The 57671-nt window shown below is 69.6% G+C and carries 48 protein-coding genes, 1 tRNA gene and 1 pseudogene (1 of these 50 running past the window's edge); 31 read left to right on the top strand and 19 right to left on the bottom strand.

Annotated features, from left to right (window positions below):
* A protein-coding gene (locus AUL34_RS09335) for a L,D-transpeptidase (RefSeq protein ID WP_061933441.1) crosses the window boundary here: on the top strand, positions 1 to 224 show its end. Its footprint begins 541 nt before the window's first position; only the last 224 of its 765 coding nucleotides appear in the window; its start codon lies beyond the left edge, outside the window; its stop codon occupies positions 222 to 224.
* Positions 225 to 288: 64 nt separating this feature from the next.
* Here AUL34_RS09335 and AUL34_RS09330 read toward each other — a convergent pair whose 3' ends face one another.
* From AUL34_RS09330 to gltB, 4 genes are all read right to left on the bottom strand, one after another.
* On the bottom strand, positions 289 to 936 hold the full coding sequence (locus tag AUL34_RS09330) for a ceramidase domain-containing protein (RefSeq protein ID WP_061933440.1): 648 nt from the start codon (positions 934 to 936) through the stop codon (positions 289 to 291).
* A 117-nt stretch (positions 937 to 1053) separates the two neighbouring features.
* Positions 1054 to 2508: a glutamate synthase subunit beta gene (locus AUL34_RS09325; RefSeq protein WP_061933439.1), complete on the bottom strand. Its 1455-nt coding sequence runs from the start codon at positions 2506 to 2508 to the stop codon at positions 1054 to 1056.
* A 198-nt stretch (positions 2509 to 2706) separates the two neighbouring features.
* The gene (locus AUL34_RS22215; RefSeq protein ID WP_156420858.1) at positions 2707 to 2868 is read right to left on the bottom strand and encodes a hypothetical protein; all 162 of its coding nucleotides are present in this window, start codon (positions 2866 to 2868) and stop codon (positions 2707 to 2709) included.
* 9 nt (positions 2869 to 2877) lie between these two features.
* Positions 2878 to 7536 (bottom strand): glutamate synthase large subunit, encoded by a 4659-nt coding sequence (gltB, locus tag AUL34_RS09320; protein WP_244492506.1) that lies wholly within the window; start codon positions 7534 to 7536, stop codon positions 2878 to 2880.
* A 386-nt stretch (positions 7537 to 7922) separates the two neighbouring features.
* Between gltB and AUL34_RS09315 the strand changes: the two genes are divergently transcribed.
* A complete protein-coding gene (locus AUL34_RS09315; protein ID WP_061933438.1) occupies positions 7923 to 8972 on the top strand; it encodes a low specificity L-threonine aldolase in 1050 nt (349 codons plus the stop codon).
* A 56-nt stretch (positions 8973 to 9028) separates the two neighbouring features.
* On the opposite strand, the gene AUL34_RS09310 is transcribed toward AUL34_RS09315, so the two are convergent.
* The gene (locus tag AUL34_RS09310) at positions 9029 to 9493 is read right to left on the bottom strand and encodes an Hsp20 family protein (RefSeq protein ID WP_061933437.1); all 465 of its coding nucleotides are present in this window, start codon (positions 9491 to 9493) and stop codon (positions 9029 to 9031) included.
* 563 nt (positions 9494 to 10056) lie between these two features.
* Here AUL34_RS09310 and AUL34_RS09305 point away from each other — a divergent pair.
* Complete coding sequence (locus AUL34_RS09305; protein WP_061933436.1) at positions 10057 to 11145, top strand: alpha/beta fold hydrolase; 1089 nt, start codon at positions 10057 to 10059, stop codon at positions 11143 to 11145.
* On the opposite strand, the gene hisN is transcribed toward AUL34_RS09305, so the two are convergent.
* Positions 11135 to 11917: a histidinol-phosphatase gene (gene hisN, locus AUL34_RS09300; protein ID WP_061933435.1), complete on the bottom strand. Its 783-nt coding sequence runs from the start codon at positions 11915 to 11917 to the stop codon at positions 11135 to 11137. The genes AUL34_RS09305 and hisN overlap by 11 nt on opposite strands.
* A gap of 62 nt (positions 11918 to 11979) precedes the next feature.
* Entirely contained in the window at positions 11980 to 12882 is a 903-nt protein-coding gene (locus tag AUL34_RS09295) for an N-formylglutamate amidohydrolase (RefSeq protein ID WP_061933434.1), read from the bottom strand.
* 163 nt (positions 12883 to 13045) lie between these two features.
* Here AUL34_RS09295 and cpdR point away from each other — a divergent pair, with 163 nt between their 5' ends.
* From cpdR to AUL34_RS09230, 14 genes are all read left to right on the top strand, one after another.
* Complete coding sequence (gene cpdR / locus AUL34_RS09290; protein ID WP_019996719.1) at positions 13046 to 13411, top strand: cell cycle two-component system response regulator CpdR; 366 nt, start codon at positions 13046 to 13048, stop codon at positions 13409 to 13411.
* An 83-nt stretch (positions 13412 to 13494) separates the two neighbouring features.
* Positions 13495 to 13569 (top strand) — tRNA-Val (locus AUL34_RS09285).
* Positions 13570 to 13850: 281 nt separating this feature from the next.
* On the top strand, positions 13851 to 14084 hold the full coding sequence (locus AUL34_RS22750) for a hypothetical protein (protein WP_210168810.1): 234 nt from the start codon (positions 13851 to 13853) through the stop codon (positions 14082 to 14084).
* 190 nt (positions 14085 to 14274) lie between these two features.
* Positions 14275 to 15039: a CDP-diacylglycerol diphosphatase gene (locus AUL34_RS09280; protein ID WP_061933433.1), complete on the top strand. Its 765-nt coding sequence runs from the start codon at positions 14275 to 14277 to the stop codon at positions 15037 to 15039.
* A 311-nt stretch (positions 15040 to 15350) separates the two neighbouring features.
* Positions 15351 to 16742, top strand: a complete 1392-nt coding sequence (locus tag AUL34_RS09275) for an ethanolamine ammonia-lyase subunit EutB (RefSeq protein WP_061933432.1) — start codon at positions 15351 to 15353, stop codon at positions 16740 to 16742.
* A gap of 5 nt (positions 16743 to 16747) precedes the next feature.
* The gene (gene eutC / locus AUL34_RS09270; RefSeq protein WP_061933431.1) at positions 16748 to 17566 is read left to right on the top strand and encodes an ethanolamine ammonia-lyase subunit EutC; all 819 of its coding nucleotides are present in this window, start codon (positions 16748 to 16750) and stop codon (positions 17564 to 17566) included.
* A gap of 110 nt (positions 17567 to 17676) precedes the next feature.
* Entirely contained in the window at positions 17677 to 18606 is a 930-nt protein-coding gene (locus tag AUL34_RS09265) for a LysR family transcriptional regulator (RefSeq protein WP_061933430.1), read from the top strand.
* A 122-nt stretch (positions 18607 to 18728) separates the two neighbouring features.
* Positions 18729 to 20381 (top strand): OFA family MFS transporter, encoded by a 1653-nt coding sequence (locus AUL34_RS09260; RefSeq protein ID WP_061933514.1) that lies wholly within the window; start codon positions 18729 to 18731, stop codon positions 20379 to 20381.
* A 65-nt stretch (positions 20382 to 20446) separates the two neighbouring features.
* Positions 20447 to 20932, top strand: a complete 486-nt coding sequence (locus tag AUL34_RS09255) for a formate dehydrogenase subunit gamma (protein ID WP_061933429.1) — start codon at positions 20447 to 20449, stop codon at positions 20930 to 20932.
* A complete protein-coding gene (locus AUL34_RS09250) occupies positions 20929 to 22506 on the top strand; it encodes an NADH-quinone oxidoreductase subunit NuoF (protein WP_061933428.1) in 1578 nt (525 codons plus the stop codon). Before AUL34_RS09255 ends, AUL34_RS09250 begins: the two co-directional genes overlap by 4 nt.
* Before the next feature lie 13 nt (positions 22507 to 22519).
* Positions 22520 to 25393, top strand: coding sequence for a formate dehydrogenase subunit alpha (gene fdhF, locus AUL34_RS09245; protein ID WP_061933427.1), 2874 nt, complete (start codon positions 22520 to 22522; stop codon positions 25391 to 25393).
* Positions 25390 to 25707 (top strand): formate dehydrogenase subunit delta, encoded by a 318-nt coding sequence (locus tag AUL34_RS09240; protein ID WP_370539037.1) that lies wholly within the window; start codon positions 25390 to 25392, stop codon positions 25705 to 25707. The genes fdhF and AUL34_RS09240 overlap by 4 nt, the downstream gene beginning before the upstream one ends.
* Positions 25708 to 25823: 116 nt before the next feature.
* Positions 25824 to 27614 (top strand): chloride channel protein, encoded by a 1791-nt coding sequence (locus AUL34_RS09235; RefSeq protein ID WP_061933426.1) that lies wholly within the window; start codon positions 25824 to 25826, stop codon positions 27612 to 27614.
* A 145-nt stretch (positions 27615 to 27759) separates the two neighbouring features.
* On the top strand, positions 27760 to 29241 hold the full coding sequence (locus tag AUL34_RS09230; protein ID WP_244492505.1) for a phospholipase D-like domain-containing protein: 1482 nt from the start codon (positions 27760 to 27762) through the stop codon (positions 29239 to 29241).
* Between the two features lie 20 nt (positions 29242 to 29261).
* Here the strand turns inward: AUL34_RS09230 and AUL34_RS09225 are convergent, their stop codons facing one another.
* Positions 29262 to 30155, bottom strand: a complete 894-nt coding sequence (locus AUL34_RS09225) for a LysR family transcriptional regulator ArgP (RefSeq protein ID WP_061933425.1) — start codon at positions 30153 to 30155, stop codon at positions 29262 to 29264.
* Between the two features lie 74 nt (positions 30156 to 30229).
* On the opposite strand from AUL34_RS09225, the gene AUL34_RS09220 reads away from it, so the two are divergent.
* The gene (locus tag AUL34_RS09220; protein ID WP_061933424.1) at positions 30230 to 30850 is read left to right on the top strand and encodes a LysE/ArgO family amino acid transporter; all 621 of its coding nucleotides are present in this window, start codon (positions 30230 to 30232) and stop codon (positions 30848 to 30850) included.
* A gap of 81 nt (positions 30851 to 30931) precedes the next feature.
* Here AUL34_RS09220 and AUL34_RS09215 read toward each other — a convergent pair whose 3' ends face one another.
* On the bottom strand, positions 30932 to 32647 hold the full coding sequence (locus AUL34_RS09215; RefSeq protein WP_061933423.1) for a sensor histidine kinase: 1716 nt from the start codon (positions 32645 to 32647) through the stop codon (positions 30932 to 30934).
* A gap of 230 nt (positions 32648 to 32877) precedes the next feature.
* Here AUL34_RS09215 and AUL34_RS09210 point away from each other — a divergent pair, with 230 nt between their 5' ends.
* Positions 32878 to 33252: a response regulator gene (locus AUL34_RS09210; protein ID WP_061933422.1), complete on the top strand. Its 375-nt coding sequence runs from the start codon at positions 32878 to 32880 to the stop codon at positions 33250 to 33252.
* Positions 33253 to 33255: 3 nt separating this feature from the next.
* Here AUL34_RS09210 and ampC read toward each other — a convergent pair whose 3' ends face one another.
* Complete coding sequence (gene ampC, locus AUL34_RS09205; protein WP_061933421.1) at positions 33256 to 34422, bottom strand: class C beta-lactamase; 1167 nt, start codon at positions 34420 to 34422, stop codon at positions 33256 to 33258.
* Positions 34423 to 34536: 114 nt separating this feature from the next.
* Here ampC and AUL34_RS09200 point away from each other — a divergent pair, with 114 nt between their 5' ends.
* Both AUL34_RS09200 and rfbD read left to right on the top strand, forming a co-directional pair.
* Positions 34537 to 35466 (top strand): LysR family transcriptional regulator, encoded by a 930-nt coding sequence (locus AUL34_RS09200; RefSeq protein WP_082653263.1) that lies wholly within the window; start codon positions 34537 to 34539, stop codon positions 35464 to 35466.
* A gap of 39 nt (positions 35467 to 35505) precedes the next feature.
* A complete protein-coding gene (rfbD, locus tag AUL34_RS09195) occupies positions 35506 to 36381 on the top strand; it encodes a dTDP-4-dehydrorhamnose reductase (protein ID WP_061933420.1) in 876 nt (291 codons plus the stop codon).
* 4 nt (positions 36382 to 36385) lie between these two features.
* Here rfbD and AUL34_RS09190 read toward each other — a convergent pair whose 3' ends face one another.
* Positions 36386 to 37807, bottom strand: coding sequence for a phosphomannomutase (locus tag AUL34_RS09190; protein ID WP_061933419.1), 1422 nt, complete (start codon positions 37805 to 37807; stop codon positions 36386 to 36388).
* Positions 37808 to 37849: 42 nt separating this feature from the next.
* Complete coding sequence (locus AUL34_RS09185) at positions 37850 to 39280, bottom strand: mannose-1-phosphate guanylyltransferase/mannose-6-phosphate isomerase (RefSeq protein WP_061933512.1); 1431 nt, start codon at positions 39278 to 39280, stop codon at positions 37850 to 37852.
* Between the two features lie 198 nt (positions 39281 to 39478).
* Between AUL34_RS09185 and AUL34_RS09180 the strand changes: the two genes are divergently transcribed.
* Positions 39479 to 39877, top strand: a complete 399-nt coding sequence (locus tag AUL34_RS09180; RefSeq protein WP_192845724.1) for a hypothetical protein — start codon at positions 39479 to 39481, stop codon at positions 39875 to 39877.
* 285 nt (positions 39878 to 40162) lie between these two features.
* Positions 40163 to 41212, top strand: coding sequence for a calcium-binding protein (locus AUL34_RS09175; protein WP_061933417.1), 1050 nt, complete (start codon positions 40163 to 40165; stop codon positions 41210 to 41212).
* Between the two features lie 130 nt (positions 41213 to 41342).
* On the opposite strand, the gene AUL34_RS09170 is transcribed toward AUL34_RS09175, so the two are convergent.
* Entirely contained in the window at positions 41343 to 42314 is a 972-nt protein-coding gene (locus AUL34_RS09170; protein ID WP_082653262.1) for an NAD(P)-dependent oxidoreductase, read from the bottom strand.
* 173 nt (positions 42315 to 42487) lie between these two features.
* Here AUL34_RS09170 and AUL34_RS09165 point away from each other — a divergent pair, with 173 nt between their 5' ends.
* The 6 genes from AUL34_RS09165 (at position 42488) to AUL34_RS09140 (ending at position 48116) form a co-directional block, all read left to right on the top strand.
* Positions 42488 to 42847, top strand: coding sequence for a hypothetical protein (locus AUL34_RS09165; protein ID WP_061933416.1), 360 nt, complete (start codon positions 42488 to 42490; stop codon positions 42845 to 42847).
* 228 nt (positions 42848 to 43075) lie between these two features.
* On the top strand, positions 43076 to 44458 hold the full coding sequence (locus tag AUL34_RS09160; protein WP_082653261.1) for a UDP-glucose/GDP-mannose dehydrogenase family protein: 1383 nt from the start codon (positions 43076 to 43078) through the stop codon (positions 44456 to 44458).
* 77 nt (positions 44459 to 44535) lie between these two features.
* Positions 44536 to 45222, top strand: a complete 687-nt coding sequence (locus AUL34_RS09155) for an SGNH/GDSL hydrolase family protein (protein WP_061933415.1) — start codon at positions 44536 to 44538, stop codon at positions 45220 to 45222.
* Positions 45223 to 45313: 91 nt separating this feature from the next.
* Entirely contained in the window at positions 45314 to 46162 is an 849-nt protein-coding gene (locus tag AUL34_RS09150) for a glycosyltransferase family 2 protein (protein WP_061933414.1), read from the top strand.
* 131 nt (positions 46163 to 46293) lie between these two features.
* Positions 46294 to 46566 carry a hypothetical protein gene (locus AUL34_RS09145; protein WP_061933413.1) on the top strand — a complete coding sequence of 91 codons (273 nt, stop codon included), beginning with the start codon at positions 46294 to 46296 and terminating at the stop codon, positions 46564 to 46566.
* Positions 46566 to 48116, top strand: coding sequence for an SGNH/GDSL hydrolase family protein (locus AUL34_RS09140; protein ID WP_061933412.1), 1551 nt, complete (start codon positions 46566 to 46568; stop codon positions 48114 to 48116). Before AUL34_RS09145 ends, AUL34_RS09140 begins: the two co-directional genes overlap by 1 nt.
* A gap of 309 nt (positions 48117 to 48425) precedes the next feature.
* Here AUL34_RS09140 and AUL34_RS09135 read toward each other — a convergent pair whose 3' ends face one another.
* The 5 genes and pseudogenes from AUL34_RS09135 to AUL34_RS09110 all read right to left on the bottom strand — a co-directional run bounded on the left by AUL34_RS09135 (position 48426) and on the right by AUL34_RS09110 (position 54694).
* On the bottom strand, positions 48426 to 49940 hold the full coding sequence (locus AUL34_RS09135; RefSeq protein WP_061933411.1) for an ABC transporter substrate-binding protein: 1515 nt from the start codon (positions 49938 to 49940) through the stop codon (positions 48426 to 48428).
* Positions 49937 to 51975, bottom strand: a pseudogene (locus AUL34_RS23085) (dipeptide ABC transporter ATP-binding protein). Before AUL34_RS23085 ends, AUL34_RS09135 begins: the two are co-directional and overlap by 4 nt.
* Positions 51972 to 52790: an ABC transporter permease gene (locus AUL34_RS09120; protein ID WP_274532651.1), complete on the bottom strand. Its 819-nt coding sequence runs from the start codon at positions 52788 to 52790 to the stop codon at positions 51972 to 51974. Before AUL34_RS09120 ends, AUL34_RS23085 begins: the two are co-directional and overlap by 4 nt.
* Before the next feature lie 38 nt (positions 52791 to 52828).
* Entirely contained in the window at positions 52829 to 53767 is a 939-nt protein-coding gene (locus AUL34_RS09115; RefSeq protein WP_061933407.1) for an ABC transporter permease, read from the bottom strand.
* A gap of 9 nt (positions 53768 to 53776) precedes the next feature.
* Positions 53777 to 54694 (bottom strand): proline iminopeptidase-family hydrolase, encoded by a 918-nt coding sequence (locus tag AUL34_RS09110; protein WP_061933406.1) that lies wholly within the window; start codon positions 54692 to 54694, stop codon positions 53777 to 53779.
* Positions 54695 to 54855: 161 nt separating this feature from the next.
* On the opposite strand from AUL34_RS09110, the gene AUL34_RS09105 reads away from it, so the two are divergent.
* Positions 54856 to 55614 (top strand): LuxR family transcriptional regulator, encoded by a 759-nt coding sequence (locus tag AUL34_RS09105; RefSeq protein ID WP_061933405.1) that lies wholly within the window; start codon positions 54856 to 54858, stop codon positions 55612 to 55614.
* A gap of 226 nt (positions 55615 to 55840) precedes the next feature.
* Here AUL34_RS09105 and AUL34_RS09100 read toward each other — a convergent pair whose 3' ends face one another.
* Positions 55841 to 56545, bottom strand: a complete 705-nt coding sequence (locus AUL34_RS09100) for a GntR family transcriptional regulator (RefSeq protein WP_061933404.1) — start codon at positions 56543 to 56545, stop codon at positions 55841 to 55843.
* Positions 56546 to 56818: 273 nt separating this feature from the next.
* On the opposite strand from AUL34_RS09100, the gene AUL34_RS09095 reads away from it, so the two are divergent.
* Positions 56819 to 57671 (top strand): ABC transporter ATP-binding protein (locus AUL34_RS09095; RefSeq protein WP_061933403.1); only part of this gene is annotated, 853 nt, incomplete at its 3' end.

The raw sequence follows: 57671 nt of genomic DNA, 5'->3' as shown, positions 1-57671 counted from the left end.
CGCGCGCCCTCTACCTCTACCAGGGCAACAAGGACACGCTGTATCGCCTCCACGGCACGCCGGAGTGGTGGTCGATCGGCAAGTCGGTCTCGTCGGGCTGCATCCGCCTGATGAACCAGGACATCGTCGATCTGTACGAGCGCGTGCCGATGAACGCGCGCGTGGTGGTTCTGCAGGGCAAAGAGCGCCTGGCCGACCGGCGCCGCACCGCGCCGCAGAGCTGATCAAACCTTTCACGGCGGGGGACGCCGCGGGCCGGGTGCTTCGGGGGAAGCGCCCGGCCCTTTTTCATGCGCCGCGAGGGTATCGGATCGCGGCCAGGAGGCAGAGCGTCAGCGTCAGGGCGTTGAGCATGTGCCAGAGGAAATGGGTGCCGAGGCCCCATATGGGACAGAGCGGTCCGTCGAGCGTGCGGAAGGTCAGGGACAGCGTGAACGTGCCGGCGGCAAGGAGAAGCCATCGCCCTGCCCCGTGGCCGCCAAGCCGAAGCAGCGCGCCGATCCCTGCGAGCGCGAGGAGAGCCGGCAGGTAGGAGGCGGAGGAGCCGAGGAACGGGGCGGCGAGCCGCTCCACGACCTGCGCCGCCACCGCAAAGCCGATCGTTCCCGCGATGGCGGCGGCCGGACGAAGTCCCACGAACCGGAACAGGGCAAGCGCGAAGTAGCCGTAGATGAAGACCGCGATCGGCAGGACGTCGGCCAGAACCGACCAGCCGTTGGCAAAGGTATGAAACAGGAAGGAGCCGGCGCCGATCACCGCCACGAGCAGGATGAAGGCGAGCGTGATGCCGTCGCGCGCCGGGCTCCGTCGCCACTGCGCCAAGGCGAAGGCGGCGCCGATCGGGAAGGCGACATTCGTGATCGCGTTCACAGGCTCGGCCCAGAAGGCCGCGTCCAAACGCTCGCAATAGGCGTCGATCGGTGCGAACCAGTCCATGCCGCCTCCGGAAAGGGATCCGGGAGGCGAACTAGAGGATCTGCCGCGAAAGCCGAGTGGCCCCCGCGCCGGGTCAGCCAGCCGAACGTCCGGCTGGAGCCCCGGCGGACGCCGTCGTCAGAGCGGCAGCGTCGTCTGGCCGGTGAGCGCGAGGTCGATCGCACGGGCGGCCTGGCGGCCCTCGCGGATCGCCCAGACCACCAGCGACTGGCCGCGACGCACGTCGCCGGCGGTGTAGAGACCCTCGATCGAGGTCGCATAGGATCGGTCATCCGCCTGGACGGAGACGTTGCCGCGCGCGTCGCGCTTGAGCGCGAGCGCCTCGCCGGCTTCCGCCAGAACGCCATCGGTGAAGGGACCGGCGAAGCCGATGGCGATGAAGGCGAGGTCGGCACGGATCACGAACTCGGTGCCCGGAATGGGCTTGCGGCGCTCGTCCACCTCGGCGCACTTGACGCCGGTCAGCTGGCCGTCCTCGCCGATGAACTCCAGCGTCGCGACCTGGAACTCGCGCATCGCCCCTTCGGCCTGGGAGGAGGAGACGCGCATCTTGGTCGCCCAGTAGGGCCAGACCTCGAGCTTGTTCTCCATCTTCGGCGGCTGCGGGCGGATGTCGAGCTGGGTGACCTTGACGGCGCCCTGTCGGAAGGCGGTGCCGACGCAGTCGGACGCCGTGTCGCCGCCGCCGACGACGACGACATGCTTGCCGCCGGCCCAGATCTCGCCCGCGTTCCAGCCGGCGCTCGCCACCGGCTCACCGCCGACGCGGCGGTTCTGCTGCACGAGGTAGGGCATGGCGTCGTGGATGCCGTCGAGGCCGTTGGTCGGGATGCCGGCCTCGCGCGGGCGCTCCGCGCCGCCGCAGTAGAGCACCGCGTCGAACTCGGCGCGCAGTTCCTCCAGCGGCTTCGTCTTGCCGACGTTGACGCCGTAGTGGAACGTGACGCCCTCGCCTTCCATCTGCTCGACGCGCTTGTCGATGAAGTGCTTCTCCATCTTGAAGTCGGGAATGCCGTAGCGCAGGAGCCCGCCGGCGCGGCTCTCGCGCTCGAAGACGTGGACCTCGTGGCCGGCGCGGCCGAGCTGCTGGGCGCTCGCGAGACCCGCCGGCCCCGAGCCGATGACGGCGACGCGCTTGCCGGTCTTCGTCTTGGCCGGCTGCGGCTTGATGAGGCCGAGCTTGTAGGCCTTGTCGGCGATCGCCTGTTCCACCGTCTTGATGGCGACGGGCGTGTCCTCGAGGTTCAGCGTGCAGGCCTCCTCGCAGGGCGCGGGGCAGATGCGGCCGGTGAACTCGGGAAAGTTGTTGGTGGAATGGAGGTTGCGGATCGCACCCTCCCAGTCGTTGGCGTAGACGAGGTCGTTCCAGTCCGGGATCTGGTTGTGGACCGGGCAGCCCGTCGGCCCGTGGCAGAAGGGAATGCCGCAATCCATGCAGCGCGCCGCCTGCTTGCCGACCTCCTCGTCGGACATCGGCAGCGTGAACTCGCGAAAATGCCGGATGCGATCGGAGGCCGGCTGATACTTCGCCGTCTGCCTGTCGATCTCGAGAAAGCCCGTGACCTTGCCCATATGCCCCTCCGTCCGGGCGGCGGCGCTGCGTTCAGCGCGCGTGCCCCCATGCGCGAGCGATCGGATCCCTTGCCGACCGGGCTCGCCTTACACCAATTTCCGCGAGAATAGAACGCGTCCAGACTTCGCGAGCGACGGACCGCCGCACCGTCCCGAAGAGAGCTGCGCTTCGACCCCGCAAGGGTCGCCGGCGCGGCGTCAGATGCCCGGGAACGGACGCCAGTACCAGTATGACATTCCCAGAACCGCCCCAAGGACGAGGACCGGCACCGGCAGGACGCCGTTCACCAGCCAGACCCCTGCCGGGACGGCGACGGCGATCAGCACCGCCGCCACCCCGTGGAACCCGTTCCAGGACAAGCCGCGGCCCTACTCGGCCGCAACGCCCATGCGCATGCGCTCCATTTCGAGAAGCGCGCGGCGGTACTCCACCGGCATGACCTTCACGAACTTCGGGCGGTAGGTCTCCCAGTGCTCCAGCATCTCCTTCGCCCGGGTCGAGCCCGTGTAGTGGACATGGTTAGAGATCAGCTGGAACAAGCGCTCGTCGTCGTGGCCGGTCATGTTGGAGGACACGTCGACGCGTCCCTTGTGCTGGAGGTCACCGCCGTGGTGGTGCAGCTTTTCCAGGAGATCGTCCTCCTCCGGCACCGGCTCGAGCTCGACCATCGCCATGTTGCAGCGGTTGGCGAAGTTGCCTTCCGGGTCATAGACATAAGCGATGCCGCCCGACATGCCGGCCGCGAAGTTGCGGCCGGTATGCCCGAGGATCACCACCACGCCGCCGGTCATGTACTCGCAGCCGTGATCGCCCACGCCCTCGACGACGGCGATGGCGCCCGAGTTACGCACCGCGAAGCGCTCGCCGGCCACGCCCCGGAAGTAGCACTCGCCGGCAATCGCGCCATAGAGCACGGTGTTGCCGACGATGATTGACTCTTCCGGCACGATGCGCGTGTTGGCGCGCGGCCGGACGATGATCTTGCCGCCCGACAGGCCCTTGCCGACATAGTCGTTGCCGTCGCCGACGAGATCGAAGGTGACGCCCTTGGCGAGGAACGCCGCGAAGCTCTGGCCGGCGGTGCCCGTCAGCTTCACCTTGATTGTGTCGTCGGCGAGGCCCTTGTGGCCGAAGCGCTTGGCGACCTCGCCCGACAGCATTGCGCCGGCCGAGCGGTCGACGTTGCCGATCGCGGCCTCGATCTCGACCTGCTGGCGCGCGGTGAGCGCGGCCTGCGCCCCAGCGATCAGCTTGCGGTCGAGAACGTCGGCGATCGGATGCTCCTGGCGCTTCGTCCAGTAGGTCTCCTCCAGCGCGGCGTCCGGCTTGAAGAACATCTTGGAGAAGTCGAGCCCCTTGGCCTTCCAGTGGTCGATCATCTCCCGCTTGTCGAGCCGCTCGGAGCGGCCGACGAGCTCGGCGAGCGTGCGGACGCCCATACCCGCCATGATCTCGCGCACTTCCTCCGCGACGAAGAAGAAGAAGTTGATGACGTGCTCGGGCGTGCCCTTGAAGCGCGAGCGCAGGACCGGGTCCTGGGTCGCCACGCCCACCGGACACGTGTTCAGGTGGCACTTGCGCATCATGATGCAGCCGGCCGCGATCAGCGGACCCGTCGAGAAGCCGAACTCGTCGGCCCCGAGGAGCGCGCCGATCACGACGTCTCGGCCCGACCGGAGGCCGCCGTCGACCTGCAGCGCTATGCGAGAGCGCAGGCCGTTGAGCACCAGCGTCTGCTGGGTCTCGGCAAGGCCCATCTCCCAGGGGGAGCCGGCGTGCTTGATGGAGGTGAGCGGCGAGGCGCCCGTTCCCCCGTCGTAGCCCGACACGATGATGTGGTCGGCACGCGCCTTGGCGACGCCGGCGGCCACCGTGCCGACGCCGACCTCGGAGACGAGCTTCACCGAGATGTCGGCTTCCGGGTTGACGTTCTTCAGGTCGTAGATGAGCTGGGCCAGATCCTCGATCGAGTAGATGTCGTGGTGCGGCGGGGGCGAGATCAGGCCGACGCCCGGGGTCGAGTGCCGGGTCTTGGCGATGGTCGCGTCCACCTTGTGGCCGGGCAGCTGGCCGCCCTCGCCGGGCTTGGCCCCTTGCGCCACCTTGATCTGGAGCATGTCGGCGTTGACGAGATACTCGGTGGTCACGCCGAAGCGCCCCGACGCCACCTGCTTGATCGCCGAGCGCTCGGGGTTCTTCGAGCCGTCGGGCAGCTTGAGGTAGCGGTCCGGCTCCTCGCCGCCCTCGCCCGTGTTCGACTTGCCACCGATCCGGTTCATCGCCACGGCAAGCGTGGCATGCGCCTCACGGCTGATGGAGCCGAAGCTCATCGCGCCGGTCGAAAAGCGCTTGACGATCTCGGCGGCCGGCTCGACCTCGTCGAGCGGCACGGGCGAGAGGCCCATCTCTTCGGCGAGGCGCAGCTTGAACAGGCCGCGGATGGTGGAGTTGGCCACGGCCGACTCGTTCACGAGCGCGGCGTATTCCTTGTAGGTGTCGTAGCTGTCGAGGCGCACGGCGTGTTGCAGCGTCGCGACCGCGTCCGGCGACCAGATATGCGCCTCGCCGCGCATGCGGTAGGCGTATTCGCCGCCGACCTCGAGCGAGCGCGCCAGAACCGGATCGTCGGAGAAGGCGAGCGCATGGCGCTCCACCGTCTCGCGGGCGATCTCGTCGAGCCCGACACCCTCGATCGTGGTCGAGGTGCCGGCGAAGTAGCGCTTCACGAACTCGGACTTCAGGCCGATCGCGTCGAAGATCTGCGCGCCGCAATAGGACTGGTAGGTCGAGATGCCCATCTTGGACATGACCTTGAGGAGCCCCTTGCCGACCGACTTGATGAAGCGGCCGACCACTTCCTTGGCGTCGACCTCCGGCGGGAAGTCGCCGCGCGCATGCATGCCGAGCAGCGTGTCGAAGGCGAGATAGGGGTTGATCGCCTCGGCGCCGTAGCCCGCAAGGCACGCGAAGTGGTGGACCTCGCGCGGCTCGCCCGATTCCACCACGAGGCCGGCGGCGGTGCGCAGGCCCTTGCGGATCAGGTGATGGTGCACGGCGGCCGTGGCGAGAAGCGCGGGCAGCGGAATGCGGTCCGGGCCCATCTGGCGGTCGGACAGGATGATGATGTTGTAGCCGCCGACGACGGCGGCTTCCGCCCGCTCGCAGAGCCGGTCCAGCGCGCCCGCCATGCCCGCCGCGCCCTGCTCCGTCGGATAGGTCGTGTCGAGCGTCTTGGTGTCGAACCGGTCCTCGGTGTGGCCGATCGTGCGGATCTTCTCGAGATCCGCATTGGTCAGGATCGGCTGGCGCACCTCCAGCCGCTTGCGGCGCGAGGTGCCCTCGAGGTCGAGGATGTTCGGGCGCGGGCCGATGAAGGAGACGAGGCTCATCACCAGCTCCTCGCGGATCGGATCGATCGGCGGGTTGGTGACCTGCGCGAAGTTCTGCTTGAAGTAGGTGTAGAGGAGCTTCGACTTCTCGCTCATGGCGGAAATCGGCGTGTCCGTGCCCATCGAGCCGATGGCTTCCTGGCCGGTCGTGGCCATCGGCGCCATCAGGATGCGCGTGTCCTCCTGGCTGTAGCCGAAGGCCTGCTGGCGATCGAGAAGCGACACGTCGGCGCGGCTGGCGCGCGGCTGCACCGGCTTCAGGTCTTCGAGGATCAGCTGGGTGGAGCGCAGCCAGTCGCGATAGGGGTTGGCGCCCGCGATCTCGCTCTTGACCTCCTCGTCGGAGACGATGCGGCCCTTCTCGAGGTCGATCAGGAGCATGCGGCCGGGCTGCAGCCGCCACTTCTTCACGATGCGCTCCTCGGCGACCTCGAGCGTGCCGGCCTCGGAGGCGAGGATCACGAGGTCGTCGTCGGTCACGACGTAGCGTGCCGGACGCAGGCCGTTGCGGTCGAGCGTCGCGCCGATCTGGCGACCGTCGGTGAAGCACACGGCGGCCGGCCCGTCCCAGGGCTCCATCAGGGCCGCGTGGTACTCGTAGAAGGCCTGGCGCTCCGGGCTCATCTCCCGGTTGCCGGACCAGGCCTCGGGGATGAGCATCATCATCGCATGAGCGAGCGGGTAGCCGCCCTGCGTCAGGAATTCGAGCGCGTTGTCGAAGCAGGCGGTGTCGGACTGACCCTCGTAGGAGATCGGCCAGAGCTTGGAGATGTCGTTGCCGAAGAGCTCGGAATCCACCGACGCCTGCCGGGCCGCCATCCAGTTGACGTTGCCGCGCAGCGTGTTGATCTCGCCGTTGTGCGCGACCATCCGATAGGGATGCGCGAGGCGCCAGGACGGGAAGGTGTTGGTGGAGAAGCGCTGGTGCACCAGCGCCAACGCCGAGGTGAAGCGCGGGTCCTTCAGGTCCTTGTAGTAGGCGCCGACCTGGTAGGACAGGAACATGCCCTTGTAGACGATCGTGCGCGCCGACAGCGACACGACGTAGAAGTCGGTGTCGACCGACTGCGCCTCGGCATGGACGCGGTTCGAGACGACCTTGCGGATGATGTAGAGCCTGCGCTCGAAATCGTCGTCCGAAGCGACGTTTGCCGGACGGCCGATGAAGACCTGCCGGTGGCAGGGCTCGGTCGCCGCGATCTCGGGGGCCTTCGACAGCGACGAATTGTCCACCGGCACGTCGCGCCAGCCGAGCACGGGGCAGCCTTCCTCGGCGGCCGCGGCCTCGAAGATCGCCTTGAAGTGGAGGCGGCGCGCCTCGTCCTGCGGCATGAACACGAAGCCGACGCCATAGTGCCCGGACGCGGGCAGCTCGATGCCTTGCGCGGCCATCTCGGCTGTGAAGAAGTCGTGCGGGATCTGCACCAGCATGCCGGCACCGTCGCCCATCAACGGATCGGCGCCGACCGCCCCGCGATGCTCGAGGTTGTGCAGGATCTTCAGCCCCTTCTCGACGATCGAGTGGGACTTCTGGTTCTTCATATGAGCGATGAAGCCGACGCCGCAGGCATCGCTCTCGTTCGCCGGATCGTAGAGGCCTTGGGGCTCCGGCAGGCGACGCGGTTTGACGGCGCCCATCGCGGTGTTGATGGCCGCAGTGGCCCCACCCTCGATGATGGATGGCGTTTCGATCGTCATCGCGTGTCTCCCTGTCTCGTCGTCGCCCAGAGGCTGGAGCAACCTTGGTTCTTCGGGCAGGACTTCGGCGCCCGGACGGCCCTTTTGCCACCGCGCGCCGCGCATGCCCATGGATCAATCGAAGCGCCCGCTCTCCCGGCGCCCGCCAGCGGCGTCGTCCCGGAGACGGCCGCCCCATATAGGGCAGCATTGCTGACCTATTTCCCGCTTATGCCAGAGTTAAGCCCGAGCGGCAAGAGCGGTTCTAACGTCCTCGAGCTTTCCATGCAAAGCGGCCGGGCCGGAGGGGCTTTGACGACGCGCCACGCGCGCGTTAGTCAGCCCGCATGATCTTTGCATCCGACAACTGGTCCGGCGCCCATCCCGCCGTCACGCAATCGCTGGCCACGCACGGCGCGGGCATGGCCGCGGCCTACGGGGCGAGCGACATCGACAAGGCGGTGGAGCGGCGCTTCAACGAGATCTTCGAGCGCGAGGTCGCCGTCTATTTCGTCGGCACGGGCACGGCGGCGAACTCCTTGTCCTTTGCCGCCGTCAACCGGCCGGGCGGCGTCGTCATGTGTCACCGCGAGGCGCATGTGGCGCAGGACGAGTGCGGCGCGCCGGAATTCTTCACCCACGGCGCGCGCATGGTGCCGGTGGAGGGCGCCCTCGGGCGCATGGACCCCGGCCACCTCGTCTCCGAGCTCGCGCGCTTCCGGCCGGGCTTCGTGCATGCGGGCCAGCCGATGGCGATCTCGCTCTCCCAGGCCACCGAAGCCGGCACGCTCTATTCCACGGGCGAGATCGCGGCGATCGGCGAGATCGCCCATGAACGCGGCCTCGCGCTCCACATGGACGGGGCGCGCTTCGCCAACGCGCTCGCCGCCTCCAACGCCTCGCCGGCCGAGATGACCTGGCGCGCCGGCGTCGACATCCTCTCCTTCGGGGCCACCAAGAACGGCTGCTGGTGCGCGGAAGCCGTCGTGTTCTTCGATCCGAAACAGGCGGAGCAGTTCCCCTATATCCGCAAGCGCGGGGCGCAGCTCTTCTCCAAGACGCGCTTCATGGCGGCCCAGTTCGCGGCCTATCTCGACGGCAGCCTGTGGCTGGAGCTCGCCGCCCACGCCAATGCGATGGCCGATGCCCTGCGGGCCGGCATCGCGCGCTCCACCCATGCGCGCCAAGCCTGGGACACGCGCTCCAACGAGATCTTCGCCGTCATCGAGCTTGCCACGGCCGAGCGGCTGCGGGCGGAGGGCGCGACCTTCTACGACTGGAACCCGCCGCACGACATGCCGGGGCTGATGGCGACAGGCGAAGGCCTCTACCGCCTCGTCACCAGCTGGTCCACCGAACGGGCGGACGTCGACCGCTTCTGTGCGCTGATCGCCTGAATACGAAAACGGCGCCCCGAGGGGCGCCGTCCGTCTGTCGTCATCCGTGTCCCGGATCAGGCGGCGGTCGCCTCGATCGCCTTGGCCTCGTTGCCGTTGGCGGTCGTGATGGCGATCCGGCGCGGCTTCAGCGCTTCCGGCACGATGCGGGCGAGGTCGATGTGGAGGAGCCCGTTCTTGAGGCTCGCACCCTTCACCTCGACATGCTCGGCCAGCTGGAAGCGGCGCTCGAAGGCGCGGCCCGCGATGCCGCGATACAGGAACTCCGAACCGCCGGCGGCGTCCTCGCCCTTCTCGCCCTTCACGGTCAGCGTGTTCTCACGCGACTCGATCGAGAGTTCGGCATCGGAGAAGCCTGCCACCGCCATGGTGATGCGGTAGGTGGTCTCGCCGGTCCGCTCGATGTTGTAGGGCGGATAGCTCTGGGCGGTCTCGGCGTTGCCGGCCGCGTCGAGCATGGAGAAGAGCCGGTCGAAACCGACGGTGGAGCGGTAGAGAGGGGCAAAGTCGAACTGACGCATGGGTGTTCTCCATTGAGCAACGGTTTTGCGTGTTTGACCCGTCGACCATGAGGCCCCGCGGATGAGCGGCGGCCGGTCCGTCCGGGCCAGCGATCCCGCTATCGGGCGATCGCTGAGGCAAACATGGGAGGGCCGAAAAGCGCCTTCAAGAGATCGCGCCAGCCTCGCGATCAGATTTTTTCCGGAAGCCATCTCAACGGTTTAACACCTGCGTCACGGCTGAACGGCGGATGAACGCGCCCTTCGGCAGTCGTTCACCTCGGCTCCCCTAGAACGCCGATCACCGGAGAGCGGGATCGCGTCCCCTCCCGGCGCGCAAGGCTCACGAGGCACCGCGCGCCCGGCGGCCCGAAACGGACAGCCCGGCTTCCCTTCACGCGAACGATCGGGGCGTCCCGTCCCTTCCGTCCCGGTCGCCAGGGGTCGAGAGTCCGAGATGGCTCTCGACCCCGCTCTTTTCGTCCGACGGGTGGCGAGTTGCCTTCAACCGGCCGCCGCTCTGCGATAGAGCCTTGGAACGGCCCCGCCGACGGGCGCCGCCCCTATGCCGCGACGGAGCCGCCGTGCCCGAATCCCCCGACGCCTTCGTCACCCACGACCTCAACCCCGCGCCGGCGGGGCTCGAGACCGGGCATCACGACCTCGGGCGGGGCGTGCGCCTGCGCTACGCGATCGGCCGGGGGCCTGCCGAGATGACGAGCCGCGGCACCGTCCTCGTGCTGCAGGGGCGCAACGAGGCGGTCGAGAAGTACTACGAGACGATCGCCGACCTGAACCGCCAGGGCTTCACCGTGGCGAGCTTCGACTGGCGCGGCCAGGGTGGCTCGGGGCGCGAGACCTTTCTGCCGGGCATCGGCCATGTCGGCCGCCTGTCGCATTACGTGGACGATCTCGAGCGCTTCCTGCGCGAGGTGGTGATGGACCGGTGTCCGCCGCCCTATGCGATCCTCGCCCATTCCATGGGCGGGCTGGTGGCGCTGTCGGCCACGGAGCGCCTCTCGCCCCTTGTCCAGCGCATGGTGCTGACGGCCCCGCTCGTGGCCCTGCCGGGATCGGCGGGCCTGCGGCGCCTGAGGAGCGCCGTCGCCGGCCTGCTTCACGGGTGCGGGCTCGGTTTCGTGCCGCTGCGCCGCGTGCGCCGGCTCGATGCGGCCGCGCCGATCGCCGGCAACGTCCTGTCGAGCGACGCCAGACGATCCGAGCGCAACCGCGCCCTGCAGACCGCCGCGCCCTGGCTGTTCGTCGAGGGTCTCTCGGCCTCCTGGCTGTGGGCGGTGCTGCGCGCCGCACGTCGCCTGGACGATTCCGACCGCATCGCGCGCCTCGACCTTCCGACCCTGTTCCTTCTGCCGGGCGACGACCGCGTCGTCTCGACGGCGGCGGCCGAGCGCCTCGCCTGGCGCATGCGTTCGGGCCATTCGATCCGCGTCGCGGGCGCCCGGCACGAACTCCTGCAGGAGGCCGACCGGTTCCGCGAGCCGGCGCTGGCCGCGATCGAGGCCTTCCTGGCCGAAGCACTGCCGAGATCCATGCCCCTGCCCCCGATCGACGAGGCGCTGATCGGCGCGGCGGTGGTCGCCGAGGCGGCGACCGAGCCCCCGGGCGCGAGCGAACCCGTCGCGGCGACCGAGGCCGCGCCCGTCAGCCGTTGAGGATGCGCAGCGCCGCCTCGTGAAGGGCCGGCGTTGCGGCCGCCACCACGTCGCCGCCGTTTTCCGGCCGCTCGCCGGAGAAGGTGGTGATCACCCCGCCCGCCCGCTCCACGATCGGCGTCAGCGCCACGATGTCGTAGGGCTGGAGCCCCGGCTCGACGCAGATGTCGACATGGCCGGCGGCGAGCATCGCGAAGGCGTAGCAGTCCGCTCCGAAGCGGGTCAGCCGAACCTGGTCGACGAGGCTCTGGAAGCGGTCCTTCAGCCCGCCCTTGAAGAGTTCGGGCGCCGAGGAGAACAGGGTGGCATGGGCAAGGCCCCCGACGTCGCGCACCCGCAGCGGCTTCTGCCCCAGCGGCCCGTCACCGAAGGCCCCGTCCGGCGTCGCCCAGAACCGCTCGCGCGTGTAGGGCTGGCTCATGATGCCGATTTCGGCACGCCCGGCGACCGTCAGCCCGATCAGCGTGCCCCAGACCGGCACGCCGCAGATGAAGGGGCGCGTGCCGTCCACCGGATCGATCACCCAGAGGTGGTCGCCCGAGCCCGAGAGGCCGAATTCCTCGCCGAGGATCGCATGGGCGGGATACTCGGCCTCGATCAGCGCGCGGATCGCCTTCTCCGCCTCGCGGTCGGCCTCCGTCACCGGGTCGAACGTGTAGCCTTCCTTGGGCTTGGACTCGATGTGAAGCGCGGTGCGGAAGCGCGGCAGCGTTTCCCTGGCGGCGGCGTCCGCCAGGCGGAACAGGAAGGCGGCATCGGGAAGGGTGGTCATCGGCGGGTCTCCTGGCGGGGGCCCCGTCTATAGGATGATCGCTCCGACCTGGCGAGACCGCGCTACTCGGCGGCGGCGGGCCGATGGAGCTCCGCCTCGACCTCGGCCGTGAAGCAGGACACGAACTCCCAGAGGATGCGCCGGAAATGGCCGAAGGCGGCGTGGGGCACGAAGTTGCGCTCGTCGGCATAGAGCGCCCGGTTGATCTCGAGCTGGATGGCATGGACCCCGGCGCGCGGGCGTCCGTAGCGCTCGGTGATGTAGCCGCCGGCATAGGGCTTGTTGCGCGTCACATCCAGCCCGAGCGCAGAGAGGCGCTGGGTCGCCATCGCCACGTAATGGTGCGCGGCGCTCGTGCCGAAGCGGTCGCCCACCACGATGTCGGCCTTCGGGCCGCCCGGCATCGGGCGCACGGAGGACGGCATCGAATGGCAGTCGATCAGGATCGCGAAGCCGAAGGTGCGGCGCGTCGTCTCCACGAGGCGCTCCAGCGTCTGGTGGAAGGGCATGTAGATCGTCTCGATCCGCGCCAGCGCATCGGCGACCGGAATGCGCCCGGCGTAGATCTCCTCGCGCTCTGCGACGATGCGCGGGATCGTGCCGAGCCCGCCGGCGACGCGCACGGATGCCGAGTTCACCTTCGCGGGAAGCGCCTCCGAGAACATCGCCGGGTCGAGCTCGTAGGGCTCGCGGTTGACGTCGAGATAGGCCCTGGGAAAGCGCGCGACCAGCATCGGCGCGCCGAGCGCGGGCACGAAGTCGAAGAGCTGGTCGACGAAGAGGTCCTCGGACCGGCGGATCGCCGAGGGGCCGAGGCGGCTCTGGGCGAGGAAGGCGGATGGATAGGCCCGGCCGCTATGGGGCGACGAGAACACGAAAGGGCTCGTCTGGCGCGTCGGCTCGATCACTTCGAAGGCGGGGCACGGGCCTGCGGCGGTTTCCAGGTGCGGGGCTGCGACGTCCAAATGCACTCCCCTTCATTTCCCTTTCGCAAACCGCGTTGGCGAGGAGATAGGGCTGTCCCCGCCCACGAACATTCCATTTAGCTCTTGCTTAAGCAATCTGCTAAAAGGTTCACTGCAGCACAGGCTTCACGTCCGGCATGGGCCGCGACAATCAGGTTACGAGATGTATAAGATCCTTCTGGCCGAAGACGACAACGACATGCGCCGCTTCCTGGCCAAGGCCCTGGAGAAGGCCGGCTACGAGGTGACCGCCTACGACAACGGCGGCAGCGCCTACGAGCGTCTTCGCGAGGAGCCGTTCTCGTTGCTCCTGACCGACATCGTGATGCCGGAGATGGACGGCATCGAGCTGGCGCGCCGCGCGACCGAGCTCGATCCCGACCTCAAGGTGATGTTCATCACGGGCTTTGCCGCCGTGGCGCTGAACCCGGATTCCAAGGCTCCGAAGGACGCCAAGATCCTGTCGAAGCCCTTCCACCTGCGCGAGCTGGTGGAGGAGGTCGGCAAGATGCTCCAGGACGCCGCCTGATTTTTTTGGCTCCGGCGGTCACGAGCGGCGCAAACGGTCTTGACCGCCCCGCGCCTCATATGGTGTAAGCCGCTTCATCGAATGGGCGCGTAGCTCAGCGGGAGAGCACTGCATTGACATTGCAGGGGTCACAGGTTCAATCCCTGTCGCGCCCACCATTCGATCCCTGAATTTCGTTCCGTCCTCACGAAATTCACGCCTGCCTCGGCGAGCCAAGGCCTTCCTCTCAGAATGACCCGCACCCTCATCGCGATGGGTGCCGCTCGATAGGATCTGGGCGGTCGTGCTCGCGTTCCAGGCGAAGCGCGATTCTCGAAGAGGCCACGGCCTGATCGCACGACCGGCGCGACCGCGTTAACCATAGGGCGTCGGGAGCCATTGCCCGATCCATGATCGGATGCATTGTCTGTCGCAATCAACGGACAGGCTGTGCCACGCCATGCTCTTGCAATCGACATCGTGGTCGGTGAACCACTGGGCGCTCTGGTTCGCCTGGCGTCCGGTAATGGCATTCAGCGGCGATCCGGATCGCCCGTTCCGCCGCCTGTGGTTGAGCCGGGTCTACCGCCGGCGGCATCGAAGGGGCCAGTGGCAATACAAGACGTTCGAGTGCCAAGCCCTGGAGGCGGCGCTGGAGCGACCGCAGCCGCGCTCCTCGTCGCAAGGCGGATGACGACGGCCGGCCAGCTGCCATGCCCGGGAAGGTCGGGCTCCGCCCGGACGATGGCCCCTTGCGGGCGACGGGGCGGCGATGGGGGGCAAGGCGCCTTCGCACCGGCCGGGAGGCGGCGCTTTGGGCTCGCAATGGGCGCCTCATAGCTGTTTAAGGAACGCCTCGCGTTTTCGGTATTCGGACTTGCCTCATGCGTCGACGGACCCTTGCGACCCTCGCTGCGCTCGCCCTTTCGGCGATCGGCGTGATCGCAGCCCATGCTTTCGATCGATCCGCGCTCGCACTCGTCCTGACCGCTTGCCGCGCGTCGTGGCAATACGTGTCCTCGCCCCTGCCGTGCCTGAAGGTCGAAGCCCCGACGGCCGATCTCTCCGCCTATGCCGTCCTGCGGGAGCCGCTCCAGAAGCAACGCACGATCCTCGCGCCGCTTGCGGACATCTCGGGCATCGAAGATCGGCGGCTCCTGCGGTCCGGTGCTCCCGACTTCTTCGCGCTCGCCTGGGGGGAGCGCCGGTGGGTTCTGGGCGACACGGCAGATGAGCCCATCCCGGACGGGTTCGCGCTCGCGATGAACCCGGAGAAGGCGCGCTCGCAGGATCGTCTGCACGTCCATATCGCGTGCCTTTCGCCGAAGGTTCAGACACCGCTCGCGCAGCGGATCGCCTCGATCAGCCCGCAACGCTTCACCGATCTCGGCATCCGCTTGCGAGGTCGGGTGATCTGGGCGATGCGGGTGGATACGGACGACGCGGCCAGCTTCAATCCGCTGGATCTCCTCGCCGCGAGGATGCCCGGCGCGGACGCGGCGATGGGCAGCCATTACCTGATCGCCACGAAACAGCGACTCCCCGACGGCAGATCGACCTTCGTGCTTCTCACCAACTTCGTCCCGCCGGGGGCGCGCCACTTCTATTCCGTCGAGTCGCTTCTCGATCCGTCCTGCTCGCGGCTTTGACGACGCCGCGACGCCGGCGTTCTCGTCTCGCCCCCGCCCCCGCCCGCGCGAGCCGATCGGCGGGAGGCTGGCACCGGCGTCGCCTGGGCCTAGCGGGCAGCCCCCAAGCCTCGGTGACCCCGGCATCGTGCGCCTCGGGAACATCCGAACGCGCTTGACGGACAAGGCTGAGCTTTCCATCCTGATCGCGACCTCGCAAGGCCCTGGGCCCCTCGTCTTCCGCCCCTTCGCCTTCCTGCGTCCCGCGATCGCCGTCCGCCCCTCCGGGGGCGCAGTCGACACCCGAGCCCTCCGGTCCAGGAAAGGCGCCGATGGCCTATCAACTCGATCGCGGCGGGAGGCGGTTCGTCTTTGCCGATCTCCGCACGCTTCTCGCCAAGGCCTCGCCCGAGCGCTCGGGAGACGTGCTGGCGGGCGTCGCCGCGGCCGACAGTCAGGAGCGCGCCGCGGCCCAGCTCGTGCTGGCCGACCTGCCCCTCAAGACCTTCCTCCGGGAAGCGGTCGTGCCCTACGAGGCGGACGAGGTGACGCGGCTCATCCTCGACACCCACGACGCGGCAGCCTTCGCGCCGGTTTCGCACATGACCGTCGGCGACTTCCGGAACTGGCTCCTGTCGGACGCGGCGGACGCCGCGGCGCTGGCAAGCCTTGCCGCGGGGCTGACGCCCGAGATGGTGGCGGGCGTATCCAAGATCTGCCGCAACCAGGATCTCGTCCTCGTGGCCCGCAAGTGCCGGGTGGTCACCCGGTTCCGCAGCACGATCGGCCTGCCCGGTCGCCTCTCGACGCGGCTCCAGCCCAACCACCCGACGGATTCGGCGGCCGGGATCGCCGCATCGATCCTTGACGGGCTGATGTATGGATCCGGCGACGCCACGATCGGCGTCAACCCGGCCACCGACAGCGTGCCCGCGGTGACCCGGCTCGTCCATATGCTCGGCGAAATCATCGAGCGCTACCAGATCCCGACGCAGTCCTGCGTCCTGACGCATGTGACGACGGCGATCGATCTGATCGGGCGCGGCGTGCCGGTGGACCTCGTGTTCCAGTCGATCGCCGGCACGCAGGGCGCCAACCGCTCCTTCGGCGTCTCGCTCTCGACACTTCGCGAAGGCTACGAGGCGGCGGCGAGCCTGCGGCGCGGCACGATCGGCGACAACGCGATGTATTTCGAGACCGGCCAGGGGTCGTGCCTCTCGGCCGGCGCCCACCACGGCGTCGACCAGCAGACGCTGGAGGCGCGTGCCTACGCCGTGGCCCGCCCCTTCCGTCCGCTTCTCGTCAACACCGTGGTCGGCTTCATCGGCCCGGAATACCTCTACGACGGCCGCCAGATCATCCGCGCCGGGCTGGAGGACCATTTCTGCGGCAAGCTGATGGGCCTGCAGATGGGCTGCGACATCTGCTACACCAACCATGCCGAGGCCGACCAGAACGACATGGACACGCTTCTGACGCTTCTGGGCGTGGCGGGCGTCAGCTTCATCATGGGCATTCCCGGCTCCGACGACATCATGCTGAACTACCAGACGACCTCGTTCCACGACGCGCTCTATGCCCGAAAGGTGCTGGGCCTGCGGCCGGCACCCGAGTTCGAGCGCTGGCTGGAGGAGGCCGGCATCTTCGAGCGCGGCGAGACGCTGCGGCTCGGCAGCGCCATGCCGGCATCCTTCGAGCGCGCGATCGGCATGGGCGGGGCCTGAGCGCGATGGCCGAGGAAGACAAGCCCGCGCCGGCGGTCGTCGCCAATCCCTGGGCCGCGCTGCGCCGGCATACGTCGGCGCGCATCGCCCTCGGGCGCGCCGGCACCAGCCTGCCGACCGCCCCGCATCTCGAGTTCCAGTTCGCCCATGCGCAGGCGCGCAGCGCCGTGCATCGCGCCCTCGACGCGCAAGGCTTGAGCGATGCCGTCGCCCGCCTCGGACAAACCTGCGTGGCGCTCCACTCCCAGGCCGCCGATCGCCCGACCTATCTGCAGCGGCCGGACGCCGGGCGCGTCCTCGACGAGCCGTCCCGCGTGCGTCTTCGGCAGGCGGCGGCAGGCTTGGACGGCGTCGACGTCGCGCTGGTGATCGGCGACGGCCTGTCGGCCCTCGCCGTCGAAACCAACGCCGTGCCCTTTCTTCAGGCGCTGCTGCCCCTCCTCGAGGCCCGGGGCTGGACGCTCGCGCCGATCGCGGTGGTTGGCCAGGCGCGCGTCGCGATCGGCGACGAGATCGGCGAGGCGTTCGGCGCGCGCGCGGTGGTGGTGCTGATCGGCGAGCGGCCGGGCCTGTCCTCGCCGGACAGCCTCGGGCTCTACCTGACGCTCGCGCCCCGTCCCGGCCTCACGGACGAATCGCGCAACTGCATCTCCAACATCCGGGCGGAGGGCCTGGCTCCGGCGCGCGCCGCGCAGAAAGCCGCCTACCTCCTCGCCGAGGCGTTCCGGCGCAACCTGTCAGGCGTCGCGCTGAAGGACGAGGAGGAGGCCGATGCGGGGCTGGAGGCCGGCGACGGCGGCAACTTCCTGACCGAAGGCGGCTGATCCGCCCGGCCCTCCCCGCACGGGCCGGCGTTGCCCGCGCGCCCCCGGCCCGCTACCTCTCGGCGGGACGCCCGCCGCCGCGCGGCGATCCGGCGTGGCGCGGAGGCCCGATGCAGATCCGACATCTCCGATATTTCGTGACGCTCGCCCGCCTCGGCCATTTCCGGCGCGCGGCGGAAAGCTGCGGCGTCACGCAGCCGACGCTGTCGGCCGGCATCGCGTCGCTCGAGACCGCGCTCGGCGTCGGGCTCGTGCGCCGGGATCGACGCTATGTCGGGCTGACAGTCGAGGGCGAGGCGGCGCTGCCCTGGGCGCAGCAGATGCTGTCCGACTGCGACGGGATGCTGCGGGCGGCGGGCAAGCCCGGCATCGGTCTCACCGGACGCCTCCGGCTCGGCGTCATCCCCGCCGCCATGCCGGCGGTCGGCGCCCTCGCGCCGGTGCTGGCAGGCGACCATCCAGATCTTCAGCTCGTGATCCTGTCGATGACATCGCGCGAGATCGAGCGCGCGCTCCACGCCCACGACATCGACGGCGGCGTCACCTATCTCGAGAACGAGCCGCTGACCGGCGTCATCGCCTGGACCTTCTACGAGGAGCGCTACCGCTTCGCGACGCCCGCCGAGGGCCCCTTCGCGGGACGCCAGGCGGTCTCCTGGGCGGAAGCCGCCGCCTCGCCGCTCTGCCTTCTCACCCGCGACATGCAGAACCGCCGCATCCTCGACGCGCAGATGACGAGCATCGGCATGGACGTCCTGCCCCGCGCCACGGCCAATTCCTACACCGCGCTCCTGTCCATGGTGCGCATGGGCGAGATGTCCTCGATCCTGCCCCACAGCCACGCCGGCACCGCCGAGCGCGACCCGGCGATCCTCATCCTGCCCTTCGACGACCCCTCGCCGCCCCAGGCCGTCGGGCTCGTGGTTCTCGATCGCCATCCCATGTCGGCGCAGAGCCGGGCGATCCTCACCTGTGCGCGTTCGGCCGAGTTTCGCAGGCGGATCGAGCCCCTGCGCGGCGACGACCAAGTGCCAGCGTGATCGAGAACGTCTATCATCGATCGTCCCGGCAACATTTGACGCATTCTAAATTGGGCGCGACCCTTCCCGCCTGAAACAAAGGCACGGCGGGGAGGCCGATGCCTGGAATGCCGGGAGGTTCGATGAGTTCTGCAGCCGATGCCGTACGTGCGCCAGGAATAGGCTTTCTCGACCGGGAAAACACGGTCGCCAGGGCCGGTTTCAACCGCTGGCTGATCCCGCCCTGCGCGCTGGCGATCCACCTGTGCATCGGCATGGCCTACGGATTCTCCGTGTTCTGGCTGCCCTTGTCGCGCGCCATCGGCGTTGCCCAACCGGTCGCCTGCGAGGGCATGACCCTGATGACGGCCCTGTTCACGACAACGTGTGACTGGCGCGTGTCGGACCTTCTCTGGATGTACACGCTGTTCTTCGTGGTGCTCGGCGGCGCGGCGGCGATCTGGGGCGGCTGGCTGGAGCGGGCCGGTCCGCGCAAGGCCGGCCTCGTCTCGGCCGTGTGCTGGTGCGGCGGCATGGTGATATCGGCACTGGGCATCTACCTCCATCAGCTCTGGCTGATGTGGCTCGGATCGGGCGTCATCGGCGGCATCGGTCTCGGGCTCGGCTACATCTCGCCCGTCTCGACCCTCATCAAGTGGTTCCCCGACCGGCGCGGCATGGCGACCGGCATGGCCATCATGGGCTTTGGCGGCGGCGCCATGATCGGCTCGCCGCTCGCCGACATCCTGATGCGCAGCTTCGCGAGCGCTGACGGCGTCGGCGTCTGGCAGACCTTCCTGGTGCTCGCCGCCGGCTACTTCGTCTTCATGGTGGCCGGCGCGCTCGGCTACCGCGTGCCGCCCGAGAACTGGCGCCCGTCCGGATGGACGCCGCCTGCCGCCAGCGGCAACCGACTGATCGCGACGGGCGACGTGCACCTCAAGGACGCGCACAAGACCCCGCAGTTCTGGCTGATCTGGATCGTGCTCCTCACCAACGTCACCGCCTCGATCGGCCTCATCGGCGTCGCTTCGCCGATGCTGCAGGAGATCTTCGGCGGCCGCCTGATCGGCGCGGACGGCGTCGGCTTCCTCGACTTCACCCCCGAGCAGCGCACGGCGGCCGCGGCCGTGGGCGCCGGCTTCGTCGGCCTCGTCTCGCTGTTCAACATCGGCGGCCGCTTCTTCTGGGCGTCCTTCTCCGACCGGCTCGGCCGCAAGACCATGTATGCCGTGATCCTCGCGCTCGGGATCGCGCTCTATGCCGCGCTCGTGCCGTTCTCGGCGTCGTCGGGCTTCGTGTTCCTGTTCGTCGCCTCGTTCTGCGTGATCGCCTCCATGTACGGCGGCGGCTTCGCCACCGTGCCGGCCTATCTCGCCGACGTCTTCGGCACGAAGTTCGTGGGCGCGATCCACGGACGGCTCCTCACCGCCTGGTCGCTCGCTGGCATCTTCGGTGGCCTCATCACCGGCACCATCCGCGACACGCAGATCGCGGCCGGCCTGCCGCGCGAGGCCGTCTACCAGCCGATCTTCTTCACGGTGGCGGCGCTTCTGGCGGTCGGCTTCGTGGCGAACCTCCTGGTCCGGCCGGTGGCCGAGAAGTACCAGATGCGGGCGGAGGCGAAGGCCGCCGCCTCGTCCAAGGCCGCGACAGCCGCCGCGCCCGCCGTCGGCGACCACGGCATCGGTCGCGGCGGCTTCAACGGCCCGGCGATCCTCGCCTGGATCGCCGTCGGCCTGCCGCTTCTGTGGGGCGTCTACATCACGCTCCTCAAGGCTGCCGCACTGTTCTAGAACAATTCCAGACCGGCGCGCCTCGGCTCGCGCGCCGGTCCGGTTTCACCTTCGGGAGATTCGCCATGCTCGATTCCGCGCAACGCGCCGCCCCCTTCGACCGCGAACGGCTGGACGAGATCCTCGACGCCCACAAGGGCCGGCCGGGCGCGCTCCTGCCGATCCTGCACGACATCCAGGGCGAGTTCGGCATGGTGGACGACGCCGCCGTCCCGGTGATCGCGGAGGCGCTGAACCTGTCGCGTGCCGACGTCCACGGCGTCCTGACCTTCTATCACGACTTCCGTCGCCAGCCGGCAGGCCGGACCGTGGTCAAGATCTGCGCCGCCGAGGCTTGCCAGGCGGCGGGCGGACGCGGGCTGCAGGCGGCAGCCGAGCGGCTGCTCGGCGTCCCCATGAACGCCACCACGGGCGACGGCGCGGCGACGCTGGAGCCGGTCTACTGCCTCGGCCTCTGCTCCGTCGCGCCCGCCGCCATGGTGGATGGCCGGATCCACGGCCGCCTGACGGAAGCGCGGCTCACCGCCATCATCGAGGAGGCGATCCGATGAGCCAGACGACCCGCATCTTCGTGCCACGCGACGCGGCCGCCGTCGCGGTCGGCGCCGACGAGGTGGCGCGAGCCTTCGCCGCATCCGGCCACGCGCTGGAGATCGTGCGAACCGGCTCGCGCGGCATGCACTGGCTGGAGCCGCTGGTCGAGGTCGAGACGGCCGAGGGCCGCATCGGCTACGGCCCCGTGGCGCCGGACGACGTGTCCGGACTCGTGGCCGCCGGCATCCTGGAAGGCGGCGCGCATCCGCTCTGCATCGGCCGGCCGGAGGAGCACCCGTTCCTCGCCCGCCAGACGCGTTCCACCATGGCGCTGTGCGGGATCGTCGATCCGCGTTCGGAAAGCGACTACGCCGCCCATGGCGGCTGGCGCGGGCTCCGGGCGGCGCTGGGCATGGACGCCGAGACGCGGGTGAAGACCGTCGCGGCGTCCGGGCTTCGCGGCCGCGGCGGCGCGGGCTTCCCGACCGGCATCAAGTGGGAAACCGTCCGCAAGGCGGTCGCCAGCCAGAAATACATCGTCTGCAACGCCGACGAGGGGGATTCCGGCACCTTCGCCGACCGGATGACCATGGAAGGCGATCCGTATCGCCTCGTCGAGGGCATGACCGTTGCCGGCGTCTCGGTCGGCGCGACCTACGGCTACATCTATATCCGCTCGGAATACCCGCACGCGATCGAGGCGATGGAAGAGGCCATCCTCGGCGCCCGCCGTGCCGGGTGGCTGGGCGCGTCCGTCGGCGGCTCGGGTCTCGCCTTCGACATGGAGGTGCGCGTCGGCGCAGGCGCCTATGTCTGCGGCGAGGAGACCTCGCTTTTGAATTCCATCGAGGGCAAGCGCGGCATCGTGCGCGCCAAGCCGCCGCTGCCGGCGCTCCAGGGCCTCTTCGGCAAGCCGACGGTGGTCAACAACGTCCTGTCGCTCGCCGCGATCCCCGCGATCTTCGCCGAGGGGCCGGAGGCCTACGAGCGGCTCGGCCTCGGGCGCTCGCGCGGCACGATGCCGGTGCAGCTCGCCGGCAACGTCAAGTACGGCGGCCTCGTCGAGGTGCCCTTCGGCATCACGCTCGGAGAGCTGGTCAACGAGATCGGCGGCGGCACGGCGTCGGGACGTCCCGTCCGCGCGGTGCAGGTCGGCGGTCCGCTCGGCGCCTACTTCCCGCCGTCCCTCTTCGACACGCCCTTCGACTACGAGGCCTTCACGGCGAAGGACGGCCTGATCGGCCACGGCGGCATCACCGTCTTCGACGACACCGTGGACATGGCCCACATGGCGCGCTTTGCCATGGAGTTCTGCGCGGCGGAAAGCTGCGGCAAGTGCACGCCCTGCCGCATCGGCGCCGTGCGCGGCGTCGAGACGGTGGACCGCATCCTTGCCAAACGCGAGGCCCGCCAGCCGGTGGCGCAGGAGCTGACGCTGCTCGCCGACCTCTGCGACACGATGAAGTTCGGCTCGCTCTGCGCGCTCGGCGGCTTCACGCCCTATCCCGTGACGTCAGCGATGACCCATTTCCCCGAAGATTTCGACCTCGACGCCCGTCGCCTTCCGGCCGGGCTCCAGGCGGCGGAATAAGGAGGACACGCCTATGTCTCTCGTTCCCGAAACCGACTTCGGCACCCCCGAACGCCGCGCCGACAAGCTCGTCACGCTCACGATCGACGGCGAGACGATCACCGTCCCCGCCGGCACCTCGCTGATGCGCGCGGCCGCCGAGATGGGCACCAAGATCCCGAAGCTCTGCGCGACGGACAGTCTCGAGCCCTTCGGCTCCTGCCGCATGTGCCTCGTGGAAGTCGAGGGCATGCGCGGCACGCCGGCCTCCTGCACGACGCTGGCAGCGGACGGCATGGTGGTGAAGACGCAGACCGACCGGATCGCCAAGCTTCGCCGCGGCGTGATGGAGCTCTACATCTCCGACCATCCGCTGGACTGCCTGACGTGCTCCGCCAACGGCGACTGCGAGCTGCAGGACACGGCTGGAGAGGTCGGCCTTCGCGAGGTGCGCTACGGCCAACATGGCGAGAACCATGTCCACGCCCACGAGCACGGCGCCCCGAACCCGCTCTTCATGGAGAAGGACCTCTCCAACCCGTACTTCCAGTATGATCCCTCCAAGTGCATCGTCTGCTCGCGTTGCGTGCGGGCCTGCGAGGAGGTGCAGGGCACGTTCGCGCTGACGATCGCGGGGCGCGGCTTCGATTCACGTGTGTCACCTAGCCAGGGAGAGGACTTCTTCTCGTCGGAATGCGTGTCCTGCGGCGCCTGCGTCCAGGCCTGCCCGACCGCGACCCTGATGGAGAAGTCCGTGGTGGCGCTCGGCGTCCCCGAGCACTCCAAGGTCACGACCTGCGCCTATTGCGGCGTCGGCTGCTCGTTCAAGGCCGAGATGCGGGGCGAGGAACTCGTGCGCATGGTGCCGTGGAAGGACGGCAAGGCGAACCACGGCCATAGCTGCGTGAAAGGCCGCTTCGCCTACGGCTATGCCAACCATCGCGAGCGCATCACCTCGCCGATGATCCGCGCCTCTACCTCCGATCCCTGGCAGGAAGTGTCGTGGGAGGAGGCGATCGCCCACACGGCCGCCGAGTTCAAGCGCATCCAGGCGAAATACGGGCGCAACTCGGTCGGCGGCATCACCTCCTCGCGCTGCACCAACGAGGAGACGTTCCTCGTCCAGAAGCTGATCCGCGCCGGCTTTGGCAACAACAACGTCGACACCTGCGCCCGCGTCTGTCACTCGCCGACCGGCTACGGCCTGAAGACCACGCTCGGCACCTCGGCCGGCACGCAGGACTTCGACTCGGTCGAAGACGCCGATGTCATCCTCGTGATCGGCGCCAACCCGACCGACGGCCACCCGGTCTTCGCCAGCCGGATGAAGAAGCGCCTGCGCGAGGGCGCGCAGCTGATCGTGGTCGATCCCCGCCGCATCGACCTCGTGAAGACGCCCCACGTCGAGGCCGCGCACCATCTGCCGCTGCGCCCCGGCACCAACGTCGCCGTGCTCACCGCCATGGCGCATGTGATCGTGACCGAAGGCCTCGTCGACGAGACCTATATCCGCGAGCGCTGCGACCTCGAGGCCTTCGGGGCCTGGGCCGAGTTCGTCTCCGACGCCTCGCGCTCGCCCGAAGCCGTCGAGCCGATGACGCGCGTGCCGGCGGACGAGCTTCGCGCCGCGGCCCGCCTCTACGCCACCGGCGGGCGCTCGGCGATCTACTACGGGCTCGGCGTCACGGAGCACTCTCAAGGGTCCACCACTGTGATGGCGATCGCCAACCTCGCCATGGCGACCGGCAACATCGGGGTGCGCGGCGCCGGTGTGAACCCGCTGCGCGGCCAGAACAACGTGCAGGGCGCCTGCGACATGGGCTCCTTCCCGCACGAGCTTTCGGGCTACCGCCATGTCTCCGACGACACGGCACGGGCGCTGTTCGAGACCATGTGGGGCGTCGAGCTCGACGACGAGCCGGGCATGCGCATCCCCAACATGCTGGATGCGGCCGTCGCCGGCGAGTTCAAGGGCATCTACATCCAGGGCGAGGACATCCTCCAGTCCGACCCCAACACGCGCCACGTCACGGCGGGTCTCGCCGCGATGGAATGCGTCGTGGTGCAGGACCTCTTCCTCAACGAGACCGCCGTCCACGCCCATGTCTTCCTGCCGGGCTCGACCTTCCTCGAGAAGGACGGCACCTTCACCAATGCCGAGCGGCGCATCCAGCGCGTTCGCCGCGTGATGACGCCGAAGAACGGCTATGCCGACTGGGAGGTGACGCAGCTTCTCGCCAACGCCCTCGGCTTGCCCATGAACTACGGGCACCCTTCCGAGATCATGGCCGAGATCGCAGCGCTCACCCCGACCTTTGCGGGCGTGTCCTACGAGCGACTGGAGACCGAGACGCTGCAGTGGCCCGTCACCGACAAGGCCCCGCTCGGCACGCCGCTGATGCATCTCGAGGGCTTCGTGCGCGGCAAGGGCCTCTTCGTCGTCACCGAATACGTGCCGACGGACGAGAAGGTCGGCCCGCGCTTCCCGCTGCTTCTCACCACGGGCCGCATCCTGTCGCAGTACAATGTCGGCGCGCAGACCCGTCGCACCGACAACACGCTGTGGCACGAGGAGGACGTGCTCGAGATCCACCCGCACGACGCCGACGAGCGGGGCATCCGCGAGGGCGCCTTCGTCAAGGTGGCGAGCCGGGCGGGCGACACGACGCTGCGTGCGACGATCACGACCCGCGTTGCGCCCGGCGTCGTCTACACGACCTTCCACCACCCGCTGACGCAGGCCAACGTCGTCACCACCGACTATTCCGACTGGGCCACCAACTGCCCGGAATACAAGGTCACGGCGGTGCAGGTCTCGCCCTCGAACGGCCCGACCGACTGGCAGGAAAGCTACAACTCGTTCGCCGCCACCTCGCGGCGCGTGGCACAAGCCGAGCCCGCCGAATGAGCGCCGCGGAGGGAATGCATGGCGGCGAGACCGACCGCCTCGTCACCATGGTCAACCAGGTCGCGCGCTTCTTCGAGAGCCAGGCGCACGAGCCGGGCGTCCTCGGCGTCGCCGACCATGTCGCGGCCTTCTGGACGCCGCGCATGCGCGAGATGATCTTCCGGCACATGGACGACGGGGCTGAGGGGCTCCGGCCACTGGCGAGGGAAGGGCTGGAAAGCTTGCGCGCCCGCCCGCCCAAGGCCGCGCGGCGGCGGCTGGAAGCGGCCGGCGGCATTTCCGTCGGCACCACGCCGGGGTCGGACGCGGGATAAGACGGGCCGGCGACGGCCATCGCGCCCGAATGTTGCGCCTGCCCGCGAGCCCTTTTGCCGTCGTGGCCTATCTCATCATGCGGTGGGGCTGAAACGGGCAAGACGGCATCGCGACGATGGATGGAGGCAAGGCTCCCCCCGAAACGCCCGCGACGACGGTCCCGGTCAAGGCACCGAGCCGCTTCCGCACGTGGGTGCGCGGCAACGAGATCGGCCTCGTCCTCGTGGCGGCGATCGTCGGCGTGCTGGCGGGCCTCGTCGTCACCGCCATCGGCCGCACCGCCGAGGCGCTGCATGTGGTCCTGTTCGGAGCGGACGACGGGCACTTGAGCTCGATGTCCGCGCTCCTCTCGCCCTGGCACGCCGCCCTCCCCGCCTGCGGCGGGGCGCTCCTCGGCGCCTATCTCCTGTGGATGAGAAACCGCAAGGCGCGTCCGCTGGTGGATCCGATCGAGGCCAACGCCCTGCATGGCGGGCGCATGTCCATTCGCGACAGCGTGGTCGTGGTGGTGCAGAACCTCGTGTCCAACGGGTTCGGCGCGTCCGTCGGGCTCGAGGCGGCCTATACCCAGATGGCGGGCGGCCTTGCCTCGCGCATCGGCACGGCCTTCGAGATGCGGCGCGGCGACCTGCGCATGCTGGTCGGCTGCGGCGCGGCCGGTGCGATCGCGGCCGCCTTCAACGCGCCGCTGACCGGTGCCTTCTACGCCTTCGAACTCATCATCGGGACCTATTCGGTCGTCTCGCTCGCGCCCGTGGTCGCGGCCGCGCTCTGCGGCACCTTCGTCGCGCAGCGCCTGGGCGCGACGCCGTTCCTGATCGACCTCGGCGACCCCGGCACGATCACGGCGCTCGACTATCCACCGGCGCTCCTTCTCGCGATCCTGGCCGCCGGGCTCGGCATCGCGATCATGCAGGGCGTGACCGCGGTCGAGCGCGGCGTGCGCGGCTCGGGGCTGCCGGCCCCGTTGCGGCCCATCGCGGGCGGGCTCGTGGTCGGCGCGCTCGCCCTCCTCACCCCCCAGGTTCTCTCGTCCGGCCACGGCGCGCTGCATCTCCAGCTCGACCTGCCCGTCTCCCTCTCGGCGCTCCTCCTCGTCCTCGCGCTCAAGGCCTTCGCCTCCGCGGTCTCGATCGGCAGCGGCTTTCGCGGCGGCCTGTTCTTCGCCTCGCTCTTCATGGGCGCGCTCCTCGGCAAGCTCTTCGCCGCCGTGGTCCCCCTCGTCTTCGCCACCTCGGCGCTGACACCGGTCACCTTCGCGGTGGTCGGCATGAGCTCGCTCGCCGTCACCGTGGTCGGCGGGCCGATGACCATGACCTTCCTGGCGCTGGAGATGACGGGCGATTTCCCGATCACGGCACTGGCGCTCGCCGCCGTCGTCACCGCCTCGCTGACGGCCCGCAAGACCTTCGGCTACTCCTTCGCCACCTGGCGCTTTCACCTGCGCGGCGAGACCATCCGCAGCGCCCACGACATCGGCTGGATCCGCAATCTTTCGGTCGGCCGCATGATGCGAACGGACGTGCGAACGGCGACGCTCGGCACGAGCCTCAAGACCTTCCGCCGCGACTTCCCGCTCGGCTCCGCCCAGCGCGTCGTGGTGGTGGACGAGACGGGCGCCTATGCCGGCATCGTCCTCGTCGCCGACGCCTATTCCGACGCGGTGACCGATCTGGAGGCGAAGATCGACGACCTCCTGCGCTGGCAGGACGCCGTGCTTCTGCCGCAGATGAGCGCGCGCGAGGCGGCCGGCCTCTTCGACAGCGCCGAGAGCGAGGCGCTGGCGGTGGTCGACGGGCCGAAGACGCGCGGGGTCGTCGGCCTCCTCACCGAAAGCCACACGCTGCGCCGCTACAGCGAGGAACTGGAGTTGCGCCGACGCGAGGCGGCCGGGGAAACCCGGTGAGGGGCAGCGCCGCGGACGGGCGGCCGGGCATGGCGTCATCGCTTCGTGCGCTCGGTCTGCTATGGACGGGTGGGACGCGGGCCGTGCGGGAGATTCGTCACCGCGCTTCGGCGCAGCATGAAGAGAGGATACGATCTTGGACGCAGTGAACGAGGCGACGGCCGAGGCCGGGCCGACGATCCTGGAGCCCGGTCGCAACTGCATGGCGCTGGAGCGGGCCGAACGCCTGTCGGTGATCGTCGATGCGGACGACTACTTCCGCTTCGCCCGCCGCGCGATGATGGCGGCCAAGCGGCGCATCATGCTGATCGGCTGGGATTTCGATGGCCGCATCGTGCTCGGCCACGAGCAGGGCGTCGATGGCCCCGAGAAGCTCGGCGACTTCGTCCACTGGCTGGTGGAGCGCAATCCCGACCTCGAGATCTTCCTCCTGCGCTGGGACGTCGGCGCGCTGAAGACGCTGACGCGCGGCTCCACCTTCTTCACGCTCCTGAAGTGGATGGCGCATCCGCGCATCCACACCAAGCTCGACGGCGCCCATCCGGCCGGCTCCTCGCACCATCAGAAGATCGTGGTGATCGACGACGGCCTCGCCTTCTGCGGCGGCATCGACATGACCGCCGATCGATGGGACACGCGCGAGCACGCGTTCCAGGACGAGCGGCGGCGGCGTCCCTTCACGCGGCGGCGCTACAAGCCCTGGCACGACGCATCCACCGCCTTCTCCGGCCCCGCCGCCGCCGCGCTCGGCCAGATCTCCCGCGAGCGATGGCTGCGCGCTGGCGGCAGCCCCGATCCCAAGCCGCTCGACGGGCCCGAAACGACCTGGCCGGAGGGGCTCTGGACCCATTTCCGGCACCTCGACATCGCCGTGTCCCGTTCGGCGCCCGCATACGGGGGCCGCGACCCGGTGCGCGAGATCGAGACGCTCTATGTCGACCACATCCGCGCCGCACGGCGCTTCATCTATGCCGAGAGCCAGTATTTCGCCTCGCGCCGCATCGCCGAGGCGATCGCGCACCGGCTGGAGGAGGCGGACGGGCCGGAGATCGTGGTGGTCAATCCGGTTTCGGCGCAAGGGTGGCTGGAGCCGATGGCCATGGACACGGCGCGGGCGCGCCTTGCCGAGGCGCTGCGCCGCATCGACCGGCAAGGCCGCTTCCGCCTCTATCATCCCGTGAACTCCGGCGGCGAGGCGATCTACGTCCACGCCAAGATCCTGGTGGTGGACGACAACTTCCTGCGCGTCGGATCGTCCAACATGAACAACCGTTCCATGCGGCTCGACACCGAATGCGACGTGACGGTGGACGCCGCGCTCGCTCCTTCGGGTACGCGCGAGCAGATCACCGCGATCCGCGACGATCTCCTCGCCGAGCATCTGGGGCTGGAGCCAACCCGCGTCACCGAGACCCTGGCGCGCACCGGCTCGCTGATCGAGACGATCGAGACGCTTCGTGGCGCCGGACGCTCGCTCGTTCCCTACGAAGCGCCCGAGCTGAACGACATCGAGGCCTGGCTCGCCGACAACAAGGTTCTCGACCCCGAGGGGCCGGAGGAAATGTTCGAGCCCTTCAGCCGGCGGCGAAACCTTCTGGCGCGCCTGCGCCGGCGCATGGGACGCTGAGGACCGCGCCCGCGGCGCCGTCAGTCCGCGTTCGCCGGGCCGAGGGCGGCTCGGGCCCCCCCCCGCACGGACTCGGTCAGGCGCAGCAGCGAGGCGGACGGCAGGCGGGCGACGGTCCAGAACAGCGGTACGGAGATCCGCAGCGCCGGCGGCAGCTCGACCAGCCGCCCGGCCGCCAAGTGCACGTCGGCGAGGGACACGGGCTGGAGGCCCCAGGCAAGGCCGGCCAGCGCGAAGTCCAGGAACCCGTGGGTCGAGGGAACCCAGTGGGTCGGCGCGTCGGGAGCACAGGCGTGCGCGTCGTGCAGCCAGCGCCGCTGAAGCCCGTCGCGGCGGTCGAAGCGCAGTTGCGGCGCGCGGGCGAGCGCCGACGCGTCGATGCCCCCGCCGAAGAACCGTGCGGCGAAGTCCGGGCTGGCGCAGGCCGCGTAATGCAGGGCGCCGAGCGGAAGGGTACGGCAGCCCGGCACCGGTTCGGGATCGGCTGTGACGGCGGCCACCACTTCGCCCGAGCGCAGGCGCCCGGCCGTGTGCGCTTCGTCATCGAGCACGAGGTCGAGCGCGACGTCCGGCGTCGTGGCGAAGCCGGAAAGCGCCCGGGGAAACCAGGTCGCAAGGCTGTCGGCGTTCACCGCGACCTTCAGAACGCTCGGCAAGCCGGCGCCTTCTGCGCGAAGGCCGAGATCGGCCTCCAGGAGGCGAACGCGCTCGGCATGGGCGCAAAGGGTCCGGCCGAGGTCGGTCGGCCGGCAGGGGGCGCCCCGCACCACCAGGATGGCGCCCAGACGCTCCTCCAGCCCGCGCACCCGCTGGGACACGGCCGAGGGCGTGATGCGCAGGGACGCCGCGGCGCGCTCGAAGCTGCCTTCGCGAACGACCGTGGCGAGCGCCTGGAGAGCGGGATAATCGAGCATGGATGAAGCCGTGCTTCATCGGGAACAGAAAAACAAGTTTGGCTGCATTCCCGGCAACGGGCATGGGAAGGGGCATGAGCGACATCCTTCCCGCCTTCCTGTCCGGCTTCGCGCTGTCGGCCGCGCTGATCATGGCGATCGGCGCCCAGAACCTCTTCGTGCTGCGGCAGGGTCTTCTGCGACAGCACGTCGGGCCCATCGTCCTGTTCTGCGGGGCGGCGGATGCCGCGCTGATCGTGGTCGGCGTCGGCGGCGCGGGAGCGATGCTGGAGGCCGCTCCGCAGATTTCCCGAGCCCTGGCCCTCGGCGGCGCGGCCTTCCTGGCCTGGTACGGCGTGGCGGCCCTCCGGCGCATGGCCCGGCCGGACGCCCTCGCGGCGGAAGCGTCGGGCGGCCTGTCGCTGGGCCAGGCGCTGGGCGCCACGGCTGCCTTCACCCTCCTGAACCCCCATGTCTATCTCGACACGGTCCTGCTGATGGGCGTCGCCGGGTCGGCGCAGCCGGCGGCGCTGCGCCCCGTCTTCGTCCTCGGGGCGGCGAGCGCGAGCTTCGCCTGGTTCTCCGCCCTCGGTTTCGGTGCCCGGGCGCTGCGTCCGCTCTTTGCCCGGCCCGAGGCCTGGCGGCTTCTCGACGCGGTCGTCGGCCTCGTCATGCTGACGCTCGCCGCCTCGCTCCTGATCGGGGCCCTCGCCTGATCTTCGGGCGCCTCGACCGCGATCGACGTGCGGCGTCAGGGTCGCGGGCACCGGTCGCGGCGGGGACGGCGGCGGGCGCCGTCAGTCCACGGGCAGGTCGATGGTGCAGCGCACGCCGTCCGGAGCGATCTCATAGCGCGTCTGCGCCTTGAGCTGGTAGGGCAGCGCCTTTTCGATGAGTTCGCGGCCGTAGCCCCCGCCCGGAAGCGCCTGCGACGACGCCTGCGCCGGGACATCGCGTTCCGTCCATTCGACGGTGAGACGCCGCCCGCCGTCCGCCGCCTCGTGCAGCCGCCAGCGCACGTCCAGTCGACCGGCATCGCCCGACAGCGCGCCGTACTTCACGGCGTTGGTGGCGAGCTCGTGAATGGCGAGCGCGAAGGTCTGGACGGTGGCGGAGCGCAGCTTGACGTCCTCCGGTCCGTCCAGCACCACGCGCTGCCGTCCCGCAGGGTCGAGGACGCCGCGCGCGCCGAGTTCGGCGCGGACCATCTCGGCAAAGGTCACCCGCTGCCCCCGGTCGAGCTGCGACAGAAGGCCGTTGATGCGCGACAGGGCGAGCAGTCGCTCGCGAAAGCGCGGCAGGAAGTCGGCGACGGACGGCGCGCCGTGGGCGGTGCGCTCGGCCACCGAGGTGACGACGCCCAGGAGATTGCGCGTGCGATGCTGCAGCTCGGCGAGAAGGACCTCCTGGCGACCGCGCAACTGGCGCATCTCGTCGATGTCGGTGCAGGTTCCGATCCATTCCGACACGGCGCCCTTCTCGTCGCGAACGGGGAGCGCGCGTACCTGGAACCAGCGGTCGCGACGGTCTTCGCCGCCGCGGATGCGAAGCTCCGCCTGGAACTCGCCGCGCCCGCCCGCCTCGCGCCAGTTGGCGAGGGCGAGCGCCCGATCGTCGGGATGAACGGCCCGGAGCCAGCCGAAGCCGCCGGCCTCGGCTTCCGTCTGGCCGGTATAGGCGCTCCATTGCAGGCTCGCCCATGTCCAGCGGCCCGTCTCGCTCGCGCGCCACACCAGCTGCGGCATCCCCTGGACGAGGGTCGTCAGCCGGCGCTCGCTGGCCGAGAGCCGCTCTTCGGCATACCGACGGGGCAGGATGTCCCGGAACAACACCGCCAGCCGCACGGCCCCGGCGCCGCCGATCGGCGTCGCATAGACCTCGAAGAAGCGATGGGGCGCCTCCTGTACCTCCTCGAACCGCTCGGCCAGCCCGCTGCGGGCGATGCGGCCGTAGATGTCGAGCCACTTGCGCGGAAGATCGGGCACGAGCTCCAGCGCGGTCCGCCCCGCCGCGTCGTGCAGCCCGCTCTGGCGCTCGAACGCCGAGTTCACCGTGAGGAAACGGTAGTCGTAGGGCCGCCCGTCGCCGTCCAGAAGAAGCTCCAGCGTGCAGAAGCCGTCGTCGATCGTCTCGATCAGCTGGCGGTGGGCCTGCGCGTCGGCCTCCGCGAGGGACATGCGCCGGCCGATGGCGTGCCAGCCGCCGCCCCCCGACGGAGCGAGGCGCAGGTGGACGAGGTCGGGGTCGCCCTCCCCCAGCCGCAGGCGCACCAGCCCGACGACCGGGCGTCCCGACGTCGTCGCCTCGCGCCAGAGTCGTTCGGCGCTCGGCTGGTCCGACGGATCGGGGATGGTGGGCCAGCGGCGGCCGACCCAGTCCCCTGCGGCGGCCGCCCCGCCGTTCCCCAGCGGACCGCCGGCGATCACGACGGCATCGTCGTCCATCCGCCACAGGCAGTCGGCGAAGCCTTCGAGGAGGCTTGCGGGAAGTGGGTCGAAAGGCTCCGCAACCATCCGGGCTCCCATCGGTCGATCCGCCGCGCTGCCGCGAAAGCATCATCCTTTGGCTTAGATCCAGCTGCCGCGTGCTGGCAAGCCGGTCGGCGTCGGGAAGGCATCCCGCGACGGCCAAGCTCGCGTCGCATCGGTAGGCAAGACACGTTTATGAACGGCAATTCATTCGCCAAGCGCGGGCAAAGCCCTTACATCTGGATGAATTGATCGCGCGCGAACGGACTTGCGCCATGTTCACCACCGCCCCCCTCGACCTTTCCGGCCAGCGTGTGCTGATCGTGGAAGACGAGTACTTCGCCGCCGAAGCCCTGCGGCAAGCGGTGACCGCCGGGGGCGGCAAGGTCGTCGGCCCGGTCGCCAGCGTCGAGGAGGCCCTCGTCCTTCTGGAAGGCGGCGAGGTGCTGGACGCCGCGATCCTCGACGTCAATCTGGGGGGCGACAAGGTGTTCCCCGTCGCCGTCGCGCTGCGCCGACACGCCGTTCCCATCGTGTTCGTCACCGGCTACGACGACTGGATCATTCCCCAGGAATACGACGACGTGCCGGTGTTTCGCAAACCCGCCGACCCCGACAACGTCGTGCGCCTCCTGTTCGAACGCTCGTGAGCGTCAGTCGATCGCCGCGAGGATGGCATGGGCCGCGCGCACGCGCTCGGCGTTCGGCCAGTTGCGGTTCGACAGGATGACGACGCCGATGCGCCGCTCCGGCACGAAGGCGACATAGGCGCCGAAGCCACCGGTCGATCCCGTCTTGTTGAACAGGACGGCGCCCTCTGGCGGCTGGCGCGGGTCGAGGCGGACAACGGCTTGCGGTTCGAGCGCCATGTCGCTCGAATTGCCGGAGATCAGCGTGTCGAGGGCGACGGGATAGGGATACTGCTCCCAGCCGAGCCCCTGCACCATCGGGCCGACACGGATGTGCCCGAGATGCGTCGCCTCGACGGCCGCACGCAGATCGGGACCGAGGGCCGACGGATCGATCTGCGCTTCCACGAAACGCGCCATGTCGGCGGCCGTGGACTTCAGCCCGTAGGCCTCGGCATCCAAGGGGCCCGGATTCACCCGGACGGCCTCGCCGCTCCGCGACGTGCCGAAGGCATAGCGCGCCATGGCCGTCTCGGGCACCCGGATGAACGTGCTCGACAGGCCGAAGCCCGGCAGGATGTCGTGCGTCATCGCGGCCTCGAAGCCCTGCCCCATCGCCCGGCCCGCCAGATGGCCGAAAAGGCCGATCGAGGGGTTGGAGTAGAGCCGCAGGTTGCCGAACTCGCCGTCCGGCCGGAAGTCCTGGAAGTAGCGGAGCGTTCCCGCCTCCCCCGACACGTCGTCGGGAAACTGCAGCGGCAGGCCGCCGGCGGTGTAGGTCGCGAGATCGAGGAGCGTCGCGCCGCCGAGCGGGTGCCCCGCCAGCGCCGGCCAGTGCCGTTCCGCCGGATCGGCGAGGGACAGCTGCCCTCGGGCCTGCGCATAGGCGCCGAGCGTCGCGGCGAAGGTCTTGGACACCGAACCGAGCTCGAACAGCGTATCCTCGCTCACCGGCTTGCCGTCCCTCGGGGCATCCATCCCGAAATTGAAGTGATGGCGCCGGCCGCCCTCGAGAACCACGACCGCAAGGCCGGGAATGCCTTGCGCCTTCATCACCGGCGCGATGGCGGCCTCGACGACGCCCCGCACGGCTGCTTCGTCCGCCGCCGACGCGGCGCCCGCAGAGGCGGCGCAAAGCCCGAGGGACAGGAGCCCGGAGGCCACGGATCGAAGCGATGGGATGGCAATCATGGCGGTCTCGTCCTATGGGTTGCGAGGGTGGCGGACCCGCATGTGGGGCAGAAGCCGGACACGGCGCAAAGCACGAATTCTCGTCCGAGCCATGAAACGAATTGAGGTGTCGCCTTGGTCAGGCCCTATCTGCCGCTGACGGCCCTGCGCGCCTTCGAGGCTTCCGCCCGGCACCTGTCCTTCACCCGCGCGGCGATCGAGCTCTGCGTCACGCAAGGAGCGGTCAGCCATCAGGTCAAGGCGCTGGAACGGACGCTCGGTGCGACGCTCTTCGAGCGCCTGCCCCGCGGGCTCATGCTGACGCGCGAGGGCGAGATGCTCTTGCCGGGCGTGCGCGACGCCTTCGACCGTATCGCGGGAACGCTGACGCGCTTCGAGAAGGGGCAGATGCGCGAGACGCTGCGGATCGGCGCGGTCGGCACCTTCGCGGTCGGCTGGCTGCTGCCGCGCCTTCCCGACTTCGCCGAGCGCCACCCGTTCGTGGACCTGCGCCTGTCGACCCACAACAACCGCGTCGATCCGGCGGCCGAGGGGCTCGACTTCGCCATCCGCTTCGGCGACGGCGCCTGGCACGGCACGTGGGCGCAAGCCATCCTCGCCGCGCCCCTCTCGCCCCTCTGCCCGCCCGACGTCGCCGCCCGATTGACGGGGCCCGAAAGCCTTCTTGGGCAGACGCTGCTGCGCTCCTACCGCGCGGACGAATGGCCGCGGTGGTTCGCCGAGGCGGGCCTTGGCGACGACCCGCGCCTTCCCGCCGGCATCACCTTCGATTCCTCGCTCGCCATGGTGGAGGCGGCGCTCGGCGGCGCCGGGGTGGCGCTCGCTCCGCCCGCGCTCTTCGAGCGGCACCTGCGGTCCGGCGCGCTGGTCCAGCCGTTCGAGACCGGCGTCGATCTCGGGAACTACTGGCTGACGCGGCTCCTGTCGCGGCCCGAGACGGCGGCCATGACGGCGTTCCGCACGTGGACGGACGCGGTCGCGGCACGGGCGCCGCCGTCCGCCGCCCCGACGTTTTCCCTCGAAGTCGAACCGCTCTCGCCGTAAGAGGGGCAAAGGCTTCGGCAGGCTGAAGGACGGGTAACGATGCGCATCGCGGTGACGGGGAAAGAAGGACAGGTCGTCTCGGCGCTTCTTGAGCGCGGCCCCCTTTCGGGCGTCGAGATCATCGCCCTCGGGCGGCCGGACCTCGACCTCACCGACCCCGCCTCGATCCGCCGGGCGATCCTGGGCGCGAAGCCCCATGCGGTCGTCTCGGCGGCCGCCTATACGGCGGTGGACAAGGCGGAGAGCGAGGCCGACCTCGCCTTCGCGGTCAATGCCGAGGGGCCCGGCGCGATCGCCGCTGTCGCCGCCGAACTCGGCGTGCCGGTGGTTCATCTGTCCACCGACTACGTCTTCGCCGGCGACAAGACTGCACCCTACACGGAGGCGGACCCGACCGGCCCGGTCTCGGTCTACGGGCACACGAAGCTCGAGGGCGAGCGGCGCGTGGCGACGGCCCAGCCCGACCATGCGATCCTGCGCACGGCCTGGGTCTATTCGCCCTTCGGCGCCAACTTCATGAAGACCATGCTGGGCCTTGCCGAGACGCGCGACGCGGTGAACGTCGTCGCCGACCAGCACGGCACCCCGACCAGCGCCCTCGACATCGCCGACGCCGCGATCGCGGTGGCCCGTCGTCTCGTCGCAGACCCCAATCCCGCCTTGCGCGGCGTGTTCCACCTCACCGGCTCGGGCAAGGCGACCTGGGCGGATTTTGCCGAGGCGATCTTCGCGGAACGAGAGGCCCGCGGGGCCAGCGCCGTCACGGTCGGGCGCATCGGCACGGCGGACTATCCGACGCCGGCCCGTCGCCCCGCCAATTCCCGCCTGTCCGGCGACAAGCTCGCACGGACCTACGGCATCGCGCTGCCCGACTGGCGCGTCTCCGCCAAGGTCGTGCTCGACCGGCTCCTGTAAGGGGTCAGGCCCGAAGGCGCCGCTTGGCGGCGTCGAGCCCCCACTGGAGAAGCGCGGCGGCCGCGGTCTCGTCGGCGGCCTCGACGTAGCAGCGCAGCTCGGGCGCGTTGCCCGAAGCGCGATAATGGACGGTGGAGCCGTCCCGAAGCGTGGTGCGCACGCCGTCGAACGCGTCGACGCCTCGCGCGCCGCCCCGCTCGGCGAAGAAGGCGGCCGCCTCCTCGCCGCCCGCCGCCAGCATCGCGAGGAACGGGGTGCTCTGCGTCGCCGCGATCTCCGGCAGGCGATCGGCCATGGCCGCACCCGCCTTCAGATCGGCGACGAGGCGCGACACCGGCAGGCCGGCAGCCTTCGCTTCCGCCAGCGTCGCCACGATCGGCAGGAGCGCGTCGCGCGTCTTCATGGCGGACAGCGTGCGGCCGCCGCGTGCGACCGCGGAGCCGAGGAGCACGCCCCCGTTCGCCTCGAAGCCGACGACGACGTCGCCGGCCGCGGCTTCGCCCTCCATCCCCTCGATCACGAAGGGCGAGCCGACCCGGGTGCGGACGACCTTGCCGAGGAAGGAGGCACGCTCGAGGCTGGACGAGGAGGTGACCGGCGTCACCACCGTGCGCGCGCCGAGCTGGCGCGCCGTCAGGAGGCCGAGGAGATCGCCGCGCACCACGCGGCCCTGCTCGTCGGCAAGGAGCGGGCGGTCGGCGTCGCCGTCGGTGGAGACGATCGCGTCGAAGCGCCCGCCTGCGGCCCAGCCGGCCAGGAGCTCCAGGTCCTCGGGACGGTGCGCCTCCGTGTCGACGGGAATGAACCGGTCGGCCCGGCCGAGCGGCTCAGACGCAGCGCCGAGACGCGTGAGCGCTTCCACGAGGATGTCGCGGGCGACCGAGCTCTGCTGGTAGACGCCGACGCGAAGGCCGGCCAGCGCATCGGAGCCGAAGAAGCCGGCGATGCGCTCGATATAGGCCTCCGCCAGTCCCCCGAGCGGCGCGACCGAACCCTCGACCCGATCGGCGGCGGCAGCGGTCCGCGCCTCGAAGGCGGCGCGGATCCCCGCTTCGTCGCCCTTGGTGATCTCGCCGTCCGGCCGGTAGAACTTCAGGCCGTTGCGGTCGTCGGGAATATGGCTACCCGTCACCATCACGGCGGCCGCGCCCCGGCGCATGGCCTCGAGGGCCAGCGCCGGCGTCGGCAGGGCGCCGGCATCGAGGGCGTGCCAGCCGAGGCCGGCGGCCGCGCGGAGGCAATCGTCGGCGATCTGCGGACTGGACGAGCGAAGATCGCGTCCCACCAGAACCTCGCGCGAGGCGGGGGCGAGCCCGGCACGATCGAGATGGGCGAGAAACGCGCCCGTCCAGTCGGCGGCCGGGCGACCGACGAGATCCACCACGAGACCGCGCAGGCCGCTGGTTCCGAACTTCAGGCTGCTCATGGCTGCTCCTCGCCTCGTTGCGTCGTCGGGGGACGGGGCGCTTCAGTTCCGGGCGTAGATGTCCTCGAGGCGCACGATGTCGTCTTCGCCGGTATAGGAGCCGACCTGGACCTCGATGAGCTTGAGCGGAATCTTGCCGGGGTTGTGCAGGCGGTGGGTGCAGCCGATCGGCAGGTAGGCCGCCTCGTTCTCGTGGAAGAGCTTCACCGTGTCGTCCACCGTCACCTCCGCCGTGCCGTGGACCACGACCCAGTGCTCGGCGCGGTGGTAGTGGCGCTGGAGGCTGAGGATGCCGCCCGGCTTGACGCAGATATGCTTGACCTGGAACCGGTCGCCGATGTCGATGCGCTGGTACCAGCCCCAGGGCCGGTGGATGCGGTGGTGCTGGCCCGCTTCGGACCGGTTCTCGGCATGGAGCTTGGCGACCAGCGTCTTCACGTCGCCCGCCTTCTCGCGCGAGGTCACGAGCACCGCGTCGGGGGTCGTCACCACGACGACGTCGTCGAGCCCGACCACGGTGGTCAGGACCTCGTCGGAGCGCACGAAGGACGAGCGCGTGTCGAGAACGCTGACCGCGCCTTCGAGGACGTTGCCGGCCGGGTCCTTGCGCTTGACGTCGAACATGGCATCCCAGGAGCCGATGTCGGACCACCGGAAGCGCGTCTTCAGGACCCCGGCCCGCCGGGTCTTCTCCATGACCGCGTAGTCGATGGAGATGCGCGGTGCCGCCGCGAAGGCTTCGGCGTCGAGGCGCAGGAAGTCGAGGTCGGCGACAGCCGCATCGAGGGCGCCGCGCGCGGCGTCGAGAACCGCCGGCGCGAAGCTGGACAGCTCCTCCTGCATCAGCCGGGCGGGGAAGACGAAGTTGCCCGAGTTCCAGCGGTAGCCCTCGGCCACATAGGTCTCGGCCGTCTCGCGATCGGGCTTTTCGGCGAAGCGATCCACAGTGAAGGCACCCGCGTCGTCGAGGGGGGCGCCGGGCGCGATGTAGCCGTAGGCGGTGGAGGGGCTGGTCGGCTCGATGCCGAGCAGCATGATCCGGTCGTGCCGGGCCGCCGCCTCGGCGGCCTGCTGGCAATCGGCGGTGAAGAGCTGGCCGTCGGGGATCAGGTGGTCGGCCGCCAGCACGAGGCACACCGCGTCCTCGTCGCGCCGGGCCGCCATCAGCGCGCCGACCGCGATCGCGGCCGCCGAGTCGCGCCGCTCGGGCTCCAGCACGATGTCCGCGGCGATGCCGAGGCCCGCCAACTGCTCGGCCACCACGAAGCGGAAGTCCGAATGGGTCACCACGATCGGGCGCCCGAACCCTTCGCCCGACACCCGGAGGATCGTTTCCTCGAAGGTCGAACGACCCGAATCCAAAAGGGAGACGAACTGCTTGGGCATCGTATCGCGCGACACCGGCCAGAGCCGCGTTCCGGATCCACCGGCGATCACGACCGGATGAACGAGCCGATTGCTGCTGGGTACCATCATGCGCCCCACTCTTCCTTCGTCCGACCAAATTCGAGCGATGCACCGCACGCGTGCGGCCGCATTGCACAAGGAGCTATAGACGAGAAAGGTCCGTGATTGTCTAGAAAGCATTCCAATTGGTCTTAACGACCATGGAGCGGCGCGTTCGCGCGGACGCCGTCGCGGAGGCCCAGCGTGCTTGCCAAAGGAAACGCGGTGCCCCAGGTTCTGGCGCGCAACCGCCGGAAGGTCGTCTCGATGCGCAAACTGACCGGATGCCTTCTGGCCATCCTCGCCCTCGCGCCCGCCGCGCCCGCCGCCGCGGCCACCGTGAGCGTGGAGCTTCGCAACCGCACCACCGACACGATCTACACGGTCACCGCCTTCGCGAGCGAACTCGTCGCCAACAACCGCAACCTGACCCGGATCCCGCTGTCCGGCGGCTCGACGCGCACCGTCACGATCTTCGACGACTACAACAAGTGCATCTTCACCTTCACGGTGAACTTCAATGCGCCCAAGCGCGCGGGGCGCACAAACCGCACCCGCGCCAAGCCGTTCCGGGTCCTGCGCGACATCGACATCTGCCGCACGCGCCGGATCGACCTGCGCTGATCCGCCGACCGGTCGGCTGCCCCTTTCGCGGACGCTTTCCGCGATACCCGACCCTTCGGCGCTTCCACCCCCTACCCCTGCTGAGCCGTGTTGCGCGCCGCCGCCAGGCGCGCAGGCGGTCGCGCTTGGCGTCATGCCGCACGCAAGGCGGGACCTGCCGCAACGGCGCCGACAACCTTTGCTTGCATCGATCGAAGTGTCGTCATTAACTTATAATTATTCATCCAGTTGACTCAAGACGGCCTGCTTCATTAACGAATTGTTCATCAACAGCAGGGGGATGAAATGCTTTTTAATAAACTTCTCACGTTCGGCCGCACCGGTCTCACCAATAGCGACGACGTGTTCACGTCGAAGTTCTACACGGCCGCCAGCATTTCCGGACTGGACGGCAACGACGTGTTCCAGACGCCCGAGTCCGGCGGCATCATCACCTCTTCCGACTTCTTCGGCGGGGCGGGCGATGACCGGCTGATCGTGAACGAGAACACGACCCTCGTCTTCGGATCGAAGTTCGACGGCGGCACGGGAACCGACACGCTGGAACTTACGAGCGACCGCCGCATCGTGATGTCGTCGGAGGGGAACACCGAGAACCCGGCCGTCACGATCAAGTCCTATCTCGGCTGGCTGCCGACCGGCTCGCTGACGGGCGAGAGCGTCGAGCGCTACATCATCAAGGCCAGCGCCTACAACGACGTCCTGGTCGGCGGCGCGGGCGACGACTGGCTGGACGGCAAGGGCGGCCTCGACACGTTCCAGGGCTCGGCCGGCAACGACGGCTACGTGTTCGACACGGCGGGAGAGCGCGTCGTCGGGGAGACGGCGAACGGCGGCATCGACACGATCTGGACCACCGTCTCGGTGGACCTGCGCGACAACGCCAATGTCGAGAACCTGCGCCTCCAGGGCGGCAACATCGACGGCACCGGCAACGAACTGAACAACGTCATCACCGGTTCGGCGGGCAACAACGTCATCGCCGGCGGACTTGGCAACGACCAGCTCTGGGGCAAGGGCGGCGCCGACACGTTCGCCTTCGCCGAGTTCGGCACGGCCAACCGCGACACGATCTTCGACTTCAGCGCCGACGACAAGATCCAGCTCTCGCAGTCGGCCTTCGCGGGCCTGACCGCCGACGGCGGCATGCTCGCGGCATCCGACTTCGTGATCGGTGCCAAGGCGACGGCCGACCATGCGCAGGTGATCTACAACCGTTCCACGGGTGTCCTGTCCTACGACGCGGACGGCACGGGCGCCGGCGCGGCGCAGGACATCGCCGTGATCGGCAAGAGCCTCGCCTTCATGGACAACGCCCACATCCTACTGGCCTGATCGAACGGGCAGATCGGAAACGAGAAAGGGACCGCCGGCGGAGCGTCGGCGGTCCCTTCTTGCGTGCGTGGCAGAGGCCGCCGCTGGCAAGAGGCGCGAGCTTTCGCCACCGCGCCTCGTCGGCGAGGCTTCAGACCATGCGATCGCCCGTTGAGCGGCTCTTCCAGTCGCGCAGCGACCCTTCGAGGTCGGTCGAGAAGCGGAACCCCGATCCGATCAGCGCCGCAGGCTCGACCCTGGTCGAGCGCACGAGCTTCAGGATGCGCTCGCGGTTGATGCCGTTCCGCAAGCCGAGGCGGTCGACCACCTCGAAGGGAAGCGCCGCCGCGTTCATCACGGGCTGGGGCAGGACGCCGCGCGGCGGCCGGTAGCCCGCCACGCGCTCGAACGCCTGGCAGATCTCCTCGATCGTGTAGGCCTGCGGATAGCAGAAGTTGTAGAGGAACTCGCGCTCGCCCAGCGCCAGGGCATGCTCCATCGAGCGCACGATCTCGCCGACATAGCCGCAGCATTTGATCGTGTCCTTGCGGCCGGGATACACGAAGGTTCCCTTGCGCAGCGCGGCGGCGAGGCGCGTGAAGTTGCCCCCCTCCCCCTGCCCGAAGATCACCGCGGGACGCGCGATCACCAGACGACGCGCCGCATCGCCCGCCAGCCACTGGCGGTGAACCCCTTCCGACAGGAGCTTGGAGCGACCGTAGTCGGAGACGGGCTCGGGCGTCGAGCTTTCCGTCTTCAGGTCCTCGCCCGGGCCGTAGACGGCGATCGAACTGGTGAACAGGATCGATCGGACACCGTTGCGCGCGGCGAACTCGCACACGGTGAGCGCACCGCCCAGATTGGTCTCGTAATATTCGTGCGGCTCGTGGCCGGGCGTCCTGTGCACGGCGGCGAGATTGAAGATCGCATCATAGGCGCCGTCGAGCCGGGCCGGAAACGGATGGCGGATATCGTGGCGTTCGTAGTCGACGCCCGCCACGGGCCGCGCGGGGGCGACGAGGTCCACGCTGACGAGCCGGTCGTAACCGCCCGCCGCGCGCAGGTGCTCCAGAAGATGGGTGCCGATGAAACCGGCCCCGCCCACAACCATCGCCTGCTTCACCGCAACCTCCGTCCGTATCCGCCCAAGTTATATGCAGTGCAACATCGACAGGATCAACCAATTCCGTTCGCGCCCGGGCGCCGCCGCCACGCAGCCTCGCCTCACAGGTCCGAACAAGCTTGATGCCGCAAGTTGAATACAGTTATACCGACCGGACTGGCTGGGACTTGAGCATGCTTCAGAATCGGACATGGATCGATCCGAACGCCGAGGCCGAATTCTGGAAACAGATGGAGCGCCTCGAGGCGGTGAGCGCGCGCCTGTCGGCTTTCGGCGGGGTCGGCGGTCTCCTGAAGGGCGGCCCCTTCCGGCGTGCCGCATTGCAGCGCGACCTCGACAGCATCCGCGGCGTGGCGCAGGACCTCGTCGACCGTCACACGGTATCGGTGATCGCCGTGCCCGCCACCGAGAGCGCCGCCGCTCCGTCTGCCTCATCCGCCGATGATCCCCTGCGCAGACTGGCCGGCATGGTCGTCTCGCTGCGCCAGGACCGCGCCCTGCGGCCAGAGGCCGGAGAAGAAACCGCGGTCTGACCGAGGGTCGCGGCCATGAGCCACGCGCCGCTGACATAGCCGTATCACCCGGCGCGCATAGCGCGGGGATCCGGGGGCGTTCGCAACGTCCGCCGGCAATCCTGTCACGTTCCTTTTCTTGCATTGCGGGAGATGTCGTGAAACATGGGGTCGTTATCCTGCAGTTGTAGAATGACCTGAGGCGAACTCAGGGGGCGTCCTGCAACTCGAACGTGATGGAACGGTCCGATGTTGGATATGTCGCTTGCCGGAAGCTCGGCGCCCCAGGTTGCCGTGATCGGGACGGGCTACGTGGGCCTCGTCAGCGGCTCCTGTCTTGCCGAGGCCGGGTGGCGCGTCGCCTGCGTCGACCAGGTCGAGGCGAAGATCGAGAAGCTCAAGGCCGGCATCATCCCGATCTACGAGCCGGGCCTCGACGAGGTCGTGGCGCGCAACGCCGAGGCCGGGCGCCTCACCTTCACGACGGACATCGCCGAGGCGCTGCGCGCGGCCGAGATCGTGATCATCGCGGTGGGCACGCCGACCCGCAAGCTCGACGGCAATGCCGACCTCCAATACGTCTACGCCGCAAGCCGCGACATCGCACGCAACCTCGACCACTATGCCGTGGTGGTCACCAAGTCGACCGTTCCCGCCGGCACCGGCAACGAGGTGCGTCGCATCATCGAGCGCGAGAACCCGTCGCTCGACTTCGACGTCGCCTCCAATCCCGAGTTCCTGCGCGAAGGCAATGCGGTCTCCGACTTCATGAAGCCCGACCGCATCGTGATCGGCACCGACAGCGCGCGGGCACGCGAACAGCTGGAGGCGCTCTATCGCCCCTTCACGAGCCAGGGCTTCGAGCTGATCTCGACCGACATCATCTCGTCCGAACTCATCAAGTACGCCGCCAACACGTTCCTGGCGACGAAGGTGAGCTTCATCAACGAGATGGCCGACATCTGCGAGAAGGTGGGCGGCGACATCGGCGCCATCTCGCGCGGCATGGGCTCGGACAAGCGCATCGGACGCGAGTTCCTGAAGCCGGGTCCCGGCTACGGCGGCTCGTGCTTCCCGAAGGACACGCTGGCCATGGTCCACATCGGCGAGAAGGCGCTGAGCCCCGCGACGATCGTGGAGGCCGTCATCACGGTGAACCGCTCGCGCCCGCACCGCATGGTGGCCAAGGTTCTCCAGGCGGCCGGTGGCTCCGTCGACGGCCGGACGATCGGCCTCCTCGGCCTGACCTTCAAGCCCAACACCGACGACGTGCGCGACAGCGTGGCGGTGCTGGTTGCCGAACAGCTCGTCCAGCGCGGCGCGATCGTCAGGGCCTACGATCCGAAGGGCAGCGAGCACGCGCGCGAGATGCTCGGCGATGCGATCACCTATTGCGCGACCATGGCCGAGGCGATCGACGGCGCCGACCTCTGCGTCCTCGCCACCGAATGGGACGAGTTCGTCCGCTTCCCGCTGGACGGCTACCGCGCGGCGCTGCGCCATCCGATCATGGTCGACTTCCGCAACGTGTTCTCGCTGGAGGCGATGACGCAGGCCGGCTTCGAGTACCACTCGATCGGCCGCACCAGCGTGCAGGCGCCGGCGCCCGAGGCCCTGGCGCGCTCGGCCTGACCTCGCGCAGCGAGGGCGCGGGTCCCGCCATCGGCGGGTCCCTCCGGCCTTCGCGTTCGGCACGGAGGCTCTCACCGATGGACGCAACAGGCGCACGCCGCGGTCTGACGATCGCGGCCCTGGCATGGGGCATCGCGAGCGCGCAGGCCGCGCCGCCCGGTGCCGGGAACGGCCCGCTGCGGGTAGCCACGTTTGGCACCAGCCTGACCGCGATCGGCGGCTGGCAGAAGCCGCTCGCCGCCGCGATCGAGGCCTGCATCCGGGGGCCGGTCGCCGTGAGCAACGACGGCCGGTCGGGCGCCGCCTCCGACTGGGGCGTCGAGGCCGTGGACAGGGTCGCGGCGACGCGGCCCGACATCCTGTTTCTGGAGTTCGCCGTCAACGACGCCGCGATCAACAACTTGATCACCGTCTCGTCGTCCGTCGACAACATGCGCGCGATCATCGGCGCGTTCCGCCGCGAGAACCCGGATGTCGTCGTCTACGTCATGTCCATGAACCCGGTCAGCGGCCGCCGCCTCTGGGCGCGTCCGTTCCGGGACCGATACGAGGACGCCCATCGGCGCCTCGCCGAGGAACTCGGACTTCGCTACATCGATCACCGGCCGGACTGGGAAAAGATGGGGGCGGACGCGCTCTATCTCGCCATCGCCGACGGCGCCCATCCGACCCCCGGCAGCGCCACCGCCATCGTCGTGCCCAACATCATGAAGCATCTGGTGGACGACGGCGTGCTGCGCTGTTCGGCGTCCGAAGACCGGTGAGACGCCCCGAACGCCCGTTCGCCGCCGCCCATCGCAACGCCGCGCCGTCCGCCGCGACCGCCGCGTTCCCCTGCCCCGGAGCCCCGCATCCATGATCGTGAACCTGTTCAGCACGGCCAATCTCTCGTCCGGCCGTTCGGACGTCCTGGCGCGCATGATCGCTTCCGTGGCCGCAGCCGCCCGGGCGCGGGCCGACATCGACGTGCGGCTCCTGATCCTGCTGCAGGGCTGCGACAGTGCGCCGGCGGACCTCCTGTCGGAGGAGGAGGCGCGCCTCGTCACCCTTCTGACGGCGCCCGGCCTCGTCTCGCTCTCGGCGGCGCGCAATCTCCTGCTCGCCGAGGGACGGCGCCTCGGTTGGATGGCCGGCGACGAGATCGTCGCCTTCCCGGACGACGACTGCTGGTATCCGGAAGGGGCGCTTCCCTACATCCACGACGCCTTCTCGGCGCGGTCCGACCTCGACCTCTGGTTCTGCGACTACGCGTCGAGCCCCGTGCCGATGGACGGCGCGCTCGAGCGCGACGCCTCGGTGCACGACGTCCTGCGTCGCGCGTCCTCCAACACGATGGTGTTCCGAAGCGCGGTGGCACGGCAGGTCGGGGAGTTCGATCTGGACCTTGGCGTCGGCGCGCGGCTGAACGGATCCGAGGACACGGACTACGCCCTGCGGGCCTTCGCCCTGTCGCGGCGCACCCGCTTCCTACCCCTTCCCTGCATCGGTCACCGCGACCGCAACACCGCCATCCGGGCGAAGTACTATCCGTCCGGGCTGATGGTGATCGCCCGTCACGCCCGTCAGGTCCCGGCCCTGCGCGGAGCCCTGGTGCGCAAGCTGGCCGTCGGCTCGGCTCTCGTGGCACGGGGCGAACTCAAGCCGCGGGCCTTCGCCGGCGCCCTGCGCACGGCGATCGAGGCGTTCGGGCAGGCGCGCCGTTAGGGATCGTCACGCGGGTTCGGCTCCGCGGCCCTCCACGCGCTGCACGGTTGCGTTCGTCCGAAAAGCCGTCCTCCGGTTTTCCCCGGTCCCTTGCGGCGTCGGTAGCCTGATCGGGCTCGAAGGAGGACCCGATGCCCGCTCAAGACCCCTATCTCAATGCCGCGACGACCGCCGCCGGCCCCGCCAACCGCGTCTTCGCGGTCTCGCCGAGCGACAGCGTCGACCTGCCGTTCGTGACCACCGGCATCTATGTCGGCCTCGGCGGCGACATCGCCGTTCAGGACCGCGTATCGGGCGACACCGTCGTCTTCCGCAACGTCGGCGACGGTGCGGGCCTTCCCATCCGCGTGGCACGCGTCCTGGCGACGGGCACCACCGCCGGCCACATCGTGGGGATGGCGTGATGCCGGGCCTCGGGATCGGCAACCTGTCGGGCGGGCGGAGCGCATCGCTCCCCTCGCGCCCGGTCTACGATGCGGCCACGCGGACCGCGAGCGGACGTGCCCCAGCCGGCGCAACCGTCACCGTGCTTCTGGACGGCATCGCGGCGGGAACGGCCTTCGCGTCGCCCTCCGGGACCTGGTCCCACGCCTTCGCAACGGCGCCGGCCATCGGACAGGCGGTCACGGCCCGGGCCGAGGTGACCTCGCCGCACTGCGTCGTCGCCTCCGGTTCGATCGGCAACGCGTCCGCGAGCGGCCTGCCCGCATCCGTGGTCAACCTCGCGGCCTTCGGCGACAGCTACACCTTCGGCACCGGCGCGTCCGGCGCGGCGCAGCGCTACGTCAATATCGTGGCGTCGGCGTTGACCGGCGGGCTCGTCCTCAACCAGGCGATCTCCGGCACCGTTCTCCAGAACAGCCCCGACGCCAGCGGAGCGCCGATGGCGAGCAATGGTCGCGATCGCTTTGCCGGCGCCCTGACCGGCGCCGCGGCGCAACGCGAAACCCTCGTCATCGCCTACGGCTACAACGACGCGCGCTACGTGGGGGCGCCGGCGACGTTCAACGTCCGCGAGTTCGAGACCGACTACCGCGAGATCCTCGACGGCCTCCTCGCGGCCGGCTACCGGCGCGACCGCATCGTGCTCGTCACCCCCTGGTGGATCAGCGACGCGGGGCTCGGCACCGGGTCCAGCGGATTCTCGGGCCAGACCCGGGCGGGCTTCGAGGCCTATGTCAACGTCGTCAAGGCGCTCGCGGCTGAGTACGACACCTATCTCGCGGACGCTTATGCCGCCATGCGGGATGGCGGCGGCGCTTCGCTGATCGGTCCCGACAACATCCACCCGACCGATGCGGGCCATGCGGCGATCGCGGCCTGCGTCCTCGCGGCGAAGCGGGCCGGCACCATCCCGGTCGGCACGACGCCCTGGCTCGACGATACGATGACGGATGCCGACGGCACGCCCCTGACGGCGCATGTCGGGGAAAGCGGCACGTCGTGGGTGCTGCAGCTGGGCTACACGCCGGCCTCGCCGGCCGTGATCGGTGCCGGCAGGATGGTGTCGCCCTCGACGCTGAACGTCTTCCGATCGCTGAAGGCCGCCCCGTCTGCCGATTACGACGTGGAAGCCGTCCTCGTCTTCGCCGGTCCGCTCGCCACCAACGATCGCGGCATCATGGCGAGGGCGGACGCTGCGGCGAACACCTTCTATTTCGCCCGCTACTCGTCCTCGGCCGGCGGCTGGCAGATGTTCAAGACCGTGGCGGGCGCGAGCACGCAGCTTGGGGCCACCGTCTCCGGATCGTTCTCGGCCGGGGCCCATCTCCTGCGGCTGCGGGTGAGCGGCAGCGCGATCCAGGCCTATCTCAACAACGGCCTGATCATCTCGGCGACAGATACGGATATCGCGGCCCCCGGCCATCCCGGCATCCGCTCGACGGGCACGGCGCAGACCGCGACCGCCGGCATCCTCGTCGACAGCATCAAGGCGATGCCGATCGCGGCCTAGTGCATGTCTCCCGAACGCCGGGTCGGCGAGCGATGGCGCATCGGCTCGACCCCCGGCGGCTTCGCCGGGTATGGCGGGCGCGGCGCATGTCGGCGGCGATGGTTGCGGGGATCTCTGGCGAACGAGCCCGGGACGGTCGCGACCGCCATGGGCGAGGCCTATCACTCCTGGGGAACGAGAGGGTGGCGCGCCCCGGGGTCAAGCTCCAGCGGCCGGTCGGCCGCTCCGCCTCGAGCGTCCGGCTTCTTCCTTCGCGGTCGATCTTCCAGGCTCCGCCGGCCGGATAGGCGGAGCCTGATTTCGGGATGCTCAGTTCTTGCGCACGTCCTCCAACCAGAAACGGCCCAGCGGGTTCTGGTAGAAGCCGTCGATGTTGGCGCGCGTCACGTTGATGTAAGGGCTGTAGTAGAGGTCGATCCAGTTGACCTCGTCCTTGGCGATCGTCTGAAGCTCGACATACATCGCCTCGCGCTTGGCCGGGTCGGCCTCGGTTCGCGCCTCGGCCACGAGGGCCTTTACCTTGTCGTTCTTGTAGCGCGTCATGTAGTTCATGTTCGTGTCGTGGCCGAGCACGAAGGTGGTCTTCTGGTCGGGATCGAGGACATCGTTGGTCCAATAGCCGACCGCCACGTCGAAATCGCCGTTGATGAACATGTCCCACTGCGAGGCGGCGTCGACCTTGTTGATGTTGACCGTGACGCCGGCGAGGCCGAGCTGCTGCTGCATGAGGACGGCGATCTGCTCGTCAACCTCGTCGCCGGCCTTGACGTTGTAGTCGAGTGCGAGGTCGGACGCCCCCGCCTCGGCCAGCATCGCCTTGGCGCGCTCCGGGTCGTAGGGGCGGCGCAGATTGTCGGCGTGATAATAGAGGGCGCCCTTCGGAATGTAGGAGTTGGCGACCTCGCCGATGCCGAAGGTGACGGCGTCGACGATGGCCTGCTTGTCGATCGCCATGTCGAGCGCCTGGCGGACAGCGACCTCGCCGAGCGTTCCCTTCTCGTGGTTGATGAGGAGCGCGTCCTCGCGGGTCGACGTGTCGAGCGAAACCTTGAGCGCGGGATCCTGCTTCAACTGCTCGACGCGCGAGAAGGGCACGAAGATCGCGGCGTCCAGCTGGCCGGCCTGGACGTTCAGCATTCGGGTGTTGTCGTCGGGTACCGAGATCCACTCCACGCCGTCGAGGTCGACCTTGTCGGCTTCCCAGTAGTTCGGGTTCTTCTCGAGGATGACGCGGTCGCCGCGGATCCATTCCTTGACCGAGAAGGCGCCCGAGCCGATCGGAGCCGAGGCGAAGTCCTCGCCCTTCGCCTCCACCACCGCTTTCGGCAGAACCGATGCGTTGGGCAGGGCGAGGGAGGCCAGGAACGGGACCGATGGCTCCTTCAGCTTGACGGTTAGCGTGCGCGGGTCGCTCGCCTCCGCCGTGTCGATGATGGAATAGCTCGAGGACCAGAGCGAGGCGGGATCGTCGCGGATGCGCAGGAGCGAGAAGGCCGCGTCCTCGGCGGTCACGGGCGCATCGTCCGAGAACTTCGCCTCGCGCAGCTTGAACGTATAGCTCAGCTTGTCGTCCGAGACGGTCCAGGTCTCGGCAAGTCCCGGCTCCAGCTTGGTGCCGGTCTTGTCGACGCGCACGAGCACGTCGAAGACGTTGGAATAGACCCAGTTGTCGACGTTCTGCGCGGAGGCAATGGGGTCGAAGGTCGTGGAGTCCTCGCGCCGGCCGATCGTGAGCACCCCGGCGGCCTCGGCGATCGAGGCGGTGAGCGAGAGGGTGGCGAGCGCCGTCGCGGCCAGAAGGCGGATCATGCGGGGTCGAGTCATGGGAAAGCCTCGCGTTCGGTGGGGACAGGAAGGGGTGGGAGGTCGGAAAGCGGTGCGGCGAGCGCGCCGGGCTCGAGGATGCAAGCCCAGCCGTGGTCGTCGGCGCGGCGCAGAACCGGAGGCGGACCGGAGCGGCACGTCTCCTGCGCGAAGACGCAGCGCGGGTGGAAAGCGCAGCCGGGCGGCGGCTCGAGCGGGCTCGGCGGCTCGCCGACCATCGGGGCCAGCGGCAACGCGAGGTCGGGGTCGATCTCCGGGATCGAGGCGATCAGCGCCATCGTGTAGGGGTGGCGCGGCTGGCGGAACACGCGCTCGGTCGGCCCTTCCTCGACGATCCGCCCGAGATACATGACCGCGACGCGGTCGCAGAGCCGCCGCACGATGGCGAGGTCGTGCGCAATGAAGATCAGCGTCAGGCCGATCTGCTCCTTCAGGTCGAGGAAAAGGTTGATGACCTGTCCCTGTATCGACACGTCGAGCGCGGCGACGCATTCGTCGGCGATCACGAGGCGGGGCTCGACCGCGAGCGCACGCGCGATCCCGACGCGCTGGCACTGACCGCCCGAAAGGGCGGCCGGGCGTCGGCCGGCGAGCGCCGGATCGAGGCCCACCATCGCCAGGAGCTCGCCGACGCGGCGGTCCGTCCTTCCGCGCTCCGCCTTTCCGTGCACCCGCAGGACTTCGGCCAGCGTGTCGCCGACGGTCCGTCGCGGGTTCAACGAGTTGGCGGGATCCTGGAATACCATGGCCGTGCGCCGGCGCAGGGCCCTGACGTCTGCACGGCGGCCCTCGGACACGGCGAGCCCGTCGAGCACGACATGGCCTGCCGCGATCGGCTCGAGCCCGAGCAGCGCACGGCCGAGCGTCGACTTGCCCGATCCCGATTCGCCGACGATGCCGATCGTCTCGCCGCGCCGCACCTGGAGCGAGACGCCGTTCACGGCCTGGACGTGGCGACGCCGGAGGCCGAACGGCCCCGCGCCGGGTCCGGGAAAGCGCACCACCACGTCGTCGGCCTCGAGGATGATGTCGGGCGCGCTCATGCCGCGCCCCTCGCGGAGCCGAGCGGATGATGGCACGCGGCCCAGCGCTGCGGCCCCATCGCGACCAGAGGTGGCTGGTGGCTGCGGCAGTCGCCGGCGGCGTTCGGACAGCGCGGATGGAAGCGGCAGCCCGGCGGCATCTCACCGACGCCCGGCGGCTGTCCCTCGATGGTGCGCAGGCGCCGCGCCCCGGCGCTGTGGGCGGGCTGGCAATCGACGAGCCCCGCGGCATAGGGATGGCGCGGCGTCGCGAGGACATCGCGCTTGGCGCCGATCTCGCAGAGGCGGCCGGCATAGAGTACGGCGATCCGGTCGCAGAGCTGCGACACCACGCCGAGGTCGTGCGTGATGAAGATGATCGCCAGTCCGCGACGGTCGCGAAGGTCGAGGAGGAGGCGCAGGATCTGCGCCTGAACCGTGACGTCGAGCGCGGTGGTGGGCTCGTCGGCGATCAGGACGTTCGGGTCGGAGGCGAGCGCCACCGCGATCATCGCGCGCTGCCGCATGCCGCCCGAGAACTCGTGCGGGAAGGCGCGCGCGCGGCGCACGGGATCGGGGATGCCGACCTGGCGCAGGAGCTCGACGCTCTCGGCCTCCGCCTCGCGCCGACCGAGACGCCGCGTCAGGCGCACGGTCTCGGCGATCTGCTCGCCGATCCGCATCACGGGGTCGAGATGGCTTGCCGGGTTCTGGAACACCATGCCGATCTCGCGGCCCCGCAACGGCGCGAACTCGGCGTCCCCCAGCCCCGAGATCTCGCGCCCATGGAGACGGATCGCGTTGGCCGAGACGGCGAGCGACGGCGGCAGGAGGCGCATCAGGGCCCGGCAGGCGACCGTCTTTCCCGATCCGCTCTCGCCGACGAGCCCGAGGATCTCGCCGTGCCCGAGGCGGAAGGACAGGTCGTCCACGATCCGGCGCTCGCCGAAGGCGCCGTCGGCGCGCACCGTCAGCCCCGCCACCTCCAGGGCATCGACGCCGGCCGCGCTCATGCGCGTTGCCCCAGAAGGTCGCCGAGCCCGTCCGCGACGAGGCTGAAGCCGAAGGCGAGGACCACGATCGCAAGGCCGGGAAACGCCGATATCCACCAGGCGCGGGCCAGGAAGCCCTGGCCTTCCGCGACCATGATGCCCCACTCGGCCGCCGGTGGCTGCACGCCGAGACCGAGATAGGAGATCGCCGCGCCCGACAGGAGCACGAGGACGCAGTCCGACATCGCGAACACGACGGAGGCCGTCAGCGCGTTGGGCAGGAGGTGGCGGAACATGATGCGGGCGTGGGAGAAGCCGAGCGAGCGGGCGGCGAGCGCGAAGTCGCTCCCCTTGAGGACCAGGATCTGGGCCCGCACGAGCCGGGCGTAGGACACCCAGCCGACGAGCGCCATGGCGATGAAGAAGCTATGGAGGCCGGGCCCGAGGATCGTGATCACCGAGAGCATCAGCACGAGGAACGGGAAGGCCAGGACGACGTCGACGATGCGCATGAAGATGCCGTCGACGATCCCGCCGAAATAGCCGGACACGGTGCCCACCGCGGTACCGATGAGAAACGGGAAGACGACGCCGAGGACGGCGAGCTGCAGGTCGATGCGCGTGCCCCAGATGATGCGCGAGAGAATGTCGCGGCCGTAGTTGTCGGTGCCGAAAGGATGGGCGCGCGATGGCGGGGCAAGGCGTGCGGCCGCGTCCTGGAAGATCGGGTCGTAGGGCGCGACGACGGGGGCGAGGAGCGCCAGAAGCAGGAAGGCGGCGAGCATCGCGAGCCCGACGACAAGCGGCAGCGGCAGCGCCCCGGAGCGCCGCGCCAGGGGCGGTGCCGCCGCCGGAGGCGAGACGGGAAGCGCGCTCACAGGCGCACCCGCGGGTCGGCCGTGACGGTGAGGATGTCGGCCAGGAAGTTCACCAGCACCGTCGCGACGGCGAACACCATCGCGACGCCCTGCACCACCATGTAGTCGCGCGAGAAGATCGCCCGCACCAGCAGCTGCCCCATGCCCGGGATGGCGAAGACCTGCTCCACCACCACCGTTCCCCCGATCAGCCACCCGATGTTGACGGCCAGGAGATTGAGCGTCGGCAGGATCGAGTTGGGCAGGACATGGCGGCGGAAGATGGTGCGCTCGGGCAGACCGCGGGCGCGCGCCGCAAGGGCGACGTCGGACCGCATCTCGGCGATCAGCGAGGCGCGCAGCTGGCGGGTGAGCACCGCCGAGAGCGAGAGCGCCACCGTCAGCCAGGGCAGCGCCATGTGGTGCAGCTTCGCGGCCAGCGTGTCGCCGTAGCCGGAGACCGGGAACCAGCCGAGCGTCACCGAAAACAGGATGATCAGCATGATGGCCAGCCAGAAGTTCGGCAGGCCGAGGCCGAGCGTCGAGGCGAGGCGCACGCCGCCGTCTGTCGCCGTGCCCTGCCTCCGGGCGGCCAGCATCGCCAGGGGAACGCAGATGAGGAGCGACAGCGCGACCGAACCCGCCACGAGGACCAGCGTCGGCTCCAGGCGCCCGAGAATGAGATCGAGCACGTCGACCTTGTAGAGGATCGAGCGGCCCATCTCGCCGCGCCCGAGGTTGCGCAGGAAGTAGAGATACTGGAGCCAGAGCGGCTCATCGAGGCCGAACTGCGCGCGCACGCGTTCCAGCGCCTGCGGCGTCGCCCGCGTGCCGAGGATCAACCGGGCGGGATCGCCGGGGATCGCGCGCACCAGCACGAAGGTGACGAGGCTGATGCCGAGAAGCACCGGAATGAACTGGAAGGGGCGCGACAGGACGAAGCGATAGCGGTGCATGGAGCGGCCTCAGGCGGCTCCCGCCATCGGCGCGGCCCGGCGTCCCCCACGGCGCCGGAGGAAATCCAGAAGGACGGGGAAGAAGGCGTCGGGCTCCTCGAAGAAGGGCATGTGGCTGGAATTGGGAAAGACGCGCAGTTCGGCGTCGGGCAGGGCGAGCTTCATGCGCATGGCGCAAGCCGGCGTCAGCTCGTCGTGCTGGCCCACCGTGATCAGGGTCGGAACCTTGATCGCGTGCATGTCGGGGATGCGGTTCCAGTCCTTGAGATTGCCGGTGTAGGTGAACTCGTTCGGGCCCTGGATCGTCTCGTAAGGGCCCATGTTCCAGTCATCCAGGGAACGGCGCACGGGCGCGGGCCATTCGGACAGGCGGCAGACATGCCGGTGGTTCAGGAGCGTGATCGCGGCCTGATACTCCGGATGAGCGAGCGTCCCTTCCGCCTCGTGGCGCTGCATCATGGCCACGGTCTCCGAGCCGAGCGCCTCGCGCAGGCGACCGAGTTCGCCGACGAGATGCGGAATGTCGGCGGCGGTGTTCTCCAGGACTAGCGTCCGCAGCCCCGCCGGATGGGTCAGCGCGTATTCCACCGACAGCCAGCCGCCCCAGGATTGGCCGATCAGATGGACCGGCCCGAGGCCCAGCGCCTGCCGCACGGCCTCGACCTCGCCGACATAGCGGGTGATCGTCCAGAGCGCCGGATCCGTCGGCCGGTCGGACCGCCCGGTGCCGAGCTGGTCGAAGGCGACGACCCGGTAGCCGTGATCCACGAGGCACGAATGGGAGTCGCGCAGGTAGTCGCAGGGCAGTCCCGGCCCGCCGTTGAGAAGGAGGACCGTGTCGTCGCCCTCGCCGAAGGAATAGGTGACGACGCGGCCTCCCTCGACCTCGACGCTGCGGGTTTCGTCCGGTTCGATCTCACGCCACATGCTTGCTTGTCGCCTTGCCACGGTTGCCCGGCGTCGAGAGTAGGACAGCGTTTTGGTCGCGCGAAAGCTATCAAAACTACCAGGGTCCGAGCCTGCCCGCTTGCCCGCGATCGCACAAGATGTGAACATGCCTCAATGTTCGGCAGTGGTGGACGGCCGCGATGGCTTGGGATGCCTGGGACTTGGACGACGCGCTGGGCGATGCCGCGACGATCGACGGCAAGCTGGACGTCGCCCGTGCCGCGATGGACGCGCTCGGACTGGGCGCCCTGATCTACGATTATGCGCCGGTCGCCTACACGCACGACGGCGAACTGATCACCCCGTCGTTCTTCGGCATGCGCGACGTCCCGCTCGACATGGTCGAACTCTGGTCGACGAACGGCTTCTATCAGATCGATCCCGTGCAGCATCTGGCGCTGAACAGCTCGCGACCCTTCGTGTGGAGCTATCGCCGGGACGGGCGGACGGTGCTGAACCCCGCGCTCGAGAAGCGCCACGAACCCGTGGTGAGCTATGTCCACGACATGGCGATCACCTGCGGCGTGACGGTGCCGATCCATGGCCGGTCGGGCGACTGCGCGACCGTCACGGGCATCCGCTACGACGCGCGGGACGACTTCCATCGGGAGGGCGCACGGCTGCTCGGCGATTTCACCCTTCTCGCCCATGCGCTGCATGCGGGCGTGGAGCCCCTCTTCGGCGAAGGCGAGCGCCGCTCGCGCGCCGTGCATCTGACGCCGCGCGAGCGAGAATGCCTGCGCTTCTCCGCCGACGGCCTGTCCGCCAAGGACATCTCCGGAAAGCTCAGCCGCTCGGTGCCGACCGTGACCATGCATCTCAACGCGGCGGCCCGGAAGCTCGGCGCCCGCAACAGGGCCCAACTCATCGCAAGGGCCGCCCATTACCGGCTCCTTTGAAGGCGGCCACCCGGCAGGGAGGCTTTCGCCGCCGTCCACGGACCTGGTTCCCGTGCATGGCCGGGTCTCTGGCAGCCGCCATGCACCGGCGCAGAGGTCGAGGACACGGCGCTTCTCGCGCCCGCCGGGACGCCGTCGCCCGGATCGAACGTGCCGGGGAGCGGCGATGGCCGGGACAGGGCGAGCCCCGCCGACAGGCGGTCGCCCGCCAAGCCGCCTCGCCCCGTCAGGCGCCCGGTCTCAGGGTGCTGGCGAGGTTCGACGGGTATGACGGCGCGGCGAAGAGATCGAGGCCCGCCAGCAGCGCCTCGACATGGCTTCGCATGAGATCGGACGCGCGTGCGCGCTCCCCTTGGGACAGGGCATCGAGAAGCGCTCGATGAGCGGCGTTGTCGCAGAGCGTCGCCGGCTGGCGCCAGTAGAGCGCGATCACCAGCGAGGAGCGGGACAGGAGGCCGTCGACGATCGCGGCCAGCACGCCCTGCCCCGACATGCGCGCGATCTGCCGGTGGAAATCGGCGGAGTGATAGACGGCCTCGCGCGGATTGTCGGCATGCCAGGCGCCGTGCTCGGCCTCGATCGACCTGCGCAGCATCCGCGCGTCCTCGGGCCGCATGCGCGTTGCGGCCAAGGCCGCAAGCGGCGGCTCGACCACGGCCCGCGCCTCGAAGATCTCGCGCGCCTCGTCCGGCGTCGGATGAGCGACGCGAGCCCCCTTGTTGCGCTGGAGAACCACGACGCCGTCGCGCGCCAATGCCTGGAGCGCCGCGCGCACGACCGTGCGACTGATGCCGTAGATGTCGGCGATCTCCTCTTCCACGAGCTTGGCACCGGGCCCCAGCCGGTGCCGCGCGATCGCGTTCAGGACGCCATCGTAGATCGGCTGCCAGGAAGCGGCATTCCCATGGTCCGGGACGGGGTCGGACGGCACGCATCATCTCCGCAACGGGGCGACCGTCGGTCGCGCGTCTCGTCTTGCATGAACAATGCCATGCGACGCCACCCGCCGCGGTGACGATCGCATACAAGGATTGTGTACAACTTAGGCAGTCGGCGACGGCCGTCGCATCCTTGCTGTGCATTCGCTCCAAGGCTGCGTCCACCCCCGAGGGCCGGAGGCCGGAGGTCATCGCCTCTCTCAAGCGGTTTTCCGGTGTGGCACGCTTCCTGCTTTCTCCTTCCCAGGCGGAGTGGAGACGGACGCATGGCCCCTGGTGACCTCGAACTCGTCAAGCTGACCAAGCGCTACGGCGCGACGGTGGCGGTGGACGCGATCGACCTGCGCGTGCCGGCCGGCACCTATTGCTGCTTCCTCGGGCCTTCGGGCTGCGGCAAGTCCTCCACCATGCGCATGATCGCCGGCCACGAGAGCGTGTCGGGCGGCGACATCATCCTCGGCGCCCACAACGTCACGGATCTCGCCCCCGCCCGGCGCGGCACGGCGATGATGTTCCAGTCCTACGCGCTGTTTCCCCATCTCACCGTCCTCGACAACGTCGCCTTCTCCCTGAAGATGAAGGGCGCATCCAAGGACGAGCGCACCCGCAAGGCGCGGGCCGTGATGGAGCTCGTCGATCTCACGCGCTTCGAGACGCGCATGCCGGCGCAGCTCTCGGGGGGCCAGCAGCAGCGCGTGGCGCTCGCCAGAGCCCTCGTCACCGACCCCGGCATCCTCCTTCTCGACGAGCCGCTCTCCGCCCTCGACCCGTTCCTACGGCTTCGCGTGCGCACCGAGCTGAAGCGCCTCCAGCGCGAGCTCGGCATCTCGTTCCTCCACGTCACCCACGGCCAGGACGAGGCGATGGCGCTCGCCGATCTCGTGGTGATCATGAAGGACGGCCGCATCGAGCAGGCGGGGTCGCCGCAGGACGTCTTCCACCGCCCCGCCACCGGCTTCGTCGCCCGCTTCATGGGCGGCCACAACGTGCTTCATGTCGACGGCCGCCCGGTCTCGGTGCGCGCCGACCGCGTGCGGATCGGCGAGGGCGCCCCGGATGCCCGCTCCCTCACCGGCGAGGTGCGCGGCGTCGAATACGGCGGGGCGACCGTCACCGTCG

Origin of the sequence: Aureimonas sp. AU22, from assembly GCF_001463745.1 — a bacterium.
Classification (GTDB): Bacteria; Pseudomonadota; Alphaproteobacteria; order Rhizobiales; family Rhizobiaceae; genus Aureimonas.
The sequence above is the reverse complement of the archived record's forward strand: the minus strand, read 5'-3'. Positions and strand labels throughout refer to the sequence as shown.

Coding starts and splice junctions, on each gene's coding strand:
- AUL34_RS09210 (WP_061933422.1), top strand. CDS start 32,878: ATGTTCACCACCGCCCCCCTCGACCTTTCCGGCCAGCGTGTGCTGATC.
- AUL34_RS09260 (WP_061933514.1), top strand. CDS start 18,729: ATGAGTTCTGCAGCCGATGCCGTACGTGCGCCAGGAATAGGCTTTCTC.
- AUL34_RS09250 (WP_061933428.1), top strand. CDS start 20,929: ATGAGCCAGACGACCCGCATCTTCGTGCCACGCGACGCGGCCGCCGTC.
- AUL34_RS09190 (WP_061933419.1), bottom strand. CDS start 37,807: ATGAGCAGCCTGAAGTTCGGAACCAGCGGCCTGCGCGGTCTCGTGGTG.
- AUL34_RS09150 (WP_061933414.1), top strand. CDS start 45,314: ATGATCGTGAACCTGTTCAGCACGGCCAATCTCTCGTCCGGCCGTTCG.
- AUL34_RS09310 (WP_061933437.1), bottom strand. CDS start 9,493: ATGCGTCAGTTCGACTTTGCCCCTCTCTACCGCTCCACCGTCGGTTTC.
- AUL34_RS09155 (WP_061933415.1), top strand. CDS start 44,536: ATGGACGCAACAGGCGCACGCCGCGGTCTGACGATCGCGGCCCTGGCA.
- AUL34_RS09160 (WP_082653261.1), top strand. CDS start 43,076: ATGTTGGATATGTCGCTTGCCGGAAGCTCGGCGCCCCAGGTTGCCGTG.
- AUL34_RS09220 (WP_061933424.1), top strand. CDS start 30,230: ATGAGCGACATCCTTCCCGCCTTCCTGTCCGGCTTCGCGCTGTCGGCC.
- AUL34_RS09330 (WP_061933440.1), bottom strand. CDS start 936: ATGGACTGGTTCGCACCGATCGACGCCTATTGCGAGCGTTTGGACGCG.
- AUL34_RS09110 (WP_061933406.1), bottom strand. CDS start 54,694: ATGTGGCGTGAGATCGAACCGGACGAAACCCGCAGCGTCGAGGTCGAG.
- AUL34_RS09165 (WP_061933416.1), top strand. CDS start 42,488: ATGCTTCAGAATCGGACATGGATCGATCCGAACGCCGAGGCCGAATTC.
- eutC (WP_061933431.1), top strand. CDS start 16,748: ATGGCCGAGGAAGACAAGCCCGCGCCGGCGGTCGTCGCCAATCCCTGG.
- gltB (WP_244492506.1), bottom strand. CDS start 7,536: ATGGGCGCCGTCAAACCGCGTCGCCTGCCGGAGCCCCAAGGCCTCTAC.
- AUL34_RS09135 (WP_061933411.1), bottom strand. CDS start 49,940: ATGACTCGACCCCGCATGATCCGCCTTCTGGCCGCGACGGCGCTCGCC.
- hisN (WP_061933435.1), bottom strand. CDS start 11,917: ATGACCACCCTTCCCGATGCCGCCTTCCTGTTCCGCCTGGCGGACGCC.
- AUL34_RS09265 (WP_061933430.1), top strand. CDS start 17,677: ATGCAGATCCGACATCTCCGATATTTCGTGACGCTCGCCCGCCTCGGC.
- AUL34_RS09240 (WP_370539037.1), top strand. CDS start 25,390: ATGAGCGCCGCGGAGGGAATGCATGGCGGCGAGACCGACCGCCTCGTC.
- AUL34_RS09225 (WP_061933425.1), bottom strand. CDS start 30,155: ATGCTCGATTATCCCGCTCTCCAGGCGCTCGCCACGGTCGTTCGCGAA.
- AUL34_RS09275 (WP_061933432.1), top strand. CDS start 15,351: ATGGCCTATCAACTCGATCGCGGCGGGAGGCGGTTCGTCTTTGCCGAT.
- cpdR (WP_019996719.1), top strand. CDS start 13,046: ATGTATAAGATCCTTCTGGCCGAAGACGACAACGACATGCGCCGCTTC.
- AUL34_RS09255 (WP_061933429.1), top strand. CDS start 20,447: ATGCTCGATTCCGCGCAACGCGCCGCCCCCTTCGACCGCGAACGGCTG.
- AUL34_RS09145 (WP_061933413.1), top strand. CDS start 46,294: ATGCCCGCTCAAGACCCCTATCTCAATGCCGCGACGACCGCCGCCGGC.
- AUL34_RS09315 (WP_061933438.1), top strand. CDS start 7,923: ATGATCTTTGCATCCGACAACTGGTCCGGCGCCCATCCCGCCGTCACG.
- AUL34_RS09235 (WP_061933426.1), top strand. CDS start 25,824: ATGGATGGAGGCAAGGCTCCCCCCGAAACGCCCGCGACGACGGTCCCG.
- rfbD (WP_061933420.1), top strand. CDS start 35,506: ATGCGCATCGCGGTGACGGGGAAAGAAGGACAGGTCGTCTCGGCGCTT.
- AUL34_RS09325 (WP_061933439.1), bottom strand. CDS start 2,508: ATGGGCAAGGTCACGGGCTTTCTCGAGATCGACAGGCAGACGGCGAAG.
- fdhF (WP_061933427.1), top strand. CDS start 22,520: ATGTCTCTCGTTCCCGAAACCGACTTCGGCACCCCCGAACGCCGCGCC.
- ampC (WP_061933421.1), bottom strand. CDS start 34,422: ATGATTGCCATCCCATCGCTTCGATCCGTGGCCTCCGGGCTCCTGTCC.
- AUL34_RS09115 (WP_061933407.1), bottom strand. CDS start 53,767: ATGCACCGCTATCGCTTCGTCCTGTCGCGCCCCTTCCAGTTCATTCCG.
- AUL34_RS09185 (WP_061933512.1), bottom strand. CDS start 39,280: ATGGTACCCAGCAGCAATCGGCTCGTTCATCCGGTCGTGATCGCCGGT.
- AUL34_RS09215 (WP_061933423.1), bottom strand. CDS start 32,647: ATGGTTGCGGAGCCTTTCGACCCACTTCCCGCAAGCCTCCTCGAAGGC.
- AUL34_RS22750 (WP_210168810.1), top strand. CDS start 13,851: ATGCTCTTGCAATCGACATCGTGGTCGGTGAACCACTGGGCGCTCTGG.
- AUL34_RS09105 (WP_061933405.1), top strand. CDS start 54,856: ATGGCTTGGGATGCCTGGGACTTGGACGACGCGCTGGGCGATGCCGCG.
- AUL34_RS09140 (WP_061933412.1), top strand. CDS start 46,566: ATGCCGGGCCTCGGGATCGGCAACCTGTCGGGCGGGCGGAGCGCATCG.
- AUL34_RS09280 (WP_061933433.1), top strand. CDS start 14,275: ATGCGTCGACGGACCCTTGCGACCCTCGCTGCGCTCGCCCTTTCGGCG.
- AUL34_RS09175 (WP_061933417.1), top strand. CDS start 40,163: ATGCTTTTTAATAAACTTCTCACGTTCGGCCGCACCGGTCTCACCAAT.